The organism is Actinomadura litoris, from assembly GCF_009733595.1.
In the GTDB taxonomy this organism is placed as follows: Bacteria; Actinomycetota; Actinomycetes; order Streptosporangiales; family Streptosporangiaceae; genus Spirillospora; species Spirillospora litoris.
Map to the genome: position 1 here is coordinate 1 of NZ_WOFH01000008.1, position 57671 is coordinate 57671.

The 57671-nt window shown below is 71.3% G+C and carries 46 protein-coding genes (1 of these 46 running past the window's edge); 29 read left to right on the top strand and 17 right to left on the bottom strand.

Annotation, left to right across the window (positions count from 1 at the left end):
* The 3 genes from GNZ18_RS22440 to gntD form a co-directional block, all read right to left on the bottom strand.
* Positions 1-9083, bottom strand: a 9083-nt coding sequence (locus GNZ18_RS22440; protein WP_173390853.1) for a non-ribosomal peptide synthetase, incomplete at its 3' end; no start/stop codon positions are given.
* A 166-nt stretch (positions 9084-9249) separates the two neighbouring features.
* Complete coding sequence (locus GNZ18_RS22445) at positions 9250-10185, bottom strand: TauD/TfdA family dioxygenase (RefSeq protein WP_156218529.1); 936 nt, start codon at positions 10183-10185, stop codon at positions 9250-9252.
* A 111-nt stretch (positions 10186-10296) separates the two neighbouring features.
* A complete protein-coding gene (gene gntD, locus GNZ18_RS22450) occupies positions 10297-11313 on the bottom strand; it encodes a guanitoxin biosynthesis L-enduracididine beta-hydroxylase GntD (protein ID WP_156218530.1) in 1017 nt (338 codons plus the stop codon).
* A 349-nt stretch (positions 11314-11662) separates the two neighbouring features.
* Here gntD and GNZ18_RS22455 point away from each other — a divergent pair, with 349 nt between their 5' ends.
* The 5 genes from GNZ18_RS22455 to GNZ18_RS22475 all read left to right on the top strand — a co-directional run bounded on the left by GNZ18_RS22455 (position 11663) and on the right by GNZ18_RS22475 (position 16921).
* The gene (locus tag GNZ18_RS22455; RefSeq protein ID WP_156218531.1) at positions 11663-12868 is read left to right on the top strand and encodes a cytochrome P450; all 1206 of its coding nucleotides are present in this window, start codon (positions 11663-11665) and stop codon (positions 12866-12868) included.
* Between the two features lie 46 nt (positions 12869-12914).
* Positions 12915-13691 (top strand): hypothetical protein, encoded by a 777-nt coding sequence (locus GNZ18_RS22460; RefSeq protein WP_156218532.1) that lies wholly within the window; start codon positions 12915-12917, stop codon positions 13689-13691.
* A 5-nt stretch (positions 13692-13696) separates the two neighbouring features.
* A complete protein-coding gene (locus GNZ18_RS22465; RefSeq protein WP_216651403.1) occupies positions 13697-15430 on the top strand; it encodes a non-ribosomal peptide synthetase in 1734 nt (577 codons plus the stop codon).
* The gene (locus GNZ18_RS22470; protein WP_156218533.1) at positions 15427-16401 is read left to right on the top strand and encodes a TauD/TfdA family dioxygenase; all 975 of its coding nucleotides are present in this window, start codon (positions 15427-15429) and stop codon (positions 16399-16401) included. The genes GNZ18_RS22465 and GNZ18_RS22470 overlap by 4 nt, the downstream gene beginning before the upstream one ends.
* A 133-nt stretch (positions 16402-16534) precedes the next feature.
* Complete coding sequence (locus tag GNZ18_RS22475) at positions 16535-16921, top strand: hypothetical protein (RefSeq protein ID WP_156218534.1); 387 nt, start codon at positions 16535-16537, stop codon at positions 16919-16921.
* On the opposite strand, the gene GNZ18_RS22480 is transcribed toward GNZ18_RS22475, so the two are convergent.
* The 8 genes from GNZ18_RS22480 to GNZ18_RS22515 form a co-directional block, all read right to left on the bottom strand.
* Positions 16908-18719, bottom strand: coding sequence for a 2-oxo-4-hydroxy-4-carboxy-5-ureidoimidazoline decarboxylase (locus GNZ18_RS22480; protein ID WP_156218535.1), 1812 nt, complete (start codon positions 18717-18719; stop codon positions 16908-16910). The genes GNZ18_RS22475 and GNZ18_RS22480 overlap by 14 nt on opposite strands.
* 4 nt (positions 18720-18723) lie before the next feature.
* Positions 18724-19479: an ABC transporter permease gene (locus GNZ18_RS22485; protein ID WP_156218536.1), complete on the bottom strand. Its 756-nt coding sequence runs from the start codon at positions 19477-19479 to the stop codon at positions 18724-18726.
* Between the two features lie 11 nt (positions 19480-19490).
* Positions 19491-20237, bottom strand: a complete 747-nt coding sequence (locus GNZ18_RS22490; protein ID WP_156218537.1) for an ABC transporter permease — start codon at positions 20235-20237, stop codon at positions 19491-19493.
* Positions 20234-21064 (bottom strand): ABC transporter ATP-binding protein, encoded by an 831-nt coding sequence (locus GNZ18_RS22495; RefSeq protein ID WP_312874675.1) that lies wholly within the window; start codon positions 21062-21064, stop codon positions 20234-20236. The genes GNZ18_RS22490 and GNZ18_RS22495 overlap by 4 nt, the downstream gene beginning before the upstream one ends.
* Positions 21061-22056, bottom strand: a complete 996-nt coding sequence (locus GNZ18_RS22500; protein ID WP_173390854.1) for an ABC transporter substrate-binding protein — start codon at positions 22054-22056, stop codon at positions 21061-21063. Before GNZ18_RS22500 ends, GNZ18_RS22495 begins: the two co-directional genes overlap by 4 nt.
* Before the next feature lie 116 nt (positions 22057-22172).
* Positions 22173-23372 (bottom strand): M24 family metallopeptidase, encoded by a 1200-nt coding sequence (locus tag GNZ18_RS22505; protein ID WP_173390855.1) that lies wholly within the window; start codon positions 23370-23372, stop codon positions 22173-22175.
* The gene (locus GNZ18_RS22510) at positions 23360-24466 is read right to left on the bottom strand and encodes a sugar phosphate isomerase/epimerase family protein (RefSeq protein WP_216651404.1); all 1107 of its coding nucleotides are present in this window, start codon (positions 24464-24466) and stop codon (positions 23360-23362) included. Before GNZ18_RS22510 ends, GNZ18_RS22505 begins: the two co-directional genes overlap by 13 nt.
* A complete protein-coding gene (locus GNZ18_RS22515) occupies positions 24463-25545 on the bottom strand; it encodes a sugar phosphate isomerase/epimerase family protein (RefSeq protein WP_216651405.1) in 1083 nt (360 codons plus the stop codon). The genes GNZ18_RS22510 and GNZ18_RS22515 overlap by 4 nt, the downstream gene beginning before the upstream one ends.
* Positions 25546-25757: 212 nt before the next feature.
* Here GNZ18_RS22515 and GNZ18_RS22520 point away from each other — a divergent pair, with 212 nt between their 5' ends.
* Both GNZ18_RS22520 and GNZ18_RS22525 read left to right on the top strand, forming a co-directional pair.
* Positions 25758-26420: a FadR/GntR family transcriptional regulator gene (locus GNZ18_RS22520; protein ID WP_156218541.1), complete on the top strand. Its 663-nt coding sequence runs from the start codon at positions 25758-25760 to the stop codon at positions 26418-26420.
* A 104-nt stretch (positions 26421-26524) separates the two neighbouring features.
* On the top strand, positions 26525-27328 hold the full coding sequence (locus GNZ18_RS22525; protein WP_308166308.1) for an SAM-dependent methyltransferase: 804 nt from the start codon (positions 26525-26527) through the stop codon (positions 27326-27328).
* Positions 27329-27338: 10 nt separating this feature from the next.
* On the opposite strand, the gene GNZ18_RS22530 is transcribed toward GNZ18_RS22525, so the two are convergent.
* Complete coding sequence (locus tag GNZ18_RS22530; protein ID WP_156218542.1) at positions 27339-27887, bottom strand: hypothetical protein; 549 nt, start codon at positions 27885-27887, stop codon at positions 27339-27341.
* Between the two features lie 189 nt (positions 27888-28076).
* On the opposite strand from GNZ18_RS22530, the gene GNZ18_RS22535 reads away from it, so the two are divergent.
* The 4 genes from GNZ18_RS22535 (at position 28077) to GNZ18_RS22550 (ending at position 32107) form a co-directional block, all read left to right on the top strand.
* Positions 28077-29168: a hypothetical protein gene (locus GNZ18_RS22535; protein ID WP_156218543.1), complete on the top strand. Its 1092-nt coding sequence runs from the start codon at positions 28077-28079 to the stop codon at positions 29166-29168.
* Positions 29169-29625: 457 nt separating this feature from the next.
* The gene (locus GNZ18_RS22540) at positions 29626-30720 is read left to right on the top strand and encodes a hypothetical protein (RefSeq protein ID WP_156218544.1); all 1095 of its coding nucleotides are present in this window, start codon (positions 29626-29628) and stop codon (positions 30718-30720) included.
* 246 nt (positions 30721-30966) lie between these two features.
* Entirely contained in the window at positions 30967-31239 is a 273-nt protein-coding gene (locus GNZ18_RS44060; protein ID WP_156218545.1) for a GNAT family N-acetyltransferase, read from the top strand.
* Positions 31240-31327: 88 nt separating this feature from the next.
* Positions 31328-32107, top strand: a complete 780-nt coding sequence (locus GNZ18_RS22550; protein WP_312874676.1) for a TSUP family transporter — start codon at positions 31328-31330, stop codon at positions 32105-32107.
* Here GNZ18_RS22550 and GNZ18_RS22555 read toward each other — a convergent pair.
* Positions 32083-33111 carry a helix-turn-helix transcriptional regulator gene (locus GNZ18_RS22555; protein WP_156218546.1) on the bottom strand — a complete coding sequence of 343 codons (1029 nt, stop codon included), beginning with the start codon at positions 33109-33111 and terminating at the stop codon, positions 32083-32085. The two genes, GNZ18_RS22550 and GNZ18_RS22555, sit on opposite strands and share 25 nt — an antisense overlap.
* Before the next feature lie 94 nt (positions 33112-33205).
* Here GNZ18_RS22555 and GNZ18_RS22560 point away from each other — a divergent pair, with 94 nt between their 5' ends.
* The 6 genes from GNZ18_RS22560 (at position 33206) to GNZ18_RS22585 (ending at position 39990) form a co-directional block, all read left to right on the top strand.
* Positions 33206-33658 carry a VOC family protein gene (locus tag GNZ18_RS22560; protein ID WP_156218547.1) on the top strand — a complete coding sequence of 151 codons (453 nt, stop codon included), beginning with the start codon at positions 33206-33208 and terminating at the stop codon, positions 33656-33658.
* Positions 33659-33903: 245 nt separating this feature from the next.
* Positions 33904-34836: a DMT family transporter gene (locus tag GNZ18_RS22565; protein ID WP_156218548.1), complete on the top strand. Its 933-nt coding sequence runs from the start codon at positions 33904-33906 to the stop codon at positions 34834-34836.
* A 72-nt stretch (positions 34837-34908) separates the two neighbouring features.
* Positions 34909-35844 carry a LysR family transcriptional regulator gene (locus GNZ18_RS22570; protein WP_216651406.1) on the top strand — a complete coding sequence of 312 codons (936 nt, stop codon included), beginning with the start codon at positions 34909-34911 and terminating at the stop codon, positions 35842-35844.
* Positions 35845-36250: 406 nt separating this feature from the next.
* The gene (locus GNZ18_RS22575; RefSeq protein WP_156218549.1) at positions 36251-37441 is read left to right on the top strand and encodes an aspartyl protease family protein; all 1191 of its coding nucleotides are present in this window, start codon (positions 36251-36253) and stop codon (positions 37439-37441) included.
* A gap of 36 nt (positions 37442-37477) precedes the next feature.
* Positions 37478-38677 carry an aspartyl protease family protein gene (locus GNZ18_RS22580; protein ID WP_156218550.1) on the top strand — a complete coding sequence of 400 codons (1200 nt, stop codon included), beginning with the start codon at positions 37478-37480 and terminating at the stop codon, positions 38675-38677.
* Positions 38674-39990, top strand: coding sequence for a retropepsin-like aspartic protease (locus GNZ18_RS22585; RefSeq protein WP_156218551.1), 1317 nt, complete (start codon positions 38674-38676; stop codon positions 39988-39990). The genes GNZ18_RS22580 and GNZ18_RS22585 overlap by 4 nt, the downstream gene beginning before the upstream one ends.
* Positions 39991-40021: 31 nt before the next feature.
* On the opposite strand, the gene GNZ18_RS22590 is transcribed toward GNZ18_RS22585, so the two are convergent.
* Positions 40022-40678: an SIMPL domain-containing protein gene (locus tag GNZ18_RS22590; protein ID WP_156218552.1), complete on the bottom strand. Its 657-nt coding sequence runs from the start codon at positions 40676-40678 to the stop codon at positions 40022-40024.
* A 329-nt stretch (positions 40679-41007) separates the two neighbouring features.
* Here GNZ18_RS22590 and GNZ18_RS22595 point away from each other — a divergent pair, with 329 nt between their 5' ends.
* The 12 genes from GNZ18_RS22595 to GNZ18_RS22645 all read left to right on the top strand — a co-directional run bounded on the left by GNZ18_RS22595 (position 41008) and on the right by GNZ18_RS22645 (position 55386).
* Positions 41008-42390, top strand: a complete 1383-nt coding sequence (locus GNZ18_RS22595; RefSeq protein ID WP_216651407.1) for an MFS transporter — start codon at positions 41008-41010, stop codon at positions 42388-42390.
* The gene (locus GNZ18_RS22600) at positions 42387-43607 is read left to right on the top strand and encodes an FAD-dependent monooxygenase (RefSeq protein WP_156218554.1); all 1221 of its coding nucleotides are present in this window, start codon (positions 42387-42389) and stop codon (positions 43605-43607) included. The genes GNZ18_RS22595 and GNZ18_RS22600 overlap by 4 nt, the downstream gene beginning before the upstream one ends.
* Before the next feature lie 253 nt (positions 43608-43860).
* The gene (locus tag GNZ18_RS22605) at positions 43861-44916 is read left to right on the top strand and encodes a FecCD family ABC transporter permease (protein ID WP_156218555.1); all 1056 of its coding nucleotides are present in this window, start codon (positions 43861-43863) and stop codon (positions 44914-44916) included.
* On the top strand, positions 44913-45983 hold the full coding sequence (locus tag GNZ18_RS22610) for a FecCD family ABC transporter permease (protein WP_156218556.1): 1071 nt from the start codon (positions 44913-44915) through the stop codon (positions 45981-45983). The genes GNZ18_RS22605 and GNZ18_RS22610 overlap by 4 nt, the downstream gene beginning before the upstream one ends.
* Positions 45980-46813, top strand: coding sequence for an ABC transporter ATP-binding protein (locus GNZ18_RS22615; protein WP_156218557.1), 834 nt, complete (start codon positions 45980-45982; stop codon positions 46811-46813). Before GNZ18_RS22610 ends, GNZ18_RS22615 begins: the two co-directional genes overlap by 4 nt.
* Before the next feature lie 127 nt (positions 46814-46940).
* Positions 46941-47975 carry an iron-siderophore ABC transporter substrate-binding protein gene (locus tag GNZ18_RS22620; RefSeq protein WP_156218558.1) on the top strand — a complete coding sequence of 345 codons (1035 nt, stop codon included), beginning with the start codon at positions 46941-46943 and terminating at the stop codon, positions 47973-47975.
* A complete protein-coding gene (locus GNZ18_RS22625) occupies positions 47972-49750 on the top strand; it encodes an ABC transporter ATP-binding protein (protein WP_312874677.1) in 1779 nt (592 codons plus the stop codon). Before GNZ18_RS22620 ends, GNZ18_RS22625 begins: the two co-directional genes overlap by 4 nt.
* A gap of 1 nt (position 49751) precedes the next feature.
* Positions 49752-51437 (top strand): ABC transporter transmembrane domain-containing protein, encoded by a 1686-nt coding sequence (locus tag GNZ18_RS22630; RefSeq protein WP_312874678.1) that lies wholly within the window; start codon positions 49752-49754, stop codon positions 51435-51437.
* 343 nt (positions 51438-51780) lie between these two features.
* The gene (locus GNZ18_RS41345) at positions 51781-53055 is read left to right on the top strand and encodes a hypothetical protein (RefSeq protein WP_216651408.1); all 1275 of its coding nucleotides are present in this window, start codon (positions 51781-51783) and stop codon (positions 53053-53055) included.
* Positions 53056-53087: 32 nt separating this feature from the next.
* Positions 53088-53318 carry a ferredoxin gene (locus GNZ18_RS43245; protein WP_214619765.1) on the top strand — a complete coding sequence of 77 codons (231 nt, stop codon included), beginning with the start codon at positions 53088-53090 and terminating at the stop codon, positions 53316-53318.
* Positions 53319-53404: 86 nt separating this feature from the next.
* The gene (locus GNZ18_RS22640) at positions 53405-54187 is read left to right on the top strand and encodes an iron-containing redox enzyme family protein (RefSeq protein WP_156218559.1); all 783 of its coding nucleotides are present in this window, start codon (positions 53405-53407) and stop codon (positions 54185-54187) included.
* Between the two features lie 8 nt (positions 54188-54195).
* Entirely contained in the window at positions 54196-55386 is a 1191-nt protein-coding gene (locus GNZ18_RS22645; protein ID WP_156218560.1) for an MFS transporter, read from the top strand.
* 199 nt (positions 55387-55585) lie between these two features.
* Here the strand turns inward: GNZ18_RS22645 and GNZ18_RS22650 are convergent, their stop codons facing one another.
* The 3 genes from GNZ18_RS22650 to GNZ18_RS22660 form a co-directional block, all read right to left on the bottom strand.
* On the bottom strand, positions 55586-56194 hold the full coding sequence (locus tag GNZ18_RS22650; protein ID WP_156218561.1) for a hypothetical protein: 609 nt from the start codon (positions 56192-56194) through the stop codon (positions 55586-55588).
* Positions 56195-56291: 97 nt separating this feature from the next.
* The gene (locus tag GNZ18_RS22655) at positions 56292-57392 is read right to left on the bottom strand and encodes a 3-oxoacyl-ACP synthase III family protein (protein WP_156218562.1); all 1101 of its coding nucleotides are present in this window, start codon (positions 57390-57392) and stop codon (positions 56292-56294) included.
* A 2-nt stretch (positions 57393-57394) separates the two neighbouring features.
* Positions 57395-57671 carry the 3' end of a beta-ketoacyl-[acyl-carrier-protein] synthase family protein gene (locus GNZ18_RS22660; RefSeq protein WP_156218563.1) on the bottom strand. It continues 2129 nt past the right edge of the window, so 277 of the gene's 2406 nt are visible here — the last part of the coding sequence; the start codon falls outside the window, past its right edge; it ends in the stop codon at positions 57395-57397.

Consider the following 57671-nt stretch of genomic DNA (forward strand, 5'->3'; position numbering starts at 1 on the left):
GCGGAGGGGACCATGTGCTCGGGAAGCCGCTGCGCCGCGAACTGCCGCACGACCGTCGCGAGCCCCTCGTCCTCGGGGTCGTCCGCGACGATGTAGGCGACCAGCCGCAACTCACCGGGGACGTCCTGGCGGGCGACGACGGCGGCCTGGGCCACACGGGGGTGGGCCGCCAGAGCCGCCTGGACCTCGCCCGGCTCGATCCGGAAGCCGCGAATCTTGACCTGGTCGTCGGTACGGCCCGCGAAGACCAGGAGACCGTCCTGCGTCCACCGGACGCGGTCACCCGTCCGATACATGCGCTCACCCGCGACAAACGGGCACGCCACGAACCGCTCCGCCGTCAGAGCGGGGCGTCCCACATAACCCCGGGCCAACTGAGCGCCCGCGACATACAACTCACCTGTTACACCCGGAGCCACCGGCCGCAACGACTCATCGAGCACGAACACGCGGGTGTTGCCCACCGGAGAACCCACCGGCACCACATCACCCGACGAAAGCCGAGTGGTCGTCACACCAATGGTCGCCTCGGTGGGGCCGTAGTGGTTGAACACCGCGCATTCACCCGCAGCCTCAACCAGCTCCCGCACCCACTCCGGGGATGCCGCCTCACCACCCAGAACCAGCGACCGGGCAGGCAGCACATTCCGCGCACCCGCGACCGACGACAACGCCGCCAAATGCGACGGAACCGCCTTCACATAATCGATCCCATGCTCGGCCAGATACCCCGACACCGCAGCCGGGTCGGTCACGGCCTCCTCCGGCAGGATGTGCAACTCCCCACCGGTCGCCAAACTCGCGAACACCACCGTGTTACCCAGGTCGGTGACCTGCGCCTGAAGCAGCGCATACTTCCCACCCGGCGCCCCGAACCCAACACGAGACGGAACCGAGGCGACATAGTTCCGCACACCACCGTGCGTGACCGCCACACCCTTGGGACGGCCCGTCGAACCGGAGGTGTAAATGACATACGCCACCCCACCCGCCTCGACCCTCACCTGCGGCACGGTCGTCGACTGCGCCGCCAACTGCATGGCAGTGAACGGATCATCGATGGCCACCATGCGGACCCGCCCCGCAGGCAGATCCTCCAAAATCTCATCGGTGGTCAGCAGCAGAACCGCGCCACTGTCAGACAGAACAAACGCGATCCGCTCCGCAGGCTGAGCCGGATCAACCGGAACATACGCCGCCCCGGCCTTCCACACACCCAGCACACCCACCACGAAATCCACACCACGCGAGAGGCACAGACCCACCACCGATTCGGCGCCAACGCCTTGGCCTATGAGGTAGTGCGCCAGGCGATTCGTCCGCTCCTCCACCTCCGCATACGACACCCCGACGCCCTCGGCCACCACCGCCACCGCATCCGGAGCGAGCGCAACCCTCTCCTGGAACAAATCCGCCAGCATTGGACGACCGGCGTCGAAACCGGTGTCGTTCCACTCCACCAGGACCCGATGCCGCGCGTCCTCGTCCAGGACGTCAATGGCGGCGAGCGGGAGTTCCGGGCCGCCGTCCAGAACGGTTTCCAGCGCGGTCACCACGCCGTCGGTCGCCGTGCGGATGAGGACGCCGACCGCCTCGGAGTCGATCGGGGCGACGGCGTCCACGGCCACCTCGAAGCCGTCGCCGTTGTCGTCGACCAGGATCACGAGCGGGTAGTTGGTGCGCTCGCGCACGAACAGGAGGCGGACGCCCTCCATCACCTCGTCCTCGATCCGGCCGTCGTTGCGGCGGTAGTTGAGGAAGGAGGTGAACAGCGGCGCGTCGCCGACGACGCCGCTGGCGCGCTGGGCGACGGAAAGGGACGCGTGCTCGTGTTCCAGCAGTTCCGCGAGCTGCCCCCGCATCGCGGAGACGGCCGTCAGCACGCCCGACTCGCCGGTCCGGACGCGGACGGGCAGCGTGTTCATGTACGGGCCGGGGACCCGGTCGGCACCGGCACCGGCGTTCATGCGGCCGAACAGCACCGTCCCGAAGACGACGTCCTCACGGCCGGACACGGCGGCGAGGACACGCGCCCACGCGACGTGCAGGACGGTGGCCGCGCTGATCCCCAGCCGCCGCGCGACCTCACGCAGTCGCCGGTCCAGGTCGGACGAGAACGGGACGACCCCGTGGACGGAGTCCGCGCCGTCGCCGTGGACGTCCGCCAGCCCGAAGGGCGCCGTCGGCTCCTCGACGTCACCGAGCAGGTCGGCGAAGTACCGCTCGTGCTCGGCCTCCTCGACCCCGCTGCGGGCCTGCGCGACGAAGTCGCGGAACGGCAGCGGCTCAGGGAGATCGTCACCGCGTCCCGCGAGGAACGCCTCTACCTCGTCCAGGACGACCTGCAACGCGGTGTGGTCCCGCACGGTGTGGTGCATGCGCACCAGTCCGAGCCACCGGTCCGAGCCGGGGCGCGCCGCGATGTGCACGCTGAGGAGCGGCGCGTGGCCCAGGTTCATCACCGAGCCGCCGACGGCGACCAGGTCGGCCACCGGGTCGGTGCTCTCTGGATCGAGTTCGACCTCGTGGACGGGCAGGACGGCACGCCGCCACACGACCTGCACCGGCTCCCGCAGCCCCTCCCAGGCGAGCGACGTGCGGTAGATGTCGTGCCGGTCGACGACGCGTTGCAGCGCCTCCGCGAAGGCGTCCGCAACGCCGCGCGAGCCGAACTCCACGACGGCGCGCATCACGTAGGCGTCCTCGCCGCCGTCGGCGAGCAGGTGGTGGAACAGCAGCCCTTCCTGGAGCGGCGCCAGCGGATAGATGTCCGCGACGTTGGCCGCGCCGCCCTCGACGGTGGCGACGACCCGTCCGATCTCGGCGGGCGAGAGGTCGATCAGCGTCAGCATCTCCGGCGTGATCTCGGTGGCGTCCGCCGGGATCAGGTTGTCCGGAACGACCACGTCGCCGGACGCGGCGGACTTCGCCAGGCTCGCCGGAGTCGGCGCCTCGAACAGCGTCCGGACCGATATGGAGACGCCACGGCGGCGCAGTTCCTCCACCAGCCGGATTCCCAGAAGCGACTGCCCGCCGAGTCGGAAGAAGTCGTCGTCGACGCCCACCGTGTCCAGGCCGAGAACCTCGGCGAACGCCGCGCACAGGATCTCCTCCCGCGCATTGGCCGGACCACGCCCGGCTCCCGCCATCCCCTCGAAATCAGGCGCGGGCAGAGCCTTGCGATCCAGCTTGCCGTTCACCGACAACGGCAACGCATCCAATACAACCACGGCCGAGGGAACCATGTACTCCGGCAACTGCCGCGCGGCGAACTCACGCACGGATTCCGAAACATCATCGCCCGCGACGACATAAGCGACCAGCCGCTTGTCGTGGACGACCACAGCGGCCTGCTCGACCGCCGGATGAGCGGCAATGACCGCCTGAACCTCAGCAGGCTCGATCCGGAAACCCCGGATCTTGACCTGCTCATCCACCCGACCCAGAAACTCGATCTGCCCATCGCGGTTCCACCGCACCACATCACCCGTGCGATACAACCGACCACCGACCTCGAACGGAGAAGCCACAAACCGCTCCGCCGTCAACCCCGCCCGCCCCACATAACCGCGCGCCAGCTGCACACCCGCCAAGTACAGTTCACCCGGCATCCCGACCGGTACCGCACCCAGCGACCCATCCAGCACATACACGCGCGTGTTGGCCACCGGAGCACCGATCGGCACCGGCCCCTCAACCTGCTCCGGACGGCACCGCCACGCCGTGACGTCCACCGACGCCTCCGTCGGCCCATACAAGTTGTGCAGTTCCACACCAGGCAGAACCGCGAAGAACCGCTGCTGAACCGCCAGCGGCAGCGCCTCGCCCGAGCAGATCACCCGCCGCACCCCATCGCAGGCACCGGCCGACGGCTCCGCCAGGAACGCCTCCAGCATCGACGGCACGAAATGCAGCGTCGTCACGCGCTGCTCCCGCACCAACGACGCCAGATATGCGGGGTCGCGGTGCCCGTCCGGGCGCGCCACCACCAGCGTCGCGCCCTCCAACAGAGGCCAGAAGAACTCCCACACCGACACATCGAAACCAGCGGGCGTCTTCTGCAAAACCCGATCACCAGCCGCAAGACCGAACCGCGACTGCATCCACCCCAGCCGATTCACGATCCCCGCATGCGAAACGACAACACCCTTCGGACGCCCCGTCGACCCTGACGTGAAAATCACATAAGCCGGATTTCCGGCTCCCAGAGTCCGTGCGCCTTCTTCCAGCGCCTCGCCAGAGAACTCCGCCGACTCGGCCATCACCTCAGGCGTCACCACGCAAACGGCGCCGGCCGCCTCCACCACATACGCCACCCGATCCGCCGGATACCCCGGATCGATCGGCAGATACGCGCCGCCCGCCTTCACCACACCGAGCAGCGCCACGACCAGATCAGCCGAACGATCCAGACGGACACCCACCACCGACTCCGCACCCACACCACGCGAAACCAGCAACCGCGCCAAACGATTCGCCCGCTCCTCCACCTCCCCATACGTCCACTCGACACCCTCGAAAACCACCGCCACCGCACCCGGATCAACCGCCACCCGCGCCTCGAACAACTCCGGCAGCGTCCAACCGGAGATCCCGGCCGCCGTGTCGTTCCACTCCACCAGCACACGCCGCAGCTCGTCGTCGGCGAGCACCTGGACGGCGCCGAGCCGTGGCTCCGGCCCGCCGTCGAGGACGCCTTCGAGGGCGGACACCAGGTTCTCCGTGGTGGTGCGCACCAGGACGCCGACCGCCTCCGCGTCGATCGGGGCGGCGGCGTCCACGGCCAGCTCGATGCCGTCCCCGTTGTCGTCGACCAGCACGGCGAGCGGGTAGTTGGTGCGTTCGCGCGCGTGGAGGAGCCGGGCGCCGTCCATCACGCCGTCCCAGAGCTCTTCCATGTTCCTGCCGGGGTTGTGCCGGTAGTTCAGGAAGGAGGTGAACAGCGGCGTGTCACCGGCCACGCCGCCGGCCCGCTGGGCGACGGCGAGCGGCGCGTGCTCGTGCTCCAGCAGTTCCGCGAGCTGTCCGCGCATCGCCGTGATCGCGTCGAGGACGCCCAGGTCGCGGGTCCGGGCGCGGACGGGCAGCGTGTTCATGAACGGGCCGGGGACGTGGTTCGCGCCCGCGTTCATCCGGCCGAACAGCACGGTCCCGAACACCACGTCGTCACGGCCGGACAGCGACGCGAGGGCACGCGCCCACGCCACGTGCAGCACGGTCGCCGCGCTGACGCCGATGCGGCGCGCGACGTCCCGGAGGCGTGCGTGCAGTTCGGGAGAGAACGGCACGACCCGCTGGTCGGTGTCGCCGCCGTCGCCGTGGACGTCCGCCAGCCCGAACGGCGCCGTCGGCTCCACGTCCGCCAGGAGGTCCGCGAAGTAGCGCTCGTGCTCCGACGTCTGCATGCCGCCGCGGGCCTGCACGACGAAGTCGCGGAACGGCACCGGTTCCGGCAGCGTCGCGCCGCCGTCGGCGAGCAGGGCCCGCATCTCGTCGAGGACGATCTCCAGCGTCGTGTGGTCGCGCACCATGTGGTGGATGCGCATCAGCGCGAGCCATCGGCCACCGCCGCCCGGCATGGCGGAGTACAGCACGTCGATCAGCGGGGCACGGCCCAGATCCATCGTGCCGCCGCCGAGCGCGACCAGGTCGCCCGCCGGGTCGGTGCTCCCGGGATCGAGTTCCACCTCCCGGACGGGCAGGACCGCGCGCCGCCACACGACCTGCACCGGCTCCCGCAGCCCCTCCCAAACCACCGACGTGCGGAAGACGTCGTGCCGGTCGATGACCTCCTGCAGCGCGTCGACGAACACGTCCAGCCCGGCGCGCGAGTCGAACTCCAGTACCGCGGGCATCACGTAGGCGTCGTCGCCGCCGTCCGCGACGAGGTGGTGGAACAGCAGTCCGCCCTGGAGCGGCGCCAGCGGATACACGTCGGCGACGTTGGCCGCGCCGCCCTCGACGGTGGCGACGACCCGTTCGATCTCATCGGCGGAAAGCTCCACCAGCGGCAGCATCGCGGGCGTGATCTCGGTGGCGTCCGCCGGTATGAGGTTCTCCGGAACGGGAATCCGGTCGGTTCCCACCGAAAGCGCCAGCCGAGCCGGAGTCGGCGCCTCGAAAAGGGCGCGCACCGACACCGAGACCTTGCGTTCCCGCAGGACCTCCACCAGGCGCATCGCCATGAGCGACTGCCCGCCGAGTCGGAAGAAGTCGTCGTCGACGCCGACCGTGTCCAGGTCGAGAACTTCGGCGAACGCCGCGCACAGGATCTCCTCCCGCGCATTGGCCGGACCACGCCCGGCTCCCGCCATCCCCTCAAAGTCAGGCGCAGGGAGGGCCTTACGGTCAAGCTTGCCGTTCACCGACAACGGCAAAGCGTCCAGCACCACGACGGCCGAGGGAACCATGTACTCCGGCAACTGCCGCGCGGCGAACTCACGCACAGACTCCGCAACATCATCGCCCGCGACGACATAAGCGACCAGCCGCTTGTCGTGGACGACCACAGCCGCCTGCTCGACCGCCGGATGAGCGGCGATGACCGCCTGAACCTCAGCGGGCTCGATCCGGAAACCCCGGATCTTGACCTGCTCGTCCACCCGACCCAGAAACTCGATCTGCCCATCGCGGTTCCACCGCACCACATCACCCGTGCGATACAACCGGCCACCGACCTCGAACGGAGAAGCCACAAACCGCTCCGCCGTCAACCCGGCGCGCCCCACATAACCGCGCGCCAACTGCACACCCGCCAGGTAAAGCTCACCGGGGACACCCACCGGCGCCGGTCCCAGCGACCCATCCAGCACATACACACGCGTGTTGGCCACCGGAGCGCCGATCGGCACCGGCCCCTCAACCTGCTCCGGACGGCACCGCCACGCCGTGACGTCCACCGACGCCTCCGTCGGCCCATACAGATTGTGCAACTCCACACCAGGCAACACCGCGAAGAACCGCTGCTGCACAGGCAACGGCAACGCCTCACCGGAACACACCACATAACGCAAGCCGCCGCAACGCCCGGCCGACGGCTCGGCCAGGAACGCCTCCAGCATCGACGGCACGAAGTGCATCACGGTGACCCGCTGGTCCCGCACCAAGGCCGACAGGTACGCGGGGTCGCGGTGGCCGTCCGGACGCGCCACCACCAGCGTCGCGCCCTCCAACAGAGGCCAGAAGAACTCCCACACCGACACATCGAAACCAGCGGGCGTCTTCTGCAAAACCCGATCGCCGACCGCAAGACCGAACCGCGACTGCATCCATCCCAGCCGGTTCACGATCCCCGCATGCGAAACGACAACACCCTTCGGACGCCCCGTCGACCCCGACGTGAAAATCACATAGGCGGAATTGTCGGCATGCAGGGAGCGGTCTCCAGAACCCATTTTTTCACCGGAGAACTCCGCCGATGCGGCCATCACCTCAGGGGTGACCACGCAGACGGCGCCGGCGGCCTCGACCACGTATTCCACCCGATCCGCCGGGTATTCAGGGTCGATGGGCAGATACGCGCCGCCCGCCTTCACCACACCGAGCAGCGCCACGACCAGATCAACCGAACGATCCAAACGGACACCCACCACCGACTCCGCACCCACACCACGCGAAACCAGCAACCGCGCCAAACGATTCGCCCGCTCCTCCACCTCCCCAAACGTCCACTCGACACCCTCGAAAACCACCGCCACCGCACCCGGATCAACCGCCACCCGCGCCTCGAACAACTCCGGCAGGGTCGAGCCGGAGCCGGGGACCTCGGCCGCCGTGTCGTTCCACTCCGCCAGCACACGCCGCGCCTCGTCCTCGCCCATGAGGGGGGCGCGGCCGACGCGGTCGCCGGGGGCGGCGGCCGCCATCCACTCCGCGATCCCGAGGAAGCGCCGGGAGACCCGCTCCGCCCCGGCCAGGTCGTGGACGTCGGGGTTGGCGTCGACGTTGACCTGCATGCCGGACCGGTCGTAGACGTCGATCCGGACGCCGTTGACCGGGCCTGTGGACAGGTTGTGCGCGGTGGCCGCGCAGTCGCCGAAGCGCAGGTCGTAGTCGAACGTCATCACGTTGACGAGCAGGCCGAACAGCTCGCCGTCGGCGATCGCCAGGTCGCGGAGCATCGCCTCGTACCGGTACCGCTGGTGCCGCAGCGCCTCCCGGACGGCCCGGGAGGTCTGCCGCACGGCCTCCTCGACGGTGGTGCCCGTGTCGATGGCGAAGCGGATCGGCAGGACGTTGGACGTCATGCCGGGGATGCCGTTCTCCCGGCGCCCGGACCGGGCGCGGACGGGCACGCCCACCACGACGTCCCGGGCCCCGGTCATCCGGTGCTCGTAGACCGCGGCGGCGGCGATGAGGAACCCGGCGAGGCTCGTCCGCAGCCGCCGCGCGGCCGCCTTCAGGACGTCGACCGCGTCGGAGCCCGACGTGCTCGTGTACCGGACGGGCGCGGTCCGCGCCCGGCGCCGGTGGCCGCTCTCCGCCTCGGTGACGGCGGGCAGGTCGGCCAGCAGGTCGCGCCAGTAGCGGCGGTCGGCGTCGAGGGCGTCGGAGGCCCGGTAGGCGTCCTCGGCGTCCATCAGCACCGACACCGGTTCGAGGCGCCCCTCGGACGGGGAGCGGCCCTCGGCGAGCGCGGTGTAGATCTCGGCACCGCGCGCGGCGACGGCGACACCGCCCTGCCCGTCCACGACCACGTGGTGGCCGCTGCTGTACCAGAACCAGCGGTCGGCGGCGAGCTTGAGGAGCGCGTGGCTGTACAGCGGCCCGCCTTCGAGGTCGCGGGGCCGGTCCAGCTCCGCGCGCATCCACGCCTCGGCGGCGGCGCGGGGGTCGGGCTCGGCGCTGACGTCCAGGACGTGGACGGGGTAGTCGGCCGCGTCGTGGACGTACTGGCGCGGCTCGCCGTCGACCACGCGGACGCGCAGGCGGAGCGCCTCGGCCTCCTCCACCCTGATCCGCGCCGCGCGCGCGAGCAGGTCCGGGTCGACCGGGCCCCGGATGTCCAGGTACTCGGCAACGCTGAACGCCCGGTTCCCGGGCGCGAGGTGCTGACCGTGCCACATGCCGAGCTGGCCGGCCATCAGCGTCCGGAGCTGGCCCTCAGACGTAGGCATTCCCGCGCACTCCCATCGTTCGGCTCGTCGACTGGGACGGCACGGCCCCCTCGTCCGGGGGCGTGCCGCGAAACCGCCCAGTTCGGTTCGCGCTCGGCGGTGAAACAGGTGAGGGTGGAACAGGCGGCCGGGGTCAGCCGGACATCGCGACCAGGACGCGCCGGTCCCCGGTGAAGGGGCGCCGCCCGTGGCCGACGGCGACGTTGTCGATGACCATGAGGTCGCCGCGCCGCCAGTCGACGTCGACCGCCGCGTCCAGCCCGCGGTCGCGGACCTGCAGCACGTACTCGTCGGGGATGCGGCCGCCGTCGGCGAACGACACCGACTGCGGCAGCTCCTCCGGCGGCAGGATCTGCGCCAGCTCCCGCGCGGTGTCGTCGCCGAGCGCCGCCGGGTGGAACTGGTCGACCTGGTTGAACCAGACCTCGGCGCCCGAGACCGGATGAACGATCGTGGACGGCCGGACGGGGCTGGCCATGCGCAGCCCGTCGGCGGTCCACTCCCAGTCGTACTCGCCCGCCGCGAGGTACTCCTCGACCGTCGCGCGGTCGTCGGTCTCGAACGTCTGCTGCCAGCTCCGGCCGAGCCCGAACCCGTCGTGCAGGTTCTGCAGGTACCGGACGCCGCCGGCGAACGCCTTCCGGACCTCCTCGTCGAGGACGTCCAGCCACAGCGCGCCGTCCACGACCGGGGTCGCCCCGCCCGACCCGGGGGTGGTGGTGCAGAAGAACACGATCCGCTCGGGCCACCGGTGGCTGTAGGACAGCTCGTTGTGCATCGAGATCGTCAGGTGCTGCGGGTACTCGGTGGAGGTGTACACGTTGCCGCCGACCTTGGCGCGCGGCGACGTCCCGTGCATGTAGGAGAGGCGGTTGGGCAGCAGCGCGTCCAGGACGGGCTCGACCGCCTCCTCGGTCACCTGGAAGTCGCGGAACACCACGACCTTCTCCCGGGCGAGCAGCTCGGCGGGGCCGCCCGCGGCGTCGAGCGCCTCCAGCAGACCGTCGGCGCCTCCCGGGACGCCGTCCGGCCGGAGCTCCAGCGGCTTCCAGTCACTGCGGGCACTCATGGCGAGGCTCCTCTCCGATCTCGGCGTCACAGGTGTACTCCGTCGGCCGGTGCGCGGCCACGGTCAGGCAGGGGGGCACGATCAAGGCGGGCACGGCGAAGGCGGGCACGGTCAGATCAGCCGGGCCCGCGCGTCGCCGCGCCGCGACCGCGACTTGCGCAGGTCGGTGGTCACGCTCACGCGCTTCAGCCACCGGTCGCGGCCGTCGTGGGTGGCGTGGAAGGGGCGGCGGCCGTGCGCGAGCCGGTGGTTGTTGATGACGAGGACGTCGCCGGGCTCCAGGATCAGGTCCTCGACGCCGCTCTCCAGCAGCTCCTCGACGGCGTGGAAGGCGGCCTTGGCGACCGGCTCGTCGGGGACCTCCATGAAGTACGGGTCGATCCTGATGTAGGGGTTCCGCCGGTCGCCCCAAAGGACGGCGACGCGGATGTCGTCCTCCAGCATCCGGCTGATCTCGTCGAACTTCCCGCTGTCCTCGTCGCCGTCCGCGTTGTTCTTGGCGAGGTGGGAATTGTCGGGGCGGATGACGAAGTTCTCGCGCATGAGGGCGTCCAGGTGCGCGTCGCCGAGCCGTTCGACGGGAACGCCCGAGACGGTGGACGCGATGCCCTTCGGATTGCGCAGGCAGCCGAGGAGCAGGAAGTCGGCCCGCCACGGGTGGAACGCGTCCTCGGTGTGCAGGGTCAGCAGTTCCTCGCTGCCGATTCCCATCTGCTCGGTCTCGTACCCCTTGATGGGGAAGATGTCGTGGACGAGCCGCCCGTCCTGCTGCGTGCGCCACCCGAACGGTTCGCCGAGCAGCGCGCCGTGCAGCAGCATGAGGAACTCCTCGGGGAGTTCCGGTGCGCGCGCGGGACGGCCGCGCCAGTGCGGGGGCGTGTCCCCGATGCGCAGGTCGTCGATGCGGTGGCCTCGGATGACGCAGTAGCCGAGTTCGTCCTCCAGCGCGAACGAGCGGAGGAAGCGGCGCGTGCCGAGCGGCAGTTCCGCGGCGAGCACGGGCAGTTCGGTGAGCAGTTCCTCGTCCTCCGGCCCGTCGTAGCGGTCGCAGAGCTCCAATGTGAGGCGCTCGACCTGTTCCGCCTCCTCGGCCGAAATCGTGTGGACGAGACCGCTTACCGACGCCATGCCGACCTCCGGCGAATCGAGAGCTGCCGAACAATGCGCGGAGCAGGCTCCAGATCTGCCGTGTCCCCCGCCTGCCCTGCCCTGGGGTGATTCTCCGCAGAGTGGCCCGGCGGCGGCCGGTCGATCAATACTCGGCGGCGCCGCGGGCCGCCTGAACACTTCGGTCGAACACGCCGCGGGGCGCCGTTCAACTGCGGTGAGACGGCAGTTGAACGAGGCCGGGCCCGGAGCCGCCGGGGCGGTCCCACGAACGCGCGCCTTGACGCCCCGGCCCGCGCGGTGCCACCGTGCCCTTCTCCCTTCCTTTCCCTCGATAATTGCGCTTGAAATACATTTGTGAGGCGTTCGCATGCCGAGCGAAACGGTGGAGTCCCCGCCGCATATCAATCTCGTCGACCCGGGGCTGTACTCCCACGGCGACCCTTTCTCCCAGTGGCGATGGCTGCGCGCGAACGAGCCGGTCTTCTGGCATCCGCCCGGGGAGCTGCCGGGGTTCTGGGCGCTGACGAGGTATGACGACATCAGGGCGGCCTACCGCGACGCCGAGACGTTCAGCTCGGCGTCGGGGATCCTGCTCCGCCCGGCCGAGCACGGCACCGACCCCGGCGGCGGCCGGACCCTGGCGCTCACCGACCCGCCCCGGCACCGGCAGCTGCGCGGGCTCGTGGACGGCTGGTTCGCGGTCCGGACCGTCCGCGCCCTGGAGGCGGAGATGTCGGGCATCGCCGAGAGCGTCGTCGACCGGGCGCTGGAGCGGGGCTCCTGCGACTTCGTCACCGACGTCGCCGCCCGGATCCCGCTGTATGTGATCTGCAAGATGATGGGCGTGCCCGAGGCCGACTGGGAGCGGCTGTACGAGCTCACGAGCCAGGCGTTCGGCGCGGGCGACGCGCTCACCCGCAGGTTCGCCCACCTCGACATCCTCGGCTACTTCGAGACGCTCCAGGCGGAGAAGGCGGCGAACCCCGGCGACGACCTGGTGAGCGTGCTCGCCACCGCGACGATCGACGGTGTCCCGCTCGGCGCCGAGGACGTCATCCTGAACTGCGACAACCTCCTGGTCGGCGGGACGGAGAACACGCGCATCGCCGCCGCCGGGGGCATGCTCGCCTTCCTCGACCACCCCGACCAGTGGGCCCGCGTCGTCGCCGACCCCGCCCTGCTGCCGAGCGCGGTGGAGGAGGTGCTGCGCTGGACGTCCACCGCCACCCACATCATGCGCACCGCCGTGCGGCCGACCGAGATCCGGGGGCGGAGCGTCGCCGCCGGCGACCGGGTCGTGTTCTGGCTCCCGTCCGCCAACCGGGACGAGGAGGTGTTCGACGCGCCGGACCGCTTCGACGTCGGCCGGCAGCCGAACCGGCATCTGTCGCTCGGGTTCGGCGAGCACTTCTGCCTCGGCAGCATGCTCGCCCGCGTCGAGCTGCGGCTCCTGTACGGGGAGCTGATCCGCAGGTCGATCCGGGTCGAGCGGCGCGGCGAGGCGAGGCTGCTGGACTCGATCGTCGTCAACGGGCCCGAGACGCTGCCGGTCGCCCTCAGCGCCGCCGCCTGAAAAGCCGCGTGCCCACCACGTCTCCCCTAGCGGATCGGAACCTGCATTGAGCCAACCCTGGACCACCATCAGCGACGGCGGCCCGGCGCGGCCGGTCGTCCTCGCCGTCGACTACGACGCCACCGGCCGCAGGGACGCCACGTTCCGCGACCTCGTGGAGCTGCTCCCGAGCCCGCTGACCGTCCGGCTGAGCGGGCAGCCGCCGAAGGGCGAGCGGACGGACGCGCAGCTCCTCGACCGGTGGGCCGGCGACCTGCCCGCGACGGTCGGGGCGATCCTCGGGTACTGCGCGGGCTCGATCTTCGCCTGCGCGCTCGCGGACCGGATCGAGCGGGAGCGCGGCACGCGGCCCGCGACCGTCCTGTTCAACCCCGGGCGGCCGGACGCGAGCACGCTCCGGCGCGACTTCGACGGCGTCGTCGGGTCGATGTCGCTGCTCGACCCGCGGGAGCGCGCCGACTTCCTGGAGAAGGCCGCCAAGCAGGTCGCGGCGACCCCGGACGACTTCGACGAGGTCGCCGGAGCGCTCTACGAGCTGTACGGGCAGGCCAGCCGGATCACGTTCGAGCGCGCCGACATCGACGCCGACGTCGGCGAGGAACTGGTCGCCGTGTTCGGCTCCTACATCTCCTACCTGCGGGCCGCGCGCCGGGTGGAGCCCGGTCCCGGTTGGGCCAGGGGCGCGGCGGTGGTCTCCCGCGACCACGTCCAGCCGGCCGCGTTCACCCCGAACCCCGTCCGCACCGGCCTGGAGCGCGAGCGCCTGCTCGGCGACCCCGCCGTGGCGCAGGCCGTGGTCCGGCTCATCGGGGCGGAGGAGTGACGGCGATGCACGCGGAGTTCCCGCTGCCCGAGATGTTCGCGGCCCGAGCCGCCAAGGACCCGGACGCCCCGGCCGTCCGGGACGGCGACCACACCCTGACCTACGCCGACCTCGACGCGCGGTCCGCGCGGCTCGCGGGGTCGCTGAACGCGCGCGGGATCGGGCGCGGCCACCTGGTCGCCGTGGTCCTGGACCGGTCGGCGGACCTGGTGGCGACGCTGCTCGGGGTGCTGCGGTCCGGGGCGGCCTACGTCCCGATCAGCCCGGACGACCCGTCCGAGCGCACCCGCTTCCTCCTGGAGGACGCCGCCCCCACGCTCGTCATCACCTCGCCCCGCCACGCGCCCGGCCTCCGGCGGGTCCACGACGGCCCTGTACTGGACGGACCCCCGGAACCGGCGGAGACACAGGCGCCGCTCCCCCGCGTGACCCCGTCGGACGCCGCGTACGTGATCTACACGTCCGGTTCCACCGGGCGCCCCAAGGGCGTCGTGGTCGAGCACGGCGCCCTCGCCGCCTACCTCGACCACGTGGTCGCCGCCTACCCCAGCATCGCCGAGCGCGCGCTGCTGCACTCGTCGGTGTCGTTCGACATGACGGTCACGACCCTCTACGGACCGCTGGTCACCGGCGGGGCCGTCGAGGTCGTCGACCTGCGCGCGCTCGGCGCCGACGCCGCGCGCGCCGACGGCACCGGACGGCCCGGCCTGCTCAAGGTCACACCCTCGCACCTGCCGCTGCTCACCGCGTCGCCGCCGTGGTGCTCCCCCACCGGGCACCTGGTCGTCGGCGGGGAGGCGCTGACGTCCGCGCAGCTGGAGGCGTGGTGGGAGCGGCACCCGGACGTCACCGTCGTCAACGAGTACGGGCCGACCGAGGCCGCCGTCGGCTGCTGCGCCGCGCACCTGCGCCGGGGCGACCTGCACGGCATGTCCCGCGTCCCGATCGGGCGGCCCACCGCCGGGACCCGCCTGCACGTCCTGGACGAGCGGCTGGAACCCGTCACCGGCGGCGCGTCCGGCGAGCTGTACATCGCGGGCGCCCAGCTCGCCCGCGGTTACCTCGGGCGGCCCGCCACGACCGCCGCCGCCTTCGTCGCCGACCCGTCCGGCCCGCCGGGGGCGCGGATGTACCGGTCCGGCGACCTCGTCCGGGCCCTGCCCGACGGGCGGCTGGAGTACCTCGGCCGGGTCGACGACCAGGTCAAGCTCGACGGCTACCGGATCGAGCCGGGCGAGATCGAGGTCGTGCTCACCGAGCATCCCGGCGTCGCGCGCGCCGTCGTCACCGCGCGGAGCGCGTGCAGCGGGGGGCCGCGCCGGCTCGTCGCGCACGTGGTGCCCGCCGGGGACCGGCTCGACCTGGACGACCTGCGCCGCCACGCCGCCGACCGGCTGCCCGCGCACATGGTGCCCGCCGACCTCGTGCCGCTGCCCGAGCTGCCGCTCACCGCGAACGGCAAGGTCGACACCGCGGCCCTGCCCGCCGCGCCCGCCCGCACCGGGAACGGCGGCGCCGCCCCGGGCACCGCCGAGGAGGAGACGCTGCGCGCCCTCGTCGCGGACCTCACCGGCGCCGCCGCCGTCGGCCCCGACGACGACTTCTTCCAGCTCGGCGGGACGAGCATCGGCGCGGCGAAGCTGGTGACGCGGGCGCGCCGCGCGTCGATCCCGCTGACCGTCCAGGACGTCCTGACCAAGCGCACCGTCCGGCGGATGCTCGCCCAGGAGGGGACATGACCACCGAACTGCCCACGGATCTCGCCAGGCTCGGGGAGGTCACCGGGCACCTGGAGGGCAACGCGCACACCCGCGCGGCCGTCTACGCGCTGGGCGGGCGGGTCGCCGACCACCAGGGGTGGATCGCCGAGCACGGCGACCGCGTCCGCGCGTGCCTGCGGACGTACGGGGCCGTGCTGCTCACCGGGCTCCCCGTCGACCTCGCGCTGTTCGCGGCGGCGGTCCGGTCGGTCGGCGGCGAGCCGCTCGGCTACAACGAGCGCTCGACGCCCCGGACGGAGGTCGAGGCGAACATCTACACCTCGACCGAGTACCCGCCCGACCAGGTGATCCCGATGCACAACGAGAACTCCTACTCCGACCGCTGGCCGGACACGCTGTTCTTCCTGTGCCGCACCGCCGCCGAGACGGGCGGGGCCACCCCGATCGCCGACAGCCGGGCCGTGCTCCGGCTGGTCCCCCCGGACGTGCGCGACCGCTTCGCCTCCGGTGTCGCCTACACCCGCACGTTCCGCGAGGGCTTCGGGCTGAGCTGGCAGGAGACGTTCCAGACCGACCGCCGCGAGGAGGTCGAGCGGTACTGCCGCGAGCACGGCCAGACGTTCACCTGGACCGGCGACGGCGGCCTGCGGACCAGCCACCGGCGGCCCGCCTGGCGCACCGAACCGGTCACAGGCGCCGAGGTCTGGTTCAACCAGGCGAACCTCTTCCACGTCAGCGCGCTCGACGAGGAGGTCCAGGAGGCCCTGCTCGCGGTGTACGCGGAGGAGGACCTCCCCCGCAACGCCTACTTCGGAGACGGGCAGCCCATCAAGCCGGACGACATCGCCGCGGTGGACGCCGCCTACGCGGAGGCGTCCCTGGCCCTGCCGTGGAGCGAAGGGTCGATGCTCATCGTCAACAACATGCTGGCGGCCCACGGCCGCGAGTCCTACACCGGCGATCGGTCGATCCTTGTCGCGATGGCCTGATGACCAGGGAGGACACGCGCGGAGGTAGTGCTGGCCGTACCCGGGTCCGCCCGTAGGCGGGGTCGACCCGCCCGGGGGTCCGGACCGCAGACTGCAAGGGCACGAGCAGCGCAGCATGAGAAGGAGACCGACGATGCGCGCACGAATCCTTGCAGGAATGTCCCTGGCGGCCGTCGTGGCGGGGGGCGTGACCGCCGCCCCCGCCATCGCCGCCCCCGTCCGGGCCCCGGCGGCCACGGTGTGCGACGCCGTGGTGGACGGCGACGAGCTCTACGCCCCCGACGGGCAGTTGAAGGCCGCCGCCGTGTGGACCGTCCAGTGCCCCGAGGACCGCCACGTGAGGGTGACGGTCGACTACGTGACCGGGGAGCACGCCGCCGAGGAGGCCGACGTCGCCGCCGGGGAGGGGTGGACGTCGTGGGACTTCTCGCCCACCGACGACGGCAGCGGCGTGAACTCCGTCGTCACCGTCTACGAGAACGGCGAGCAGCTCACGCAGGTCGCCCTCAACTGGGACTGACCGCCTCCCCGGCGACCGTGCGGCGCAACCGCCCCAGGACGATCGCGGTCAGCTCCGCGCGGGCCACGGCCAGCTCCCGCGACCGGGGGTTGCGCAGGCGCCGCCGGACGTCCGCGACGAGGTCGGCGGCGCCGCGCCCCTCGGCCGCGACCAGATAGGTGAACCCGAAGCGGGCCTGGTACGCCGCGTTGAGCCGCTCGATCTCGCGCATCGACGCGGGAGGCGCGGCGGCCAGGGAGGACTGCTCGGCCGCGGAGAAGCCCGGCGGGCCTTCCGTTCGCGTGTCGGCGCCGATCGGCGGATGCTTGCCGATCAGCGCGACGAGCGAGTCCTCCCCCAGGGCGGCCAGGCCCGCGCGGGCCGCCGCGTCCAGCGCGTCGAAGGTGCGGTACGGGCGGCCCGCGACGAGCCGGTCGGCCCACGGCGCCCAGCGGCAGCAGGCGTAGGCCGCCTCGGTGGCCTCGCGCACGGCGAGCCCGTCGAAGGCGGCCACCCCGTCCACGGCGGGGGCCGGGGGCGCGGCCCGCAGCTCGGCGAGGGTCCGATCGGCGATCTCGGCGACGCGGCCCGGTTCGAGCCAGCGCGGATACTCCCCGATCCCGGCCACCGCCGCGTCCAGCGCCCGGCGGACGGCCACCGCCTCCTGCGCCGTGAACCTCTCGCCCCGGGACTCGCCCAGGGCCAAGGCCATGTCGTCGGTGCCGAGGCCGTCCCACACCCATTCCAGCCGCCCGCCGACCATCTCCGGGGCGTAGCAGGAGGAGGGCGGCGGGAAGGCGTCCGGCCCGTCCCGCAGGGCGGCGGCGACGTCGCGGGGCATGTGGCGCAGGTGGGCGTACCGGCCGACGACCGGCTTGAGCGGCGGGACGGGCAGCCCCGACTCCCGCGCCACCGTGTGCGCCAGCCGGGTCAGCGCCGTCAGGTCGATGCCCGTCCGCACCCCGTAGAGGGTCTCAAGGGCGAGCACCACCTCCTCCATCGCCGCGAACCCGCACCGGTACGACACGCCGCCCGCCGCGACGTCGGGGGACGCGCCCGCCGTCGCCGCCGCGATCGCGCACGCCGCCGCGAGCCCGAAGTCGTCGTGGGTGTGCATGGTCAGCGGGACGGGCGCCGCCATCCGGTCGCGGAACGCCCGGACGAACGCCTTCATCGCCTCCGGCCCGAGGCTGCTCACCGAGTCCATCAGGTCGATCCGCAGCGCCCCCAGCTCGACCGCGCGGTCGACGGCGGGCACCATCTCATCGAGGTCGCGCAGCCCCACCTGCGCCAGCGTGACGGTCACTCCGACGCCCAGTTCGCGGGCGGCGTCGAAGAGCTCCTCCAGCTCGTCCAGCTGGCGGGCGCGGGCGTCCGCGCCGTCCGCTGCGACGATGCCGGGGGCCAGGGTGTCGGCGCCGAGGTCGACGAGCAGCTCGGCGGTCTCGCGGACGCCGACCGGCGGGACGTGCGTCCCGTCCGACAGCAGGGTGTCGGCGAACACGTTCAGCGTGAACCCGAAGTCGCGGGAGCCGACGGCCCGCAGCAGTTCGAGTTGGCGTTCGGGCGGCGCGGTGGCCCCCGTCCAGTCCACGTTGAGGCATTCGTGCCGCACCCCCGCCAAGGCGAGCTGCTCGGCGATCCGCAGGAACCCGTCGATGCTCGTGAGGGTCCCGGCGGTGAACAGCGTCTTGCGGAGCGTGCTGTCGATGAGCGTGAACGGGTCGGGCCAGTCGTAGGCGTCGTGCAGGTCGGGACTCGCGTTGAAGGGGCTGACGCGGAAGGCGCCGTCCCTCCGGTCTCCGTGGTCGTCGCGCATGGGGTCAGCTCACCCGCTCCAGGGTCCGGCGCTCCAGCCGGGTCGCGGCGACGAACGAGGCGACGGCGAGCGCCGTGGCGACCACCCCGGTCCCCCACGCCCGCGCGTAGTGCGAGTACGACACCGAGTCGACGAACATGAAGCCCAGGCCGCTCTTGCCGATGAGGAACTCCGCCAGCATCGCCGACAGGATCGTGCTGGGAGCCGCGATCCGCACCGCCACCAGCGCGTTCGGCACCGCGTACGGGATCAGCAGCCGGGTCAGCGTCGCGGGCTTGGACGCGCCGAGCACCGTGAAGACGTCCCGCGTGCTCGCCGAGGGCGCCCGCAGGCCCGAGGCGACCAGGCTGAACGCCGGGAAGAACGTCACCACCACGGTGATCGCGACCACCGCCGGGCGGCCCGTCCCGAACAGCCCGATCATGACCGGGACGATCGCGACCACCGGCACCGAGCGCATCAGCACCGCCGCCGGGGTCAGCACGGCGGTCAGCAGCCGGGACGACCAGACCGCGACCGCGAGCAGGCCGCCGAGGAGCATCCCGGCGACCAGGCCCGCGAGCGCCGTCCAGGTCGTGGTGAGCACCGGCCCGAGGTAGGCCCCGGGGTGGGTGAGGACGTCGGCGGCCACACTCTGCGGCATCGGCGCGACGAGGTCGGTGTAGCCGTTGGCCCGCACCCACACCGCCCATCCGCCGACGAGCAGCGCGGACGGCCACGCGACCTGGAGGAACCGGTTGAGGAAACGCGCTTCGTTCACGGGCACCTCCTTCAGGTGAACCGGCGGACCGAGGCCCGGCGGACCCCGGTCAGCGTCCCGTAGGCGGCCAGGGACACGAGCGAGACGCACAGCGCCGCCGCCCACAGCTGGACGACCGCGAAGTTCTGCATCGAGCTGACCAGCAGGACGCCGATGCCGCGCGGCGCCCCGAACCACTCCCCGACGACCGCGCCGAGCAGCGCCGCCGGGGCGGCGAGCGCGAGCCCGTCGAAGAACGCCGGGACGGCGGCGGGCGCGCGCAGCCGCGCGAGCGTGCTCGCCCGCGAGGCGCCGAGCACCTCGAACACGTCGTCCAGGCTCGTGCGCGGCGCGGAGAACGCCGAGGACATCGCGACGAACACCGCGAACCCCGCGCCGAGCGCCGCGATCACCGGCGGCGTCCGCTCGTTGCCGACGGTGGTGACCAGCACGGGGCCGAGCGCGATCAGCGGCACGGTGCTGAGCAGGACGGCGAGCTGGCTCATCCCGGCCCGCAGCCACGGGACGACCAGGCCGAGCCCGGCGGCGGCCACGCCCGCGAGGACCCCGGCGAGCAGCCCGGTGGCGGCCTCGGCCACGGTCGCCCGCGTCGCGCGGGCGAGGATCACCCGCCCCGGCTCGCCGGCGCCGTAGGACAGGACCGACGACAGCGGCGGCCACGTGTCGCCCGCCGCCCCCGTCCGCCCGACCAGCTCCAGCACGCCCAGCAGCACGCCGACGCCGAGGACGCCGGTCCCGAACCGCCGCGCGCCGGTCATCGCCGCCCGTCCGAGGGGTCGTCGAGCAGCGCGACGAGCCGGTCGACGACCTCGTGGAACGCGTGCCCCCGGGTGAAGTCCTCCCCGCGCGGACGCGGCGCCGACACCGGCTCGACATGCGCGAGCGCTCCGGGCCGCCCGGTCATCACGACGACCCGGTCGGCGAGCTGGACGGCCTCCGCGACGTCGTGGGTCACCAGCACGGTCGTGGTGCGCAGCCGCGCCCACACCGCCCCGAGTTCCAGGTTGAGCCTGCGGCGGGTGACGGCGTCCAGGGCGCCGAACGGCTCGTCCAGCAGCAGCACGTCGGGTTCCAGCGCCATGGCCCGCGCGATCGAGATCCGCTGCCGCATCCCGCCGGACAGCTGCTTCGGGCGCGCCCGCGCGAACCCCTCCAGCCCGACCGTCTCCAGCAGCGCGCGGACCCGCTCCTCGGGGACGGGGCGCCCGGCCAGCCGGAACGGCAGCGCGACGTTGTCCCAGGCGGTCGCCCACGGCAGCAGCGCCGCGTCCTGGAAGGCGACGCCGAGCCGGTGCCGCTCGATCAGCGCCGCCGGCGCGCCGCCCGCCACCTCGACCGAGCCCGCCGTCGGCGCCTCCAGCCCGGCGATCATCCGCAGCACCGTGGACTTGCCGCAGCCCGAGGGGCCGAGGAGCGCCACGAACTCGCCGTGCGCGATGGTCAGGTCGACCCCGTCCAGCGCGCGCAGGGGCTCGCGCCGCCGCGACAGCGGGAACTCCTTGACGACCCCGCGCAGCTCGACCGCCGCGTGTCCCGCGTCCGTGCCCCTGGACGGCCGCCCGTTGTCGACCACCGCGCCGCTCACAGCCGCGCGCCGTTCTTGAACACCTCGTCCAGGACGGAGGTGTCGACGACCTTGCGCACGTCCGGCAGGTTCGCCGCCCCGGTCAGCCGCAGCCACGGGTACATCGTGGAGGCCATGACCTGCGGGTCCATGCGCAGCATCCCCTTGGCCCTGGTCAGCGCGCTCGCGGTCAGCGGCGTCTGGAGTTCGTTCTGGCGGGTCTGCTGCCTCCGGTCGAGCCCGAGGTCGAGGCCGTACTTGTCCATCACGACCTCGACCGCCGCCCCGGGGTCGGCCAGGTTGTCCTGCCAGCCGCGCGCGGACGCCCGCATGAACTTGACGACGGCGTCCCGGTGCTGGGCCGCCATCGCCCGCTTGCAGGAGATGACGCTCGCGTACGCGGGGCAGCCCAGCGCGCCGTAGGTCACGACCTCGTAGCCGGAGCCGCGCCGCAGGCCGAACCTGGTCTCCAGCGTGATCGGCTGGTTCGTCACGAAGCAGTTGTAGGCGTCGCCCTTGCCCTGCATCAGCGCGCCGGGATCGAACCCCGTCGGCACGAACCGGAAGTCGGGCCTGAGGTGGTTGGCCCGGTAGAGGCCCTCCAGCACCGGCTGGGTGCCCTGCTGGCTGAGGATCCGCCGTCCGGGCAGGTCGCGCGGCCCGGTCAGCGGGCGCTTGGACAGCGACAGCAGCCCGTTCGGGTCGGTCTGGAACTGCGCGCCGAGCAGCACCAGGTCGTTGCCCCGTCCGATCACCTCCAGCACCTGGCGCATGTTCGGGTCGACCGCGAGGTCGGCCGCGCCGGACGCGAGTTGGACGTGCGGCAGCGGCGCGTTCGTCCCGCCGCCCTTGAACGTGACGTCGAGGCCCTCGTCGCGGTAGTAGCCGCGTTCGACGGCGAGCCAGAACCCGGCGAACTCGATGTTGGTGACCCACCCGAGGGCGACCCTGAGCCGGGTCTTGGACCCGCTTCCGGCCGCCGCGCCGCCCCCGCAGGCCGCGGCGCCGGCCACCAGGGATCCCGCCGCCACGGCCTTGAGGAACCGCCGGCGGGAAGGGGATCGCCGCCCCCGCGTCGTGGCCGCTGGAGGATCGGTGAACCGGGGTTGTTCCATCACGGTGGCACCCTTCATGAGTTGGGGCGGGACCGGCCGGGCCCGTCGCCGAGGCGGGCGAGGCCGCGGGCCGACGAGGTGAGCCAGACCGCTCCGGCCGGGGTCACCTGGGCCATGTCCCCGGCGCACACATGGCCGAGGTCCGGCACGGAGTAGTTCGGGTGGACCTCCACCACCATCCCCTCGGCCAGCACCGCCCCCGCGAACCGCGGGTCGGCCTGGCCCGCGCCGCTGACGGCGCGCATCGCGGGCTCGGAGTAGCTGAGCCCGAGGCCGTGGCAGAACTGGAACCGGAACGGGTCCGCCTTCGCCGGGTAGGGGCACGCGGCGCCGACGAGTTCGTCCATGCGGGCGGCGACGTCCGCGAGCGGGACGCCGGGGCGCATCAGCGCGGCGATCTCGTCCTGCATGGCGAGCAGGCGGTGGTTGTGCTCCTCCAGCAGCGCCGAGGGAGCGCCCACCACGGCGGTCCTGAGGCTCTGCCCGTAGAAGCCCTCGTAGCGGACGGTGGTCCCGATCTGGAGCCGGTCGCCCTTTTCGAGGACGTCCCGCAGCTCCCGCTGCTCGAAGTAGGTCGTGGACGGCGCCGGGCCGGTCGCGATCCAGCACCCGGCGGACTCGGCGCCGAGCGAGCGCCCCTCCCGCTCGGCCGCCACCATCAGCTCCGCGCCGGTCACCGGACGCTCCGCCGCCGTGGCGAGGACCCGCTCCACCATCGCGTCCGAGACCGCCGCGGCGGCCCGCGCGAGGTCGGCGAAGTCGGCGTAGTGCAGCGCCCTCATGGCGTGGAGGTGCGCGTCGATCGGATGCGGCTCGCGCCATCGGCCGCGCAGCGCGTCCGCCAGCGAGGCGGGCAGCTCCGCCAGCCCGGCGACGCCGACGCGCGACAGGGGCGGCACCATCTCGGCTAGCGCCGACGGCCCCGCCACCTGCCAGACGTCCGCCGCGTCGCCCAGCCGGGCGCGGAAGCCCCTGGCGTCGTGCGGCCCGACGGCGAGCACGACCGGCCGCTCACCACGGCGGAGCACGACACCGGAGGGGCCGAGGGGCGGCGCCCAGCCGGTCAGGAACCGCACGTTTCCGGGCGAGTCAGCGGTCGGCCCGAGCGCGCCCGGCGCGCCGAGGACCACGATCGCGTCGAGCGCCTCGTCGTCGACCCGCCGCCACAACTCCTCCCACCGCGCGGGCAGCCGCCCCGCCGCTACCCCTCGCATGGCGGGCTCCATCCGGACTCCAGCGAGCGCAGGTGCGCGGCTCCGGCCTGGACGAACGCGACCGCGTCGGCATGGGAGAAGGGGCGTCCGGCGAACGCGGCCATGGACTCGGTGCCGCCCTCGGCCACCCTCCGCTCGCCCTCCACCGCGAGCCGGACCGTCGCGGTCAGCTCGACGGAGTTCAGATCCGGGTGCATGGCATGCCAGACCGGGTCGTACAGCTCGATCGTCAGGGGGCGCAGGTAGGGGTGGAGGCCGTCCTCGCCCCCGCCGGACTCGGCCGCCGAGGTGAGGGTCTCCAGGCTGAGGTTGGGCCGGGCCCCCGCGTCCCGCAGCACCCCGAGGAGCCCCGCCATGTCGAGCACGCCGGAGCCCACGGGCCGGAGCTGGTAGCGGATCCCGTCCTCGCCGATGCCGAGGAGGCAGTCCTTGACGTGGGTCTGCCGCACGTAGGGCGCCACCCGCCGGGCGCTCTCCAGCGGATGCTCCCCGCGCTGGAGCAGGTTCGTGGTGTCGAAGGTGATGCCGAGGACGTCCGGGCCGACGCGCTCGACCAGCCGGACCAGCTCGAACGAGGTGATCTCCTCGTGCGTCTCCAGGTTGAGGTGGACGCCGTGCTCCCGGCAGATCGGCGCGAGCAGTTCGAGGAAACGCGCGGTCTCCTCCAACTGCGCGGACCAGTCGACGTCGGTGCGGAAACGGTCGTAGGCGAACCGGCCGGGGAAGTTCTTGAAACCGCCGGTGACGACCCACAGCTCCCGGCACCCGATTTCGGCCGCCGCCCTGATCGCGTGCCGGAAACCGAGCACGGTGTCCCCGTCACCGGCCTTCCGCAAATGCGGGTGCTCGGCCATCGCGTAGGGGTTGACGTTTCCGATTCCGGCCTCAAGGTAGAGCCCGAGCTGGTCCGCGCGCCGGCGGTGCTCGGCCAGGCGCCCGGCGTCCAGGCCCGGGTCCATGTCGAAGACCGTCCGGTAGAAGACGCCGTCCAGGCCCAGCTCCTTGGCCAGGTCGAGGCGCTCGATGGCCGGGCGTCCCGTGGCGCCGGGGACCTTGCGCCCGTCGATCCCGACCCGCGTCGGCGCCGCCGTCACGCCGGCACCGCCATCGGACGGGACGCGGCCGATCGCCTGATGTGGTCGCGGCTGCGCAGCACGGCGTCCATCGCCTCCTCATGACCGAAACGGGCCGGGATCGCGGGCCGGGGCCCGCATTCGTGGACCAGGGAGGTGAACGCCGCGAACTCGGGAACGGTCAGGTCGGAATGCGACGCGACGAACTCCGGATCGCGGATCGGCAGCACCGTGACCGGCGCCGGGCCGGGAAAGTCGTCCCGCGACTCCTGGTTCTCGATCGTCAGGTTGACCGCCGGGGCGGTGCGCGCCAGCGTCGAGAGCACGTGGTCGAAATCGACCACGCCGTCCCCGCAGGACGTCAGGTCGAACCGGTAGCCGCCCTCCACCGGCGTCAGCGCGCAGTCCTTGAGCTGGGTCTGCCGCACATACGGCGCGACCCGCTCGGTCGTGAACCGCGGATGCTCCAGCCGCTGCAACGGGTTCGCCGTGTCGAAGACGATGCCCAGCACGTCCGGGCCGACGGCCTCGACCAGCGCGACCAGCTCGAACGAGGTGATCTCCTCGTGCGTCTCCAGGTTGACGTGCACGCCGAGGTCCAGGGCGATCGGACGCAGCCGCTCCAGGAAGCGGCGCGTCGCCGCGAGCTGCTCCGACCAGACCACGTCGGTGCGGAACCGGTCCCAGACGAACCTGCCGGGGTAGCCGAGCTGGTAGTTGGTCGTGGCCGCCCACAGCTCCACGCACCCGATCCGCGCGGCGGCCTCCATCATGCGGCGGAAACCGAGCAGGATGTCGCCGCCGCCCGCCGCCCTCAGCTCGGGCGCCTCCGGCGTGGCGAACGGGTTGACCTTGCCGAGCCCCGCCTCGACGTACATGCCGAGGTCGTCGGCGTGCTCGCGGATCTCCCTCAGCTCGCCGTCGTCCAGGCGCGGGCTCATGTCGAGCACGGTGCGGAAGAAGACCCCGTCGAACCCCGCCGCGCGGGCCCGGACGAGCGTGTCATGGCACCCGCCCCGCGCCGCGCCCGGGAACTTGCGCCCGTCGACCCCGACGCGCGGCGCCCACGCGGCCTCCGGGCCGAGCTCACCGTCACCCACCGGCAAGCACCCCCTCCCTCATCTGGTATTACTGGTCTTACCAGTTGCCGGGAATGTAGCAACGCCTCCCGCTCCTGTCCAGACGCGGCCGGTATGTTGCACGTGCGCCACCCGGACAGGGCGGCAGTGAGCGAAGGAGCCGAAGTGATGACGCGCCGCAGGAGCGACGCCCCCGACCTCCGGCGCGCGCCCGCGCGTCCCGGCGGCCTCCGATGAGCGCCGGAACCCAGCGCTCCCGCGTCGCCGACCAGCTGCTCCAGGACATCCGGGCCCGCCGCTACGGCCCCGGCGAGCGGCTCCCCTCGGAGCGGCGGCTGTCGGAGGCGTTCGGCGTCTCCCGCCCGGTGGTCCGCGAGGCGCTCGGCATGCTGAGCTCCCTCGGCCTGGTCGACATCCAGGTCGGGCGCGGCGCCTTCGTGACCGACAAGGACGTCGCGGTCCAGTCCGAGGACGCCCAGCGCTCCCTCATCGACGTGACCGTGATGCGCGAGGTGATCGAGTGCGGGGTGCTCGGCGTCGCGTCCCGCCGCGACCCGGGCGACCCGGAGGCCGCCGAACTCCGCGCCGCCCTCGCCGAACTCGAACGCTGCGTCGCGAACGGCACCCAGGCGACCCGCGCCGACCACCGCTTCCACCGCGCGATCGTCGCGACCGCGCGCTCCTCGACCGCCGTCCGCCTCTGGGAGGACCTGACCAGCGAGATCACCACCGTGATCAGGATCAGCCCCAACGGCACGACCATGGACGAGGCCACCCTGGAGCGCCACCGCGTCCTCGCCGACGGCGTCCTGCGCGGCGAGTTCGACCTGGCCCGCCAGGCATGCCACGACCTGCACGAGGACTACCGCGACTTCCTCCGCGACCTCCTCGGCTGACACCGTGATTGCCCGATGGGCAAAATGATCCGCTATCCGCCCCCGATGAGCGAAAACGCTTAAGGTAGATCAACTACCGGCTGTCCGACGATCAGGGGACCGATGTGACCGACCGCGAATTGGACCTCCAGACCGATATCCCGCATTCGGCCCGAATCTATGACTATCTACTCGGCGGCAAGGACAACTACCCCGCCGACCGGGCGGCGGCGGCGAACATCGTCAAGGACTGGACCGTCCTCCCGATCGGCATGCGGGCCAACCGCAGGTTCATGGCCAGGATGGCCCACCACCTCGCCGCCGACCACGGCATCCGGCAGTTCCTCGACATCGGGACCGGCCTCCCCACCACCCCGAACCTGCACGAGGTCGTCCAGTCCGTCGCCCCCGAGTCGCGAATCGTCTACGTCGACAACGACCCCATCGTGCTCGTCCACGCCCGCGCCCTGCTCACCAGCTCCCGCGAGGGCAAGACGGGCTACCTCGACGCCGACTTCCGGGACCCGGACGCGATCCTGGGCTCCACCCAGCTGCGCGAGTACCTCGACCTGAGCCGGCCCGTCGCGCTGAGCCTCATCGCGATCCTGCACTTCATCGTCGACGACGCCGAAGTACGCCGCATCATCGACCACCTCATGGCCCCCCTGGCCCCGGGCAGCATCCTGGCCCTGTCCACCACCACCTTCGACAACAACCCCGAGGTGGTGAAGGCGGGCGTGGCCGCCTACAACGCCCACGGAATCCCCACGGTGGCCCGCACCAAGGAAGTCGTGGAAACCTTCTTCAACGGCCTGGAGATCCTGGACCCGGGCGTCGTCCCCGTCCACCGCTGGCACCCCGACGAGGAGTCCTCCGCCCTGGCCGACGACCAGATAACCATCCACGGCGGCATAGCCATCAAACGCTGACCCGCACGGGTCAGAGAGCGTCCCCGTCGAGCCCCAACCTCCTCCTGCCGTAAGGCGAGAACGTGGGCGGCTCGATCCAGCCCGCGATGACCTGGGCGACCTGGGAGGGCAGCGGCATGACGGGGAGCAGGTCCCTCCCCTTGGCCCAGTTCATGAACAAGCCCTCCGTGGCCTCCACCGCCGCCACGACCATGGTGACCCTCAGCTCACCCTCTCCCCAGGTGTTCCACAGAGCCCACCCTTCCGGCCGCGCTTCCACGCCGAGTCGTTTGCACGCCGCCTGATAGGTACAGCGCATCCCGATCGGCATGGCGTCGGGACGGATGATCGCAGCCCCCGCCAGCCTGACCCGGCGGCGATCCGCCTCCTCGTCCAGGCATCCGTCCAGCGGAAAGTGGTAATAGCGCAGGACGCGGGCGAGCGCGTCGATACCGGATCGCAACGCTCCATTCGCTTCACCACCATCCCCGACTCCGGTGTCGGCTGCGGCGACAACGGCGCCGGCCAGTCTCTCGATCTCCCGCAGGTAATCGAACTCCAGAAAATCCGGCCTACCCATGGACAGATTTTCGCACCGCCCACAACATGCGCCAACCCATTTTCCGAAACCCGCGCCACCTGCCCGCGGCCGGCACCCGGGAGCCTTCGCAACTAACGCCCGGCTTCCGGCTGCCCCTAAAACATCGAAAGACCTCCCCAATCGGAATCACCCGGTTGCAAATTGATCCAGTCATGCTGTAATGACCGCATGGTGGATCTTCAGAGATCGAAAACCGTGTTCCTGGCCGGGCTCGCCACCGTCGCGTTAACAATGGTCGGAGCGCCGGTGGCCGCGAGCGCGGCCCCCTGGACCGAACGGACCATCGTCAGCCTCGACCTGCTGCCGGGCGGGACGACCAGCCGGGCGACCGCCGTCAACGACCACGGGGTCATCGTCGGCTACGGCGACACGGCGAGCGGCGAGAACCACGCCGTCCGGTGGAGCCCCGACGGGCGCGTCACCGACCTCGGCACCCTTCCCGGCAGCACCCTCAGCTACGCCTACGGAATCAACGACCATGGCGACACCGTCGGCTACGCGGACACCCCCGCCGGCGAGCGCGCCGTTCGCTGGGCTCCGGACGGAACCATCACCGATCTCGGCACCCTCCCCGGCGGCTTCAACGCCCGCGCCTATGGCATCAACGACGAGGGAAGCGTGGTCGGCGAGGTGCCGATCCGCTCCAAGACCTTCCATGCGGTGAAATGGCGGCCGGACGGAACCGTCATCGACATCGGAACAAAGTCCTCACGGTCGTCGACCTCCCCCAGCGCGATAAACAATCACGATGTCGCGGTAGGCAGGACCTACTCACCGGGCGGAGGGCACTACCAAGAAGCCGTTACCTGGCCTGCGGGGGCCGACACTTTCATCATGCTTCCCCTACTGCCCGACGGCGGCCCGCGCAGCACTGCCATGGGCGTCAACGAGAAGGGCCTGATCGTCGGCTATGCGGAGGTCAAGCCCAGCACTCCCCAGAAGAACCCCGTGCACGCGACCCTGTGGAGCCCTGGCGCCTCCGCGCCCCTCGACCTCGGCGGTCTGCCTGGCGCGGGAAATTTCAGCGCTGCGAACGATATCAACGCCGCGAACGACATCGTCGGCTCCTCGGCGACGAGTACCCATGGTGAACGCGACGCGGTGCTGTGGAAGTGGAGTAGCGACGGTTGGCTCATCGAATCGCTGCCGCAACTGGCGGGTGGCCACGAGAGCGAGGCGACGGCGATCAACGATCTCGGCGTGGTGGTCGGCGAGGCGGTCAGCGCGTCCGGCCAAAGAGTCGCAGTCCGCTGGCAATAGCATTTCGCGGCATGCCCGGCTCCTCTCGGGTGGCCGGCGTACGCCCCTTTCAGCTCGACCCTGACCGTGCGGGATCCTCCACCACCGCGCAACCAGTCCGTAGCACATCGGGTACACCGCAACAATCAGCTCTCTGGAGGATCTTCCCGCCGAAGGAGTCTCATCCTGCTCCCGCGCGAATTGCACTAGGTCAATTTTGAAGACGGTCGCCAGCGAGCACTTTTCGGATGAAACAAACCCGTGTCCGAAATGAAGGACCCCACAAGAACGTTCCGCCCCCAGGCCCGAGAGGCGCGCCACAGACTTCGTCGACCTGCACCGAATTGAGTTAGGCACCGCCATTACTCGCCGCGCCACAGTGACCGATATCCGAATTCTTGCCACACCCCCGAGCGGCCGCCACAACTTGCCAAGATCACCCGGTTGCAAATTGATCCAGTCATGCTGTAATGACCGCATGGTGGATCTTCAAAGATCGAAAACCGTGTTCCTGGCCGGGCTCACCACCGTCGCGTTAACAATGGCCGAACCGGCGGTGGACGCGAGCGCGGCCGCCTCGTCCGAAGGGGCCATCATCAGGCTCGACCTGCTACCGGGCGGGACGACCAGCCGGGCGACCGCCGTCAACGACCGCGGGGTCATCGTCGGCTACGGCGACACGGCCAACGGCGAGAACCACGCCATCCGCTGGAACCGCCGCGGCCGCGTCACTGACCTCGGCACCCTTCCCGGGGGAGCCCACAGCTACGCCTACGGAATCAACGACCATGGCGACACCGTCGGCTACGCGGACAATGCCGACGGTAGCGAACGCGCCGTACGCTGGGCTCCAAACGGAGCCATTACCGACCTCGGCACGCTCCCCGGCCGCACCGCCAGCTACGCATTCGGAATCAACGACGAGGGAAGCGTGGTCGGCGAGGTGCCGATCCGGCCCAAGATCTACCACGCGGTGAAATGGCAGCCGGACGGCACGATCATCGACCTCGGCACGACATCTCCGCGGGGGTCGACCGCCGCCGACGCGATCAACGACGACGGCGTCGTGATCGGCAGGACCTTCACGGTGGGCACCGGGAATTTCGTCAATGCCGGCACCTGGCCCGCAGGGGCCACCACGGTCACCCTGCTCCCGCCGCTGCCCGACGGAGGCCCGCGCAGCAACTCCGGGGGCATCAATGACAAGGGTCTGATCGTCGGCTATGCGCAGTCCAGGCCCGGCCCTCCTCCCATATATGCCATTCACGCGACGCTGTGGAGCCCCGGCGCCTCCGCGCCCACCGACCTCGGCGTTCTCCCCGGCGGCAGCGACTACAGCGTCGCGAACGGCATCAACAACGCCGGCACCATCGTCGGCATCTCGGCGACGAGCACTCCCGAGGACCGTGGCGCGGTCCTGTGGAAGCGGAGGAAGGGCGGGTGGCACATCGTGCCGCTGCCGCAATTGCCAGGCGGCCGGTACAGCGAGGCGACGGCGATCAATAATGCCGGTGAGGTGGTCGGCGAAGCGTCCACCGCGTCCGATCAGAGCATCGCGGTCCGCTGGAAATAGCGATCCCGACACCGCCCGAAGCCGACTCACCCTCGTGGTCGAGGCCACCAGTATGAGACGGCTCGGGCCCTCGGGGGGCGGCACCCCGCCGAGCCCTACACGCCGCAGGACGCGCGTGGGGCACTGCACGACCGGGATCCAGCCGCGGGACGTCAGGCGTCCTACGGAGTACTCAAGGACGACCGCCTGCTCGGCGCCCTGGGCTGATGATCGACGGTCCGGACAGCGCCGAACTCGCCTAACGGGGTGCGGCCGGAAAGCCGTCGCCGAGGATTGGCCCTGCGCGGGATCAACGCGTTGACCCGCTGGACGCACAACGAACTGGGCATAAGCCGGATCTGGCTTGAGGCCGACCCCGACAACTCCCCCTCGCTGAGCCCGGCCGACCGAGCTGGCTACCAAAACGAAGAACGTATGCCTCACCACTGCCGTACCTGGACCACGTCCGACCCGGACGACAGCATCTGGCATGACTGCATGATCTGGGCGCATACGGCGTCCGCGCTCTGGAGGTGCTAGCGGCCCAGCGCCGAGAGCACCGGGACGCGATCAACGTCCGAGATGGCCGGTACGGCATGCTTTCCTGGATGATGCCGGAGTTGAGGACGTGATCGGGCAGGTCGAACTGCTCGGCCTGGCCGCTGGAGCGTTGATCGCGATGGTGACGGCTCCGGTCGGGGTGTCCGGAGCGGTGTTCCTGCTTCCGGTCCAGCTCAGCCTGCTGGGCGTCCCCAGTCCCGCGGTCACCCCGACCAACCTGCTGTTCAACGTGGTCTCCGGTCCCGGCGCCCTGGCCCGCTACCACCGCGAGGGCGGTCTGGGCGGCCCGCTGACCCGGCTGCTGATCGCCGGGACGCTCCCCGGCGTCGTCGCCGGCGCGGTCATCCGGGTCTTCGCCGTCCCGGGACCGTCGGTCTTCCGCGTCCTGGTCGGCCTGTTGCTGCTGCCGCTCGGGCTGTGGCTGTGCGCCCGGACCCTGCGGCCACGCCATCACCCGTCCGGCCAGCCGTCCACCCGCTTCATCACCGCGCTCGCACTGGCGGTCGGCACCGTCGGCGGCGTCTACGGCATCGGCGGCGGCTCCATCCTCGGGCCCATCCTGGTCGGCCGCGGCATGCCCGTCGCCCAGGTCGCCCCGGCCGCGCTGGCTTCGACCTTCCTGACCTCGGCGACCGGCGCCGCGACCTACGCCGCGCTCTCCCGCACCGCCCCCGGCGACATCGCTCCCGACTGGTCCCTCGGCCTGACCTGCGGCCTCGGAGGTCTGGCCGGCGGATATCTCGGCGCGGTCCTGCAACCCCGGCTTCCCGAGACCGCCCTACGCCTCACACTGGGCCTTCTGGCCACCGCGCTGGCGGCGCTCTACCTCCTCCAAACGCTCACCTGATCGGCGCCGCCGTCGGCGGCTGCGGCGGCGCGGCGGGCGAGGTCGGCGAACGCCGTGCGCAGCTCGGAGGGACCGATGACTTCGATGCTCGCGTCGAATCGGGCGAGGCTCGCGGCCAGGCCGGGCCACGACCAGGCGCCGAGCCGAACCCGGCAGCGGTCGTCACCCAGGGCGGTGACGGTGCCGTCGCGCGCGAACGGCACCACTTCCGCGGCCGGCAAGTGCACGATCACTTCCCCTTGGCAGGGCCATCGGTCGGCAGTCCCGTCGGATCCTTTGAACCTGGCCGCCAGAAATGCCGCGGGGTCGTCGCCGGGAAGCCGGCGCGGGACGAACCGGGGTCCGTTCGGAGTGCGCGGCGTGATCCGGTCGACGCGGTAGACACGCCAGTCGTCGCGGGCCGGTACCCACGCGATCAGGTACCAGCGTCCCAGGCGCGCCAGCAGGTGGTGGGGCTGCACGCTGCGCGGCACCGGATCGTCCTGGCCGCCGGTACGGCCTGACGAGGCGTAGTCGAACCGCAGCTCCTCCCGCGCGTTGAGGGCGGCGGCGATGGCGAGGAGCACGGCCGCCCTCGCCGGGCCGTCACCCTCGCGCGGCGCGGGAGCGACGACCGTCGGTTCGAAGGCGTCCAGCCGGGCCCGGAGCCTGGCGGGCATGACCTGGCTGATCGTGGTGAGCGCCTGGGCGGCGGCATCGTCGATGCCCGCACCCAACTGCGGGGCACCGCGCAGCGCGATCGCCAATGCCACGACCTGATCGTCGTCGAACAGCAGCGGCGGCAGATGAGCACCGGCGTCGAGCCGGTAGCCGCCGTCCGGCCCCTTGATCGCGCGGACGGGATAGCCGAGGTCGCGGAGCCGGTCCACATCACGCCGCACGGTACGGGCGCTGACCTGCAGCCGCTCGGCGAGGAGCTCCCCCGGCCAGTCCCGGCGTGCTTGCAGGAGTGACAGGAGCGACAACAGGCGGCGGGACGTCGATGACGCGGAACTGGTCGGCATGACCTGACCGTAACCGCAGAAGAGGACATTCTCTGTCCGCTACTGATGTGACACTCCGCAGACGGTTCCGAAGTCATTCGTAGAGGAGCAACCCATGTCGTTCACCACGACCGCCCACCTGAACTTCCACGGCCAGGCCCGCGAGGCGCTGGAGTTCTACCAGTCGGTCTTCGGCGGGAAGGTCACCATCGCCACCTACGGCGACTTCGGCATGCCCGAGGACGTGCCGGGCAGCGGCGACGTCGTCTTCGGCCAGGTCGTCGGCGACAACGGCTTCCAGGTGATGGCCTACGACGTCCCCGGCCGAAGCGAGCCCACGCCGGCGGGAAGGACCACGCGTGAGAACGGGATGACGATCACCACCGAGAAGTTCTTCCTGTCCGTCCGCGGCGAGACGGTCGACGAGGTCGGCGCCCTTTGGGAGGGCCTCTCGGTCGGCGCCCACGTCATCGCGGCCTACGGGCCCGCGCCCTGGGCTCCCGCGTTCGGCATGCTCACCGACCGCTTCGGCGTCACCTGGATCCTCGACGTCGCAGCCGCCTACTGAGGCGGCCGCGACCCGGCGCGCAACGGCCACGGGGAGAGCGCGGGCATCGTCCACCAGCGCGACACCGGCCCATCTCGGACGTAGCCGAACGTCACGCCGGCCTATGGACGCAGTGACGAGGGCTGTCCGCGCCTCCCCGTGGCCCGGCGGAAGTGAGCGCACGATCCCCACCGATAAGTACGACTGAAGTGTTCGCCCATAAATACTAAATGGAACTTTCCATCCCAGGTGGGGATGCTGGACGGATGTTCGCGCGCATCCTCTCCCCCCACATCCTTGCTCTGACCGGCACCGTGGTGCTGTGGGCCTCGGCCTTCCCCGCCATCCGGGTCGGTATCGACGGCCTGGGCGTGGCGGCGCTGTCGTTCCTGCGGATCGCGATCGCGGCCGTCGCGCTGCTGCTGGTGGCGCCGCTGGCGAAGGTCCGGCTGCCCCGGCGTCGCGACCTTCCCATGGTCGCCTTGTGCGGGGCCACCGGCATGACCGCCTACCAGATCCTGCTCAACTGGGGCGAGGTCGAGGTGGCGGCCGGGACGGCGAGCCTGCTGATCGCGATCGCGCCCGTCTTCAGCGTGCTGCTGGGAAGCTTCTTCCTCCAAGAGGGGCTGAGCCGCGACATCACCCTCGGCAGCGTCGTCGCGATCGCCGGCGCGGCCATCGTCAGCCTCGCCGCGGGCACCGACGGTTTCACCGTCTCCGCTCTCATCGTCCTGGCCGCCGCCGTCGTCCAGGGGGTGTACCACTTCGCCACCAAACCCCTGCTGCGCCGCTACACCGGCCTGGAGGTCGCCACCTACGCGATGGTCGCGGGCACCCTCTTCGCTCTGCCGCTGATCCCCGCCACCTGGCACGCGACCCTGGACGCCCCGGCCGACGCGCTGGCCTCCGCCGCCTACCTGGGGCTGCTCCCCTCCGCGCTCGGCTTCGTCATCTGGGCCTACGCCGTCGCCCGCCTGCCGCTCGCGGCGTCCACGGCCGCCCTGTACCTGGTGCCGCCGGTGGCCCTGGTCATCTCCCTCATCTGGCTGGGCGAGGTGCCCCACCCCATCGAGCTGGTGGGCGGCGCGGTCACCGTCGCCGGAGTGATCCTGATCAACCGGCGCAAGCAGGCACAGCCCCCCTCCGCCCCCGAGGACGCGCACAAGGCCACCTCGGAGCATCCCGTATCGACGCGGTGAAAGCGCCGGTCACATGGCATTCTCTAGGCGCTCGCGAACAACCCGCAGCTCGAACCGGGCAAGGAGTCGTCCGTGCTAGACGTACGCCGCCTGCGCATCCTCCAGCACCTCGCCGCCTACGGGACCGTCGCGGCCACCGCGGAGGCCCTGCACCTGACCCCGCCGGCCGTCTCCCAGCACCTCGCCGCCTTGCAGAAGGAGGCCGGCATGCCCGTGGTGGAGAAGCACGGCCGCACACTGCGGCTGACCGCGGCCGGGGAACTGCTGGTGGCCCACGCCGAGATCATCCTGGCGGAACTCGCGGCAGCCGAATCCGGCCTGGCCGCCCTGCGGAGCGGTCGGCACGGCATCGTGCGGATCACCGCCTTCGCCTCCGCGGCCCGCGCACTCGTCGCTCCCCTGTGGCAACGCCTCGCCGGCACCGATGCCGCGTCGGCCCTGTCGCTGCGACTGTCCGTCCAGGAACCCGACCAGGCCCTGGACGAGCTGCGCAAGCGCTCCACCGACCTCGCCCTCGTCCACAGCTACACCGTGCTGCCGCGCAGCTTCCCCGCCGCGTGCGAACAGACCGTCCTCATGGAGGAACCGGTACTGCTCGCCCTCCATCCCCGCCAGGCCGAGGCACTGGGACTGACCACCGGGCAGCCAGCGGACCTGTCCCGGACGTCACATCTGCCGTGGCTGACCCCAGGCCCGGAGACCTCCTGCTACGAGATGATCCAACGTGCCTGCGGCGCGGCCGGTTTCGTCCCCGACATCAGGACCCGCAGCAGCGACTTCTCCGTGCTGACGGCCCTGGTGGCGGCGGGAGCGGGCGCCGCCCTCGTCCCCCGGATGGCGCTGCCGGACACCGCCGCGTCCCTCAGCCTCCACCCGCTGCTCCATCCGGTATCCCGCACCATCTTCACCGTGAGCCGCGCGGGAACCGGAAAGCACCCTGACCTGCGACGCGTCCTGGACCTGCTCCGCGACCCGCCCCCCGACCCTGACGACACACCGTCCGGCTGACCGCCGACATCAGACGTGCAGGACGCCTGACCAGATCTGCGCGCCCCTGGGGAGCCCCTCCCGGCGTTCCCCGAGACCGGGAGAACCGCATCCGGGGCAGCGATGATCGGCAGCGACCTCAGGTGCGGAACGCGAGGCGAAGTCCGCGCACCTCACAAGGCGGAGACATCACCCCTGTCTTTTCGGCAGGCCGCCATTCCCGTCCGCCCCCTGAGGGCCCACCGTCCGGAGCCCGACGGCGTCTCGACTCACTGGTCAGTGGAATTCAGCGCGTAGGTCCATGGCGCGCTTATGCGGTGGAAACACTGGGTGCTGTTACCTGGTCCCCGCGCCGGGGCGACCCCGGTCGCAGCGGCACCGCCACCTTCCGCCGGCGGGTATGTGACACAGAAGGCGAGACCTCGTCATGGCATTCGCTGGGCCGAGCGGCACCCCCGACGAACTCTTCAAGGCCGGCAGGTTCAAGGAGGCCGACCGGGGTTACGAGCAGGTACTTGAGGGCGATCCGGACAACGCGCATGCGTATGCGCAGCGCGGCTACATCGCTCTTCTGTCCAACGGCTTCGCCGACGCCGAAAGGTTTCTGACCAGGGCCGTCGACCTGGCGCCCGGCGACAGCGCCTCGAAGGAGCGGCTGGCGGACTGTTTCGTGCGGCAGGACCAGCTGGGCCGGGCCGTGCCGCTACTGCGCGCGGCCGGACGCGAGGCAGCGGCAAAGCAGTACGAGAGCGTGACCGGGACGCCGTTCGAGATACGCGGACCCCGATCGACACGCCTCCCCATCGACTTTCGGTATCCCATCCCCCTGGTCAGGGCATCGGTGAACGGGGCCGAACCGGTGGCGTTCACCATCGACACCTACGCATCGCTGGCGCTCACGATGGAGACGGCGGAGAAGGCCGGTCTCCGCGCCGTGGCCACCAGTACCGGCAGGAACCCCCAAGAGACCTTCACCATCTATCACGGCATCGTCGATTCGTTCAGGGTCGGGGAGTTCGAGCTGCGCAACGTCCCGGTCCTGTGGCATAAGGCCGAGATGCCGCACCCCCTGGGCGTCCCGCAACCGAACGGCGCCTTCGGAACGACCGTCTTCTATCATTTTCTTACCACGATAGATTTTCCGAACAACGCGCTCGTCCTGCGCCGGAAGACCAAGGCGCAGCTCAGGGAGTTCCGCTCCGAAGCCGAGCGGGCAGGCGCCGACCGCCTGCCGTTGTGGCTGGTGAACACCCACTTCCCCTGCACGTTGGGGAGTCTGAACGGCTACGGGCCGAAGGTCGCCTCCGTCGACCTCGGCGCCGAAGGAGCCATCCAAGTCGGCACGAGACCCGAGGTGGCCGAGCGCGCGGGCCTGCGGCCCGACCATGACCGCCCCGCAGTGTTCGCCACGGCGGAAGCCACCTACCCCTTCGTGGCGCCGAAGGCAGGCGTGGGGAACGCCGTCGCACGAGATGTATACGGATGGGTCTCCGAGAACTTCGGGTTCGACGAGCGATTCGGCTTCGAGACGATCGGAAACTTCTCGCAAGAATTCTTCAAGGAGTTCAGCATCACTTTCGATTACGCCGGGATGAACCTCTACATATCGAGCAGGTAGCCGTGCAAGCTGCCCAACTGAAGGTGAGGCCACTCCATGGACGTCGGAACTCCCGGCGAAAGTCCTGACGAGCTGTTCAAGACCGGAAGGTTCGAGAAAGCCGACGAGGGCTACGCGAGGATCCTTGAACGAGCGCCGAACGATCCGCGCGCCAACGCGCAGCGAGGCTATATCGCGCTGCTGTCCAACAGGTTCGCCGACGCCGAGAGGTTCCTGATGAAGGCGGTCGACCTGGCACCCGCCGACGCGTTCTCGAAGCAGCAGCTCGCCGACTGCTACGTGCGGCAGGACCAGCTCACCCGGGCGGCGCCGCTGCTGAGAGCCGCCGGTCTCGAAGGCTACGCCAGGCAGTACGAGAGCGTGACCGGCACACCGAACGAGGTACACGGTCCGCAGCGCACACGGATTCCCTTCACGACGCTCAACCCGGGGCCCACCATCGAGGCCGCGGTGAACGGGGTCGAGTCGGGGACGTTCGGTCTCGACACCGGTGCGCCGCTGGCCCTCACGACGGAGACGGCGAAGAAGGCCGGTCTGCGCGCGGTGTCGACCAGCAAGGGCCGGAACCCTCAGGAGACCTTCACCATCTACCACGGCATCGTCGACTCATTGCGAATGGGCGACATGGAGCTCCGCAACGTCCCGGCGGTGTGGCATAACGCCGAGATGCCGCACGCCCTCGGGGTCGGCCAGCCCGAAGGCGTCATCGGGACCACGGTCTTCTACCATTTCCTGGCCACGATGGATTTCGCGAACCAGGCACTGATCCTGCGGCGGAAGACGGCGGCACAGCGACAAGCGTTCCGCGTCGAGGCGAAGCGGGCGGGCGCCGAACGCCTGCCGCTTTGGCTCGCGGACACCCACATGCCCCACACGCTGGGCAGCGTCAACGGCTATGGCCCCGGACTGGTCGGTCTCGACACCGGGGTCGAGGGGGCCATCCAGGTCGGCACCGACGAGCAGACGGCCGAGCTGGCGGGTGTGCGGCTGGACTACGGCCGTCCGGTCACCTTCGCCGGAGCGGACGAGACCTACCCCTTCGTCGCCCCCGTGGTGAGCCTGGGACGCGCGGTCTCGCGGAACGCCTACGGTGTCGCCGTCCGAAGGTCGGGGCTCGACGACCGCCTTGGATTCGAGACGATCGGCAACTTCTCGCAGGAGTTCTTCAAAGCCCTCGCCGCCACATTCGACTATGTCGAAATGGACCTCTACATCACGGGAGGCGGACAACAATGAGCGAAAGCAGCACCGACCGGCGGAGCTTCCTCCGCCAGGCCGGGCTGACCGTCGGCGCCGCCACCGCCCTTCCGCTTCTGGGCGCCCAGCGAGCCGGAGCAGCCACATGGGGGCCGGAGGACGCCGCCACAGGATCGCATGCTGATCGGCTCTTCCGTGCGGGCAGGTTCGAAGAGGCAGACCGAGGCTACGCGCGGATTCTGCGCGGTGACCCCGACAACGCGCATGTCCATGCACAGCGAGGCTATATCGCACTGTTGTCCAACAGATTCACCGATGCCGAGAAGTTCCTGACAAAGGCGGTGGGCCTGGAGCCCGGCGACACGTTCTCGAAAGAGCGGCTCGCGGACTGCCATGTACGGCAGGACCGCTTCGCGCAGGCGGTGCCGCTACTGCGGGCGGCCGGCAAGGAGGCGTATGCCGAACAGTACGCCAGCCTGTCCGGCACACCGTACGAGGTACGCGGCGCCCAGAGCACACGGCTCGCGTTCACCGCCCTCAACCCGATGCCTCTGGTGGAGGTCTCGGTGAACGGGGCCCCGGCCGCACAGTTCATCCTCGCCACCGGGGCACCCTTGGCGTTCACGATGGACACGGCCGAGAAGGCCGGGCTGCGCGCGGTGGCCACCAGCACCGAGACCGTCGGCTATCAGGCGGTCACCATGCATCACGGCGTGGTGGGATCCCTGCAATTCGGCGGCATCGAACTGCGCAACGTCCCGGTCGTCTGGCACGACGGCGAGCAGCCCCACCCCCTGGGGCAGCGGCAGCCGGCGGGCACCCTCGGCACGTCGCTCCTCTACCATTTCCTGGCGACGGTGGACTTCGGCAACAGGGCCCTCACGTTGCGGCGGAAGACCGGAGCGCAGCTGAACGAGTTCCGAGCCGAGGCCAGGCGCGCCGGAGCCGATCGCCTGCCGTTGTGGCTGGCCGACGCCCGCCTTCCCTGCACGCTGGGAGGTCTCAACGACCACGGGCCGAAGGTCGTCACCCTCGACACCGGAGTCGAAGGGGCGGCGGGCGCGGTGTCCGTCATCACGACCGAGGCGACAGCCGAACGGGCGGGTATACGCATGGATCACAAGCGGCCGAACGTGTACGGCGCCAAAGAGGATGCCACGCCGTTCATCGTGCAGAGGCCGAGCATCGGAAGGATGACGGCACGGAACCTCTACGGGTTCGCACTCAAACAGCCGCTGTTCGATGAACGCATCAGGTTCCAGACGCTGGGCAACTTCACCCTTGAATTCCTGAAGCCCTTCGCCCTCACCTTCGACTACGCCAATATGCACCTCTACGTTTCCCACAAATAGCCGGCCGGATACGGATGGCTCTCCGTGCTGTTCAGCCGTCGATCGCGAAGCCCATCGCGACGGCGGCGGTGACCACGATCTGGCCAGGTGCGAAGTCCTCCTCTACACCGCCGCTGACTCCGCCGTGGCTGTAGGTCTTCAGGCGTTCGGGATCAACGTCCTCGATGTGCAGGACCCTGCCGAGCTCGATCCCCGCTGCTTCGGCGTAGAGTTCGGCCTTGGCGCGGGCCGCGCCGACAGCGTCCCGGCGTGCCTGTGCGCGGAGGGCCCGTTTGGTCCGGACGTCGAACTCGATCCCGTTGATTCGATCAACTCCGGCGTCGACGATCTCGGTCATCAGCTGCTGTAGCGATTCGATCGCCGCTGTCTCGATCTCGTAGTCGGCCTCGCATTTGAAACCGGCCTTTCTGCGCGTCTCAAGGGCAGGGCTGTATTCGTAGTGCGTGGCGAGTTTGAGGTGGGACGGCGCGACACCCGCGTCCGGAATCTGATGCGAGCGCAGCACGGCACGGAAAGCAGTGATCACTCTCTGCGCCGCCTGGAACGCCTCGGCAGGGGACTGTTCTATGCAGGCGAGTTCGACCTTCACTCGCGCGAAGTCGGGCTCGGCCGCGATGGTGGCGGCGCCGAACGTCGCCACACCCCAGGGTTCAGAGATCTTCGGGTCGTTGAGCACGGTGGCCTCCATCGTCAGGATCAGAGATATGAAGCTCGGACAACTGCGCAAGCGCGGTTGATGGCGTTTGCGATCCACGTTGTTCTGGTGCGGGAGCACCAGAACAACCGCGCGGCCTAGTCCCGCCGCACCAGCAGAAGTCGATGGCCGGCGACGATGCCCCGCACCACGCCAAGAGGGAAGTGTTGGAGGCACGCGAATCTCACGCGTGTCCCCTCACCTCACAGCGTACGGAGTGATCAGCCTATGACGACGGTTCCTTCCCGGACCGGGCGATGGAAGCACCGGCGCCGAAATGTCAGTGGCCTGTGGCGATGAACGGAACATCTACGCCCGAGTCCGTGAGTTCCCCTGCCCGCGTCGGAGGACTTTCGATCGGTGCCCTTGGCGTTCTCGCGCTCGCTCTCGGCTCCCTGCAATCGGTGGTGGAGCCCTCGCTCCCACTGCTGCAACGTGAACTGGACGTCAGCCCGGCCGAAGGCGCTTTGATCGGCAACACCTTACTCATCACCGGCGCGGTCGTCACACCCGTCGCGGGCAAACTCGGCGACCGTTACGGCGGAAAGCGCGTGCTGGTCTGGTTGATGGCCGTGGTCTCGGCCGGCGGGCTTCTGGCCGGCCTGGCACCGAGCCTGCCGGTGTTGCTGCTCGGCCAGGTTTTGCAGGGCGTCATGGTGGGTGTGCTGCCCCTCTCATTCATCCTGGTGCGCAAGCATCTCCCGGCCGGGCGGTCGCAGGTGGCGATCGGGCTGGTCGCCGCACTGTTCACGGCGGGCGGAATGGTGGGGACGCTGTTCGCGGGCCCGCTCGCCGAGGGACTGTCCTGGCATTGGATGTTCGCGCTGCCGACGATCGCGGTCATCGCGTCGACATTGGCGGTGATCCGGCTGATGCCGCACGATCCGCCGGTCCGGTCGGGCGACAGGCTCGACTGGCCGGGCGTGGTCCTGCTGAGCGGCACGTTGCTCGTGTTCATGCTCGGGCTCGTGACGATGACGGACGCCGACGCGTCGCGGTCGGCAGTCGGCCTGGTCGTGGTCGCCGTGGTCGCGTTCGGGACCGGTTGGGTCGTCGTGGAACGCCGGGCCTCCTCGCCCATGGTCGATCTCCGCATGCTGGCGAAGCCCGCGATCTGGACTTCATGTCTGTTCACCTTCATCATGACCACCGGCTTCGGGATGGTGCTCATCCTGCTCCCGCAGCTGTTCGCGGTGTCGGGCGACGGATACGGCTTCGGAGCCGATACCACCGCCATCGGACTCCTCCTGCTGCCCGGCGCCATCGCCGGGGCGGTGAGCGACTCGGTCGGCGGAATCGCGGCGCGGCGTTTCGGCCCGCGTCCCGTGGTCATCGCGGGCGCCGTGGTCACGACGGCGACGATGGTCGCCCTCGTGTCCCTGCACGACGCCGAATGGCAACCGGTGCTCGCGAAGGTGCTGGTCGCGCTCGCCACGGGCGCCGGAACCACCGCGCTGCTCGCAGGCACCGCCACCGCCGTCGAGCCCAAGGACACCGGCATCGCCACCAGCCTGCTCGTGGTGACACGCGTGATCGGGGTCGCCCTGGGAGCCCAGATCGGCGGCGCGATCCTCGCCGCCGATGACGATCCGATGACGGGGCGGCCGACCGAGTCGGCTTTCGTCACAGGTTTCGCCGTCGCCGGTCTCGTCGCGGCGTTGCCGCTGGTCGTTGTCCTCATCACGAAGAAGGGAGCCCGGTCATGACATCTGCCGGTTCGTCGAGGGGTGCGACCGCCACCGCCGAACGCAGAGTCCTGATCTCCGGTGCCGGTGTCGCCGGACCCGCGCTCGCGTACTGGCTGCACCGCTCCGGATTCGCGGTCACCGTGGTGGAGAAGGCACACGGACCGCGCGACGGCGGTTACCCGATCGACATCCGAGGCACCGCGACGGAGGTCGCCAGGCGGATGGGCATCCTGCCCCGGCTACGTGAGGCGCACATCGACACACGTCGCTGCACCTTCCTCAACCCCGACGGCAGCGTATTGGCCTCGGTCGTCCCGCACGCCATCGCCGGCAGTGCCGAGGGACAGGACGTCGAGGTGACCCGAGGCGATCTCGCCACGATCCTCTACGGCGTGGTCCGCGACGACGTGGAGCTTCTGTTCGACGACTCCGTCGACACCCTCGACCAGTCCGCCCAAGAGGTCGAGGTCACTTTCCGGAGCGGCGAACAGCGGACGTTCGACCTGGTATTCGGCGCCGACGGCATGCACTCACATACCCGGCGAATTCTGTTCGGCCCCGAAGAACGGTTCCACCGCTACCTCGGCTACTGCTTCGCCATCTTCACCATGCCGAACACCTTCGGGCTCTCCCGGGAAATCATGCTGTGGAACAGCCCCGGAAAGACCGCGGCCCTCTACGCCGTCGGCGACGACGAAGTGCACGCCTTCTTGAACTTCCATCGCCCAGAGCCGCCGTCCGACGCCCTCCGGAACCCCGAGGCCCAACGGGACCTGGTCGCGACGGCCTTCGCGGGCGCGGGTTGGAAGGTCCCCGGCATGGTGGACGCCATGCGCGACGCCGATGACCTGTTCTTCGATACCGCAGCCCAGATCCGGATGCCCCAGTGGTCCAAGGGCCGCGTCGCACTCGTCGGCGACGCCGCGTACGCACCCTCGTTCCTCACCGGACAGGGCACGAGCCTCGCACTGGTCGGCGCCTACATGCTCGCCAGCGCCCTGGCCGCGAACCGGGACCACACCACCGCCTTCGCCGCCTACGAACACGGCCTCCGCGAGTTCGTCACCATGAACCAGGCCCTGGTCGACAACGGCGCGGCCACGCTGTTCCCCACCACGGCGCAGGCCCTGGAACAACGCAACGCCAGGCTGCGCGACCTCGTCACGATGCCCGCGCGAACGGCGCCACCGGCCCACTCAGCCCTCACACTGCCCGAATTCACCCCGACACCCTGATCCCTCGGTGGCGTGCTGGCGGTCGGCGGTGTCTCGGACGGTCTCGACGAGTCGCGGTATTCCTCGCGGATCCAGCACCACCACCGCGACCGCCGGACGCCAGAGGCTCCTCTGGTCGTGACGTGCGCTCGGCGCTTGGACGGACGCGAGGCGGCCACCGAATCGGGCGGTGATCTGGGGTTAGGTTAGGCTTTCCTCGCTTGATGGGTCGTTCTGGAGGAAATGTGCTGCCGCTCGGACGTGACGGACGTGGATGAGCACGCTGCTTGAGCAGCGTCCCGTCAACGGGACGGCGCCCGTCCGGCGCGGGCGAGTCCTGGGGCTCGGCCTGCTCGTGCTGGTCGTCGCCGTCGCGGGGGCCGCGTCGCTGGCCGTCGGCGCGCGGGCGTTGAGTCCCGCCGAGGTGTGGCGCGGGCTGTTCGCGGGGCCGGACGCCGACCAGCGGCTCTCCGAGATCAGGCTCATCGTGCAGACGGTGCGGGTGCCCCGGACGGTCCTCGCCGTCGTGGCGGGCGTCGCGCTCGGGGTCGCCGGGGCGATGGTCCAGGGCTGCACGCGCAACCCGATCGCCGACACCGGCCTGCTCGGGGTGAACTCCGGCGCGTCGGTCGCCGTGGTGGCGGCGATCTCCGTGTTCGGTCTCGCCGACCCGCTCCAGTACGTCTGGTTCGCCTTCGCGGGCGCCGCCGTCGCGGGCGTCGTCGTGTTCGGGCTGGCGAGCATCGGACGCGGCGCGGGCAACCCGCTGACGCTCGCGCTGGCCGGGCAGGGCGTGACGGTGTTCCTGGCGGCGATGACCACGGCGATCTCGCTCCAGGACAAGGCGGCGCTGAACGCGTGGCGGTTCTGGAACGCGGGCACGGTCGCGGGCGCGGGGTTCGCGGTGATCTGGCCGGTGACCGCGTTCGTCGTGGTCGGGCTGGTGCTGGCCGCCGTCACGCTGCCCGCGATCAACCTGCTCGACCTGGGCGACGACGTGGCGCGCGGGCTCGGGGTGAACGTGGCCCTGCACCGGACGCTCGGCATCGCCGCCATCACGCTGCTGGCGGGCGCGGCGACGGCCGCGTGCGGGCCGATCGCCTTCCTCGGGCTCATGGTGGCCCACGTGTCCCGGCACCTGACCGGCCCCGACCACCGCTGGCTGGTGCCCTACGCGGGCCTGCTCGGCGCCGCCGTCCTGCTGGTCTGCGACATCGTCGGACGCCTGGTCGTCCGGCCGGGCGAGTTGGAGGCGGGCATCGTCGTCGCCCTCGTCGGCGCGCCGTTCTTCGCGGCCCTGGTGTGGCGCGGAAGGTTCAGGAGCGCATGACCGGGACGGACGCGAGGCCCGCCATGGCGCCGGGTGTGCGGCTCGGCCGCGTGTCGTTCGTGTGGCGGCCGTGGCCGGTGCTCGTCACGCTGCTGCTGGCGGCGGCGGCCTTCCTGGTGTTCTGCCTGTCGATCAGCTTCGGCGACTTCACCATCGCCCTCCCCCGCGTGATCGCCACGATCACCGGGCGGGGCGAGCGCGTGGACGAGTTCGTCATCATGGACCTGCGGCTGCCGCGCGCCCTGGCCGGGCTCGTGGCGGGGATCGCGCTCGGGTTGTCGGGGGCGATCACGCAGTCGCTCGCGCGCAACCCGCTGGCCAGCCCGGACGTCCTCGGCATCACCACCGGCGCCGGCGCGGTCGCGGTGTTCCTGGTGACGGTGTCGGGCGGGACGACCGCCGCGATCATGAGTTCGGTGGGCCTGTCGGCGGCGGCGCTGGCGGGCGGGCTCGGTACGGGCGTGCTGGTGTACGTCCTGGCGTGGCGGCGCGGGATCGACGGGATGCGGCTCGTCCTGATCGGCATCTCGGTGAGCGCGGTCATGCAGGCGATCACGAACTGGCTGCTGGTCACGGCCGACATCCGCGACGTCGCCCGCGCCCAGGCATGGCTGGTCGGCTCGCTGGCCGACCGGACGTGGAACGAGGTCTGGGTGGCGACGTGCTGCGGGCTCGCGCTGCTCGCCGTCGTGGCGGCCGCGTCCTTCCAGTTCAAGCCGATGCACTTCGGTGACGAGATCGCGGCGGGCCTCGGCGTCCGGCACGGCCGGGTGCGGGCGGTCCTGCTGCTGTGCGCGGTGCTGCTGGCCGGCGTGGCGGTGAGCGCGGCGGGCCCGGTCCCGTTCGTCGCGCTGGTGGCGCCGCAGGCGGCGATGCGGCTGGCGCGCCGTCCGACGCCGCCGCTGGTGGCGTCCGGGCTGGTGGGCGCGCTGCTGCTGAACGGCTCGGACGTGCTGGCGCGGACAGCGCTGCCGGTCGCGCTCCCGGTCGGCGTGGTCACCGCCGCGATCGGCGGCCCGTTCCTGGTCTACCTGCTGGTGCGGGCGAACCTCAGAAAGGCGGCATGACGGTGGACGAGCGGGGCGGGGCGGCGCGCGGCCCGCGGCTGGCGGCGCGGGAGGTCTCCGTCGGGTACGGCGGACGGACGGTCATCGACGGCCTCGACGTGGCGATCCCGCCGGGGGTGATCACGACGATCATCGGGCCCAACGGCTGCGGCAAGTCGACGCTGCTCCGGACGCTGTCCCGGCTGCTCAAGCCGTCCGCGGGAACCGTCGTGCTGGACGGCGCGGACATCACCGGACTCAAGGCCAGGGACGTCGCGAGGAAGCTCGGCCTGCTCCCCCAGGCACCGGTCGCGCCGGAGGGGCTGACGGTGGCCGACCTGGTCGCCAGGGGCCGCCACCCGCACCAGAGCTGGCTGCGGCAGTGGTCGTCGGACGACGCCGACGTCGTCCGGCGCGCGCTGGAGATGACCGGGGTCGCCGACCTGGCGGACCGTCCCGTCGACGCGCTGTCGGGCGGGCAGCGCCAGCGGGTCTGGATCTCGATGACGCTGGCGCAGGGCACCGACCTGCTGCTGCTCGACGAGCCCACCACCTACCTGGACCTGGCGCACGCCATCGACGTCCTCGACCTGGTGGACGACCTGCACGAGGCCGGCCGCACCGTCGTCATGGTCCTGCACGACCTCAACCTGGCCACGCGCTACAGCGACAACCTCGTCGTGATGCGGGACGGCGCGATCCTGGCGCAGGGGCACCCGCGCGACGTGATCACCGCCGAGCTGCTGCGCGAGGCGTTCGGGCTGCGCGCCGAGGTGATCGACGACCCGGTCGGCGACCGTCCGCTCATCGTGCCGATCGGTCGCGCGCACACCCTCCCCCGCCAGGTATGACCCGAAACGCCAGGTAGATCGCCATTAGGTTAGGCTTCCCTTATTTTCATCGCCCCGCCCGCGCCGCGCGGCGTCACGGCGGACGGCACAGAACCAAGGACCTCGATTGCTCCTCCCACGCACGACCATGACCAGGCCCCTGCGACGGGCCGCGACGATCCTGGCCGCACTGACCCTCGGCGCCGGCCTCCTGGCGGGATGCGGCTCCGACTCGTCCGACACGACCGGTGACAGCGGGCCGGCGGCCGCTGGTGGAACGTTCCCGGTCACCGTCGACCACGCCTTCGGCTCCACCGAGATCGAGAAGGCCCCGAAGCGGGTCGTCTCGGTCGGCTACACCGACGACCAGGCGATCCTGGCGCTCGGCACCCGGCCGGTCGGCATGGTCGACCAGTACCCCAACCCGCCGGGCAGGTCTCCCGACGTCAACACCCAGTGGCCGTGGGTCAAGGCCAAGTGGGGCGACGCGCGTCCGGAGGTCATCATGAGCAACGGCGACTCCGGCCCGAACTACGAGAAGATCGCGTCGCTGCGCCCCGACCTGATCGTCGCGGTCTACTCCGAGATCGACAAGGCCGCCTACGACAAGCTCTCCAAGATCGCGCCGACGGTCGGCCGCACCAAGGCCGAGAAGGAGCCGTTCAGCGCGCCGTGGCAGGACAACGCGGTGCACATCGCCAAGGCGCTCGGCAAGGAGGCCGAGGGCACCCGGATGGTGCGGGAGATCCAGGGCCGGCTCGACGCCGCCCGCAAGGCGCACCCGGAGTTCGCCAGCCAGACCGCCGTCGCGCTGTCCTGGTACAAGGGGTCGGTCGCGCCGTTCACCACCACCGACGTGCGCGGGCGCCTGCTCACCGGCGTCGGCTTCAAGGGCGCCACCGAGATCGACAAGATCGCGGGCGGCAAGTTCTTCACCACGCTGTCGCCCGAGCGCATCGACCTCGTCGACGTCGACCGCATCTTCGTCATCAACGACCAGGCCGACCAGGCGGCGCTCAAGCGGTTCCCGCTGTTCGCCAACCTCCCGGCGGTGAAGCGGGGCAAGGTGTCCTACCTGCCCGACGGTGAGGGCTCGGCGGTCGGCGCGGCGATGTCGCAGGCCACGCTGCTGTCGCTGCCGTACGCGATCGACGAGATGGTCAAGTCGGTCGGCGGGGTGTGACCCCCACCGAGCCCGAGGCGGCCCTGCGCACGGCGAGCGGACGCGAGGCGGCCCGCTGGGTGGCGGCGTACTGCCGCGCCGTGCCCGGACTGTCGGCCGCGACCGTCCTCACGACGGTGGCCGGGGCGGCGCTCCAGGTGCTGCCGGTCCTCCTGCTCGGCCGCGTGGTCGACGCGGTGGCCGGCGGCGGGCCGGAGTCCACCCTGGCCACCGTCGGGGGCGTGCTGGCGGCCGCCGTGCTGCTCGGCGCGGCCGCCACCGCGGCCTCGGCCCATCTGATCGGACGGCTGGGCGCGGGCCTGCTCGCGCGGCTGCGGGAGGGCGCCGTCCGCGCCGTACTGGCGATGCCGAGCGCCCGGGTCGAGCAGGTCGGACGGGGAGACGTGCTCTCCCGGGTCGGCGACGACGTGGCCGTGCTGTCCAAGGGCCTCCGGACCGCCGTCCCCACCGTCTTCTCGGCGGGCGTGCTGGTCGCCATCGCCACGGCCGGCATGTTCGGCCTGGACTGGCGGCTCGGCCTGGCGGGCGCGGGCGCGCTGCCCGCCTACGCGCTGGCCCTGCGCTGGTACCTCCCCCGGTCCGCGCCGCTCTACCGGCGGCAGCGCGTCGCCCAGGCCGACCGCGCGCAGGCGCTGATCAGCGGCCTGAACGGGATCGACACCGTCCGCGCCTACCGGCTGGAGGGCGCCTTCCGCGCCCGGGTCACCGCCGAGTCGTGGCGGGTGCGCGACCTCGGCATCGAGGTGTTCCGCCTGTTCGGACGGTTCGTCGGCCGGGAGAACCGCGCCGAGTTCGTCGGGCTTGTCCTGATCATCGTGGTGGGGTACGCGCTGCTGGAGGCCGGCGCGGCGAGCCTCGGCGACGTGGCGGCGGCGCCGCTGCTGTTCCACCGGCTGTTCAATCCGCTGGGCGCGATCCTGTTCACCTTCGACGAGGCGCAGAAGTCGGGCGCGAGCCTGACCCGCCTGGTCGGGGCGATGGCGGAGGGCACCGAGGAGCGCCTGGTGGGCGACCCGACCGCCGCCGCGTCCGGGGCCGCCGCGTACCCGGTGACGGTCGAGGGCCTGACGTACGGCTACACCGGCGGCGAGGAGCCCGTCCTCCACGGCATCGACCTGGCGATCCCCGCCGGTGGCTCGCTCGCGCTGGTGGGGGCGTCCGGCGCGGGGAAGACGACGCTGGCCGCGCTCGTCGCGGGCATCGGGACGCCGTGGTCGGGTTCGGTGCGCGTCGGCCCGACGGATCTGTCCGTCCTGGACGAGGCCGGGGCACGCGCCCTGGTGAGCATCCTGACGCAGGAGACGCACGTGTTCTCCGGCCCGCTCGCCGACGACCTGCGGCTGGCCGCGCCCGACGCGTCCGACGCCGACCTGCGGGACGCCCTCCGCACGGTGGGCGCGGACGGCTGGGTCGACGCGCTGTCCGACGGGCCGGCCACCCGGGTCGGCGAGGGCGGCGAGCGCCTGGACGCCACCAAGGTCGCGCAGATCGCGCTGGCCCGCCTGGTGCTCGGCCGCGCACCGGTCGTGGTGCTGGACGAGTCGACCGCCGAGGCGGGCAGCCAGGGCGCCGCCGAACTGGAGCGCGCCGTCCTGGCGGCGTGCCGGGGCCGCACGGCGCTGTTCGTGGCGCACCGGCTGACCCAGGCGGTGGCCGCCGACCGCGTCGCCGTGCTGGACGCGGGCCGCGTCGTGGAGATCGGCACCCACGAGGAACTGGTCGCGCTGGACGGCCGGTACGCACGGCTGTGGCGGGCATGGCGGGAGGGGAGCTAGCGTGACGGCGGCCTTGACGGGATCGGCGATCCTCCGCGGCGCGCTGCGCCGCAACATCGGCGCGATGGCCGGCGGCACCGTCCTCATGGGCATGTACCAGGCGGGCGAGACCGCGTTCCCCATCGCGCTCGGACTGATCGTCGAGCACGCGCTGCGGCACCGGAGCCCCGCCGCGCTCGGCCTGTCGGTCGCCGCGCTCGCCGTGATCATCACGACCGTGTCGCTGTCGTGGCGGTTCGGGATGCGCGTCCTGCAGAAGGCCAACACGACCGAGGCGCACCGCTGGCGGGTGCGCGTCGCCGCCTGCGGCCTCCAGCCGGTGGCGAGGAGGGTCGATCTGAAGTCCGGTGAGGTGCTCACCGTCGCCACCGAGGACGCCGACCAGACCGCCGACATCATCGAGGTGGTGCCGCTGCTGGTCAGCTCGCTGGTCGCGGTGCTGATCGCGGCCGTCGCGCTGGGCCTGGCCGATGTCCGGCTCGGGCTGCTGGTGATCGCGGGCACCGTCGCGATCCTGGCGACGCTCAGCGTGCTGTCCAGGCGGATCGGCGCCCGCACCCGCGAGCAGCAGGCGCGGGTGGCGCGGGCGGGCGCGAAGGTCGCCGACCTGATCATCGGGCTGCGCCCGCTGCGCGGCTTCGGCGGCAACCACGCCGCGTTCCGGTCCTACCGCCGGGTCAGCGGGGAGGCGAGGCGGCAGGCGGTCGCGGTCGCCGGGGCGAACGGCGCGTACGCGGGCGCCGCGGTCGCCCTCAACACCGCCCTCGCCACCGCCGCGACACTGCTGGCGGGGTGGCTCGCGTTCCAGGGCCGGATCTCCGTCGGGGAACTCGTCATGGCCGTGGGGCTGGCGCAGTTCGTCATGGAACCGCTCAAGCAGTTCTCGGAGATGCCCAAATACGTGATGATCGCGCGCGCGTCGGCGGAACGGATGGCGCTGGTGCTGGCGGCACCGCCGGTCCAGACCCCGGGACGGGACAGGCCCGCCCCAAGCGACGCCCTGGAAGTCGACGCTGTCGAGTACGGGCCCTTGCGCGCGTTGAAATTCACCGTGGAACCCGGCGAGTTCGTGGCGATCGCCGCTCGTGAGCCGCGCGCGGCGGCCGACCTGGTCGCCATTCTCGCCGCGAGCGTCCCGTCCGGCGCCTACGAAGGCGCGGTGCGGATCGGCGGCCGGGAGATCTCGGAGCTGTCGATCGAGGCACTCCGCGAGCACCTGCTGGTGAACCCGTACGACGCCGAGATCTTCGCGGGGACCCTGCGCACGAACATCGACCCGCACGGCACCGGCGCAATGGTCGCCGAGGCCGTCGAGGCGTCCATGCTGACGGACGTCGTGGCCCTGCACCGCGAGGGGCTCGACCACGGCGTCCGCGACCGCGGCGCGAACCTCTCCGGCGGCCAGCGCCAGCGCCTGTCCCTGGCCCGCGCGCTGGCCGCCGACGCTCCCGCCCTGGTCCTGCACGACCCGACCACCGCGGTGGACGCGGTCACCGAACAGCTCATCGCCCACAACCTGGCGGCCCTGCGCCGGGGCCGAACAACGATCGTCCTCACCACCAGCCCGGCCCTCCTGAACGCCGCCGACCGGGTCCTGGTCCTGGGCGACGGAACCATTACCGCCGAGGGAAAGCACCAAGACCTCCTAGCAGGCGACGCCGACTACCGCGCAACGGTGGCCCGCTGAAAACTCACCCCGCCCTCACAGAACCGGCCCCGTCCCCGGGCCGATGATCGACACGAGGACGGTCGCCGTGCCAGGCCAGGCCCCCACGCCGCCGCCGCGTTCGTGGATGTCGGGACGGCTACCTGAGGTGCACTGTCGCGCCAGCAACCCTGCCCGACACGGACAGTTAACTCTCGTTGCCCTGAGTGGTTGTCTGGGCTAATGCTCCACGAAGGAAGAACCGCCCGCCGCCCCCGGTCGCCGCCGCTCTCCCTGATCGATCTGAAGAGTTCATATCGACCAAACCAACCCTGTACGGAGCGAAATAGGCGGGCGATTCTTCATGCCTCTTCAGGATTCACCCATGCGCGAGATCGACATCGAGACCGCGGCGCAGCTGCGTGACCACCTCGCAGGCACACCTGACGAGAGGTGCGTCGAGGGGATCTTCGCAGCCTGCCTCCAGCCCGTCGTCTACAGCCGCCACCACTGGCTCAAGTACAAAGGCGACTACCGCGTGCGCGCCGACCTGCGGGGCGAACTCGAACGGCTTCAGGCGACGCCACCCGCCGACTGGGACGCCGAGGAGAGCGACCTGGTGCTTTCGCTCTACGCGCTCAGCATCTCCTCGGTGGGACTGGACGAGCTCATCGACCGGGTGGACTCCGATGCCGTCCGGGCCGTCCTGCGCGAACGCGGCGACGCCTACCAGGCCGCCCTGGGCGGCGCCTCGGGCGAACCGTCCGCCGGGCTGCTCTCGCTCGCCCGCCGGGTCGACGCGCTGCGCCGGAGCGTCGAGGTCACCCACCACCTCTACTCGATCATCGACGGCGAGGCCTGGTACCGCACCGAGGGCATGGTCCCGAGTGCGGCGGTCCGGCCGTGGAGCCTGAGCCCGGACCTTGAGCGGGTCATCGAACTCGACTATCCCGACACGGCGCGGCTGGCGGGCGAGGAGAAGCTGCGCGAGGCCGCCCGGCGCTGCGCCGACCGCCACGGCGAGGCCGCGCCGCTGCTGCGCGAGATCATGGCGCTGACGCTGTCGGACCCCGTGCTGCGGGGCGACCACGTCACGCTGACCTGCCCGAACGGTGACCTGCTCGACACCCCGGAGCGGATGACCACCAGCGAGGCGTTCTTCACCGAGACCCAGTTGCGCGAGGCCGTGGACCTGGCGGCCCACCGCGACCGGCTGGGCCACGAGTCCTCCGACCAGCTCCAGCGCAACATCAGGGCACGCATGCTCAAGCTGAAGCGCGGAGCGATCCGCGGGCTGTACGGCCCCGGCTGCATGCGGGGCCGGTTCGTGGAGAAGCACGGCGGCCACATGATCTACCGCAACGAGGACAGCCACTACCGCGGCCACCAGAGCATCGGATGCTCGACCGGCGGCCGGGCGTCCTTCTCCGTGCGCCACCTCAGCGGCGGACGGGCCGCCGCGCTGACCCCGATGGTCGGCGACTTCCGCGTGGTGCGGATGAGCCACGACGAGGGCGACCTGTTCACCGGCGAGGATCTGGTCCAGCTCATCCGCTACGCCGAGTGGATCCGGGTGATCGTCGAGGACACCTTCGGCCGCGGCCACGTCCTCCACGTCCAGGACGCCGATCCCGTCGAGCCGGAGCCCCTCCCGTCCTGACCGGCACCGCACCCCACCACCCAGGAGGTCTCGTGAAGATCTGGATCGACCAGTCCCAGTGCCAGAACAGCGGCCTGTGCGAAGAGGAGGCACCGCAGCTGTTCGCCGTCGGCGAGGACTTCCTGGCCTATGTGCGCCAGGGCGATCAGGTGCTGTCCGATCCCGGGGGCGAGGCGGGCCAGGCCGAAGTGCCCGCCGACCTGGAGTCGGTCGCCGAGGCGTGCGTGCGCGCCTGCCCGGCGCGCTGCATCCACACGGTCTGAGCCGACCGCGCACCCCAGCAAGATCCCCCTGCCGGCCGTCGGCGGCAGGTCGACCGCTCACCACGATGACGAAGGCTGGCACCACGATGACCGCACTGACCGAATCACAACCGTTCTCGGCGACCGCCGCCCTCGAACGCGTCGGGGCCCTGGCGCGCGGCGCCTCGCGGCACCCCGCCATCGACAACCCCTTCTACCGGCTCTGGATGTCGCGCGAGCTCCCGGTCGAGCAGGTCGAGCTCATCGCCCGCAACTACTATGAGCGGGTGAGCCGCACCTCGGTCCGGATCGCCCTGGCCTTCATACATATGGAGGACGTCACGGCCCGCGCCGAGACGGTCGAGAACCTCAGCGACGAGATGGGGCGCGGCGACGCCTCCGCGGTCCACGCGGTGCTGCTGCGCTCCTTCTTCGAGGCGCTGCTGTCGAGGCTGCACCGCCGGAAGGTGGACTTCGACGAGATCGACGCGCCGATCCTGCCCTCCACGCGGCGGCTGGTCGAGGAGGGCGAGAAGGTCTTCAGCAGCCCGCACCCGCAGGAGGTCTGCGGCGCCCTGCTCGCCCAGGAGTGGCACGCCTACCCGCAGCTCGTCTCCCTGTACGAGGGCGTGCGCAACTACCGCGGCTACTTCGGCTTCGAGGAGTTCCACGAGAACTGCGAGTACTTCTACCTGCACATCGGGGCCACCGAGAAGGAGCACAAGATCCACTCGCTGTCCACCGCCGCCCGCGCCTGCCGCAGCGAGGCCGACATCGAGCACCTTGAGCGCGGCTTCACCACCTACCTCGACCTGCTCGCCGACAACTGGACCGAGATCCATACGCATCTCACCGCCGGCTGTAACGGCGCAGAACCTGCGGCCGAATGATGTGATCGATGTCTGGGACGTCCGTCAGCGCGTCGGAACGGCCGCGGGGGGCCGGGCGCGCCCCTCGCGGCCCCGGGATCGCGCTGCTGACCTTCAGCCATGTGGTCGACGACTTCTACCAGGGGGCCGTCCCGGCGCTGCTGCCCTTCATCGCGGCCCGCGGGCACTTCGGGTACGCGGCGGTGGCCGGCCTGACCTTCGGCGCCACGATGTCGTCCTCGGTGGCGCAGCCCCTCTTCGGCATGCTGGCCGACCGGTACCGGATGGCCTGGCTCGTGGGGGCCGGCATGTCCACGGCGGCGCTGGGCATCGCCCTGTCCGGAACCTCGCAACGCTATGAGTTCATCTGGCTCGCGCTCGCGCTGGCGGGCCTCGGGATCGCCGCGTACCACCCGGAATCGGCCCGAATCGCCCGGATCGCCTCCCGGGGCAGCCAGTCCGCGATGGGCTACTACCACGTCGGCGGCAACCTCGGCATCGCCCTCGCGCCGGTCGTCATCAGCCCCGTGGTCTATGGACTCGGGTTCGGCGGGCTGTGGATCCTCGCCCTGCCCGCCTGGATCACCGCGCTGCTCCTGCGGCCTCGGCGCACCGAGGAACAGGCGGCGGCCGCGCGGCGCGGCGCGGCCGACCGGCCCAGCGACCGCCGCTCCTTCGCGCTGATGACCGTGATCGTCATCGTGCGGTCGGCCGTCTACTACGGACTGACCACCTTCCTCACCCTCTACGTCACCGGAACCCTGCACGGCGGCCGCGGCTTCGGCGAGGCCACGCTGACCGCCCTGCTGTTCGGCGGTGTGGTCGGCACGGTGCTCGGCGGCCACCTCGCCGGACGCTTCGGCCGCCTGCGGGTACTGCGCGTCGCCTACGCTCTCTGCGTCCCGGCGGTGCTCACCCTCGCCTTCGCGAACCACGAGCTGATCATCATCGCGGTCATCCCGGTGAGCCTCTGCCTCTACGTCCCGTTCTCCATCCACACCACCCTCGGCCAGGACTACCTGCCGCAGCGCATGGGCACGGCCGCGGGAGTCACGACCGGACTCACCGTCAGCGCCGGGGGCCTGCTGGCGCCCGCCTTCGGCGTGCTCGGCGACGCCACGAGCCTGCGCACGGTGCTGCTGGTCCTCGGCGTGCTCCCTCTCCTCGCGCTCGCCGCCGCGGCGATGCTGCGCGAGCCGACCGGCGCGACAACGCGTTGATCACACGTCCGAGGGTGTTGGACCGGCTCCGGGCGACCGGCGGCAGGACGTCGGTCTCGCGGTCGGTGAGCAGCTCCAGCGGGTCGTCGCGGAGCGGGCGAGTGCGCTTTTCAATTTCCCAGGAAAGATGATTCATCAGGTAATCGGGGTTACCCGGCCTATCGGGACGGCCTTTCTCGGGCTCGGCATCGGATCACCGCTAGTAATCCGGCCGGGGTACCAGGCCCGTCAGGATGAAATGGCCGTCGAGCGCCAACGCGGCGAGCACCATCAGGGTGATGACCGCGGCTTTGATGTTGCGCTTCATTCCGAGGCCGTAGCCGGCGGCGGCGAGGGCCGAGAACGCCGTGGAGACCAGCGCGATGGCGACGATGACGCAGCTGTGGTGCCGCAGGCCCGGGTCGATGACCGCCGGATCTACGGGCCCGGTCAGATGGGCCAGCCGAGGGGACGCCTTCCACCACGCCAGCGACAGATTCACCAGCGCCAGAACCGTGCCCGCGAGCACGGCGGCGGCCAGCCCGGCCTGCCATGACCGGACCGCCGCCGTCCGCGCGACCAGCAGACCGGCCAGCAGAGCGCAGACATGGCCCACCTCGCTGCCGGAGGTGTAGGCGAGGATGGCCGCACCGCGCCACGCCGCCACCATCTGCGTCTCCGACTGCGCGTCGGGCCACACCTCCAGCCCCTGCTCGATGCTGCGGGAAAGCATCGTGACGGCCGCGACAGCAGTCGCGGCGACCAACAACGCGTAGATGGTGGCGCACCATAACCAGACGTGTGGGCCGCGCTGCAAGATCTTCACCATGTCCGTCATAATGCCCGAAACGGCGGACTAAGATCCAATGCGCTGTTTCGGTCGGGTCCTCTCTTTCCGGTGAAATTTCTTAGGCGGACGGCGTCGACTACGGTGCCGGGGCCTCCCAGGTGAGCGTGAGGCCCGCGTACACATAGCGGCTCGCCTCGATGGCCAGCAGCAGAACCGTGTCGCCGGGCCTCACCGTGCCCTTCCGCCAGCCCGCGTCCAGGGCCAGCGGCACCGCCGGCGACCCGGTGGCGCCCACGTCCGCGAGGTTCTCCACGATGATCTTCTTCAGCCGCGCGCCGTCCGTCGGACTCAGCCCGGCGGCGTCGAACTCGCCGCTGAAGTACTCGGCGTTGCCCTCGGGCAGGACGCACGCGTCGATGTCGGCCACCGACAGGCCGGATCGTCCCAGCATGTCCCGCAGCCCGGTGACGAAGACGTGGGGCCCGAACTTCGTCGTCCCTTGGATGTCGAGCCGGATCTCCATCAGGCGCTCGCGGGCCTGCTGGCGGGCCAGCGGAAGGTCCGTGCCGCCACCGTTGATCAGCATCCCGGGTCTGCGGCCGCCGCCCAGGGACCGGGTCGCGAACACCGGACGGGGCCGCCCGGCGGCGGATCCCGGCCCGCCCGCCTCCAGCACCATGGCCGCCGCGCCATCGCCGAAGGTGTAGAGGGTGAGCCGGTCGCGCATGCGGACGTCGAACGGGTCCCTCCCCAGGTAGAGGGGCGCGAGGAGGGGCGAGATGGACTCGGCCCCGATCACGAGCGCGGTGCGGTGGACGCCGTCGGCGAGCAGCCGGCGCGCGATGTCCAGCGCCTGCACGGCGCCCGCGCAACCGGCGCGGACCTCGATGACGGCGGCGGCGTCCAGTCCGAGTTGTTCCTGGACGTACGTGCCGGCGGCGGGCAGCAGGTGCTCCGGGCTGGCCGTCGACATCACGATCAGTTCGATGTCGGCGGGTTCGAGGCCCGCCCGGTCGAGCGCCTGCCGGGCGGCGGCGGTCGCCATCCTCGACGTGCTGGTGCGGTGCTCACCGGTGCGCGGGTCGATGAGCCAGTGCCGCCTCCGCACCTCGATCCCGGCCAGGACGTCGTCCGGCAGCGGGCCCGCGAGCCGTTCGAGCGCGTCGTTGTCGAGGGGGTCGCCGGGCAGGTGCGCGCCCGTGCTGAGGACGGACACGTGGCGGTCGGCGTCGGACATGATCAGATCTCCGTTCGGGGACGCAGCACGAGGCTGTAGTGGGTGCCGCCCAGCGACGAGCTGTTGACGAGGACCGGTCCGGCGGGGGCGCCGCTCCGCCACCCGGTGAGGGCCAGCGCGGCGGACAGCTGGGCACCGGCTCCCACCGGTTCCCCGAGGAGCCGTTTGGGGCTTTCGACCGTGCAGCCGGGTGCGAGGGCGCGCACCGCCCGGGTCTCCGGGCGGTCGACCGGCATGAGACCGGCGGCGTTGGCCCAGATCGCGGTGAGCTCGCCGGGC

Excerpts from the sequence above, each read along its gene's own strand:
- GNZ18_RS22640 (WP_156218559.1), top strand. The coding sequence starts at position 53,405 with ATGACCGCACTGACCGAATCACAACCGTTCTCGGCGACCGCCGCCCTC.
- GNZ18_RS22600 (WP_156218554.1), top strand. The coding sequence starts at position 42,387 with ATGACATCTGCCGGTTCGTCGAGGGGTGCGACCGCCACCGCCGAACGC.
- GNZ18_RS22655 (WP_156218562.1), bottom strand. The coding sequence starts at position 57,392 with ATGTCCGACGCCGACCGCCACGTGTCCGTCCTCAGCACGGGCGCGCAC.
- GNZ18_RS41345 (WP_216651408.1), top strand. The coding sequence starts at position 51,781 with ATGCGCGAGATCGACATCGAGACCGCGGCGCAGCTGCGTGACCACCTC.
- GNZ18_RS22535 (WP_156218543.1), top strand. The coding sequence starts at position 28,077 with ATGGTGGATCTTCAGAGATCGAAAACCGTGTTCCTGGCCGGGCTCGCC.
- GNZ18_RS22520 (WP_156218541.1), top strand. The coding sequence starts at position 25,758 with ATGAGCGCCGGAACCCAGCGCTCCCGCGTCGCCGACCAGCTGCTCCAG.
- GNZ18_RS22490 (WP_156218537.1), bottom strand. The coding sequence starts at position 20,237 with ATGACCGGCGCGCGGCGGTTCGGGACCGGCGTCCTCGGCGTCGGCGTG.
- GNZ18_RS22475 (WP_156218534.1), top strand. The coding sequence starts at position 16,535 with ATGCGCGCACGAATCCTTGCAGGAATGTCCCTGGCGGCCGTCGTGGCG.
- GNZ18_RS22530 (WP_156218542.1), bottom strand. The coding sequence starts at position 27,887 with ATGGGTAGGCCGGATTTTCTGGAGTTCGATTACCTGCGGGAGATCGAG.
- GNZ18_RS22650 (WP_156218561.1), bottom strand. The coding sequence starts at position 56,194 with ATGGTGAAGATCTTGCAGCGCGGCCCACACGTCTGGTTATGGTGCGCC.
- GNZ18_RS22615 (WP_156218557.1), top strand. The coding sequence starts at position 45,980 with ATGACGGTGGACGAGCGGGGCGGGGCGGCGCGCGGCCCGCGGCTGGCG.
- GNZ18_RS22590 (WP_156218552.1), bottom strand. The coding sequence starts at position 40,678 with ATGGAGGCCACCGTGCTCAACGACCCGAAGATCTCTGAACCCTGGGGT.
- GNZ18_RS22575 (WP_156218549.1), top strand. The coding sequence starts at position 36,251 with ATGGCATTCGCTGGGCCGAGCGGCACCCCCGACGAACTCTTCAAGGCC.
- GNZ18_RS22505 (WP_173390855.1), bottom strand. The coding sequence starts at position 23,372 with ATGCGAGGGGTAGCGGCGGGGCGGCTGCCCGCGCGGTGGGAGGAGTTG.
- GNZ18_RS22445 (WP_156218529.1), bottom strand. The coding sequence starts at position 10,185 with ATGAGTGCCCGCAGTGACTGGAAGCCGCTGGAGCTCCGGCCGGACGGC.
- GNZ18_RS22470 (WP_156218533.1), top strand. The coding sequence starts at position 15,427 with ATGACCACCGAACTGCCCACGGATCTCGCCAGGCTCGGGGAGGTCACC.
- GNZ18_RS22555 (WP_156218546.1), bottom strand. The coding sequence starts at position 33,111 with ATGCCGACCAGTTCCGCGTCATCGACGTCCCGCCGCCTGTTGTCGCTC.
- gntD (WP_156218530.1), bottom strand. The coding sequence starts at position 11,313 with ATGGCGTCGGTAAGCGGTCTCGTCCACACGATTTCGGCCGAGGAGGCG.
- GNZ18_RS22560 (WP_156218547.1), top strand. The coding sequence starts at position 33,206 with ATGTCGTTCACCACGACCGCCCACCTGAACTTCCACGGCCAGGCCCGC.
- GNZ18_RS22455 (WP_156218531.1), top strand. The coding sequence starts at position 11,663 with ATGCCGAGCGAAACGGTGGAGTCCCCGCCGCATATCAATCTCGTCGAC.
- GNZ18_RS22645 (WP_156218560.1), top strand. The coding sequence starts at position 54,196 with ATGTCTGGGACGTCCGTCAGCGCGTCGGAACGGCCGCGGGGGGCCGGG.
- GNZ18_RS22620 (WP_156218558.1), top strand. The coding sequence starts at position 46,941 with ATGACCAGGCCCCTGCGACGGGCCGCGACGATCCTGGCCGCACTGACC.
- GNZ18_RS22585 (WP_156218551.1), top strand. The coding sequence starts at position 38,674 with ATGAGCGAAAGCAGCACCGACCGGCGGAGCTTCCTCCGCCAGGCCGGG.
- GNZ18_RS22605 (WP_156218555.1), top strand. The coding sequence starts at position 43,861 with ATGAGCACGCTGCTTGAGCAGCGTCCCGTCAACGGGACGGCGCCCGTC.
- GNZ18_RS22540 (WP_156218544.1), top strand. The coding sequence starts at position 29,626 with ATGGTGGATCTTCAAAGATCGAAAACCGTGTTCCTGGCCGGGCTCACC.
- GNZ18_RS22480 (WP_156218535.1), bottom strand. The coding sequence starts at position 18,719 with ATGCGCGACGACCACGGAGACCGGAGGGACGGCGCCTTCCGCGTCAGC.
- GNZ18_RS22565 (WP_156218548.1), top strand. The coding sequence starts at position 33,904 with ATGTTCGCGCGCATCCTCTCCCCCCACATCCTTGCTCTGACCGGCACC.
- GNZ18_RS22580 (WP_156218550.1), top strand. The coding sequence starts at position 37,478 with ATGGACGTCGGAACTCCCGGCGAAAGTCCTGACGAGCTGTTCAAGACC.
- GNZ18_RS22610 (WP_156218556.1), top strand. The coding sequence starts at position 44,913 with ATGACCGGGACGGACGCGAGGCCCGCCATGGCGCCGGGTGTGCGGCTC.
- GNZ18_RS22465 (WP_216651403.1), top strand. The coding sequence starts at position 13,697 with ATGCACGCGGAGTTCCCGCTGCCCGAGATGTTCGCGGCCCGAGCCGCC.